A 55,861-nucleotide genomic window follows, 5' to 3' on the forward strand; every position below is an offset into this window, starting at 1 on the left:
CCTCTTCGTCGGCAGCGATGTCGTCGGCGGTCGCACGCGGGGTGACGATCTGGACGACGAGCGCGTCGGCGTCGGTCTCGAGCTCGGCGCCCGACGGGAGCTCGATGTCGGACGCGAGGACCTGCTTGCCGTCCTCGAGACCCTCGACGTCCACCACGACGTGCTCGGGGATCTTCGTCGCCTCGACGAGGAGGGAGACCGAGCTGAGGTCCTGGACGTGGATGGTGCCGGAGAACGACTCGCCCTCGACGACGACGGGGACGTCGACGGTGACCTTCTCGCCACGGCGCACGACGACGAGGTCGATGTGCTCGATGATCTGGCGCACCGGGTCACGCTGGACGTCCTTCACGAGGGCGAGCTGCGCGGTGCCCTCGATGTCGAGGTCGATGATCGCGTTGGCGGTACGGACGATGAGCATCGTCTCGTGGCCCGGGAGGGTGATGTGCTTCGGCTCGGTGCCGTGGCCGTAGACGACCGCGGGGATCTTGTCGTTCGCACGGATCTTGCGGGCCGCGCCCTTGCCGAACTTGGTACGGACTTCCGCCGCGAGCTTCGTGTTGTCGGCCATGGTTGCCTCCTGGTGTCGTGGTCGACGCCGGGGTGCCGGCATCGGGGGGGTCTGTGGTGTTGCAACTCGAACGCGTGCACGCGTGAGGAACGCTCCCAGGACTGGGCCGGGTCTCCCACTGCGTCGATCACGGCCGCGCGTACGCGGCCCTCGCCGAAGTCAGTCGCCAAGCCTACCAGGCGCTGACCGGGCGTGTCGCACGTTCAGGTCCGCCGGCGGTCGCGTGCGGCGTCGAGTTCGGCGCGGGCACGGTCGCTCGCGGCCTCGGCGTCGTCCCGGGTGCCACGCAGCCGCTCGACCTCGTCGGCGAGGTCGGCGAGGTCGCGGTCCAGCCGCTCCAGTTCGGCCGCGAGCCCCTCGCGCCGCTCCTCGAGGTCCCGCCGCCGCGTGTCGGCTGCGTCGAGCGCCTCCTCGGCCGCGTCGAGCGCCGCATCCGCCTCGCGGGACGCCCGGCGTGCGTCCGCCTCCGCGCGGCGCAGGGCCCCGCGGTCCGGCACCGGCACGTCGTCGTCCGGTCCCGTCGCCGGTTCGGCTGCTCGTCGCCGCGCCGTCTGCCTGGAGGCACGGGTCGACCCCGTCGCGCCGCGCCCGTCGTCCCCGTGGTCGCCACCACGGCGCGAGCGCTGGCGACTCGGGGCGTGGTCGATCGGGATCGGCTCCGCGTCGGACCCGGACCACGCGTCGGGTACGGCGTCGGGGTCCGCCAGCGCGCCGTCGAGGTCCACGCCGTCGAAGCCGACGCTCTCGAGTGGGCGGACGAGCAGCCCCGACCGCACGGCCGCGGCGGCGTGCGGGTCCATCATGGCTGCCTCGATCGTGGCCGCCACCTGGTCGAGGACGGCTCGGGTGACGTCGTGCCCGGCTTCGGCAGCGAGTGCTGCGCCCCGATCGGTCAGGCCGCGGACGAGTCGTGCGCGCTGCTTCCGGAGCGTGGCGATCTCGCCAGGGTCCGCGCTCGCCTGGGCGTCGCGGAGAGCCGGCCCGAGGTCGATCGCCTCGTCGAGCGCCGCGTCGTGCACGAGGAGGTCGACGACCCACGCGGCCGGTGCCGGCTTCCGGAGCCCGCCGATACGGGTGGCCAGGGCCCGGTCGTCCTTCCGCACGGCGCGCTGCCGTTCCGTCCGGGCACGCACGAAGTCGCCGGGGGCCACGAGCAGCAGCTCCCCGACGACCTCGCTGAACTCCATCAGTCCAGCATGCCCGCGTTCCGCCGGTGGGTCACCAGTCGTGGACGGTGCCGTCGGCGAGACGGTTGAACGGCAGGTACGCCTGCTCGTACGGGTACTTGCCGGCCTCGTCGACGTCGAGCGAGACACCGAGACCCGGTTCGTCGCCCGGGTGGAGGTAGCCGTCGGTGAAGGTGAACGTCTGCCGGAACACCTGGTTCGTCTTCGGGCCGTGCTGCATGTACTCCTGGATGCCGAAGTTGTGGATCGCGAGCCCGAGGTGCATCTGGGCGGCGAGACCGACCGGGGAGATGTCGGTCGGCCCGTGGAACCCGGACTTGATCTGGTACATCGCGGCGTAGTCCATCGTCTTGCGCAGCGGGGAGATGCCGCCCATGTGCGTGACGGCACCGCGGACGTAGTCGATGAGCTGGTCGCGGATGATGTCCTTGAAGTCCCAGATCGTGTTGAACACCTCACCGATCGCGAGCGGCGTCGTGGTGTGCTGCCGGACGAGCTTGAGGGCCTCCTGGTTCTCGGCGGGGGTGCAGTCCTCGAGCCAGAACAGGTCGTACGGCTCGAGGCTCTTGCCGAGCTTCGCGGCCTGCAGCGGGGTCATCCGGTGGTGCCCGTCGTGCAGCAGCGGGAGCTCGGGGCCGAACTCGTTCCGCACGGCTTCGAACACGGTGGGCACGTGGCGGAGGTAGGCGCGGGTGTCCCAGTCCTCCATCGCCGGGAAGGCCCCGCGCTGCGCCGGCTCGAAGTCGTACCGGACACCCGCGTTGCCCTCGGTGGTCGTGTTCGAGGCGATGCCGTAGATGCTCTCCAGCCCGGGGACGCCGGTCTGGACGCGGATCGAGCGGTAGCCCTCTTCCTGGTGCTCGCGGATGGAGTCGAACAGCTCCGGGAGCTCCTTGCCGGATGCGTGCCCGTAGGCCATGAGCCCGGTGCGGGAGGCACCGCCGAGCAGCTGGTAGAGGGGCATCCCGGCGACCTTGCCCTTGATGTCCCAGAGGGCCATGTCGACGGCGGCGATCGCGGCCATCGTGACCGGTCCCCGGCGCCAGTACGACGAGCGGTAGAGGAACTGCCAGGCGTCCTCGATCCGGCTGGCGTCGCGACCGACGAGCAGCGGGACGACGTGCTCGGACAGGTACGCCGCGACGGCGAGCTCGCGGCCGTTGAGGGTCGCGTCGCCCAGCCCGGTGACCCCGTCCGCGGTGGTGATCTTCAGTGTGACGAAGTTGCGGTTCGGGCTCGTGACGATGACCTCGGCGCGGTCGATGAGCTGCCCGCGGTCGGTCGACGCCCACGTGTCCGGACGCCCGGCGGTCGGGTCCGTCGCGGCGCCGGCGTCGGTCGCACCGGGGACGGGTGCGGCGGGGTTCGTGGTGCCGGTGTCGGTCATGCGTGGACTCCTTCGTCGACGGTGCCGCGCGTGGGAGCCGCGGCGGTGCGGATGCGTTTGGCGGCCGCGGTGACGGCGGCCACCACGGGGGTGGTGTCGAGGTCGGGCGCGACGACCCCCAGGACGTCGTGCACGTCCGAGTCTGGCCCGGGGGCTCCGGCGTCGTCCACGAACTCGGGCTGCTCGGTCAGGTGCAGCCACCACGCCGCGAGGGCCGTGGCCGCGCCGGGACCGATGCCGGCGTCGGGATCGCGGGCGAGTCGGTGCCGCAGCACGTCGCCCACCCGGACCGGGAGCTTCTGCGAGCCCCCGGACGCGATCTGCCGGAGGGTGTGCCGGATGCGCGGGTTCGCGAACCGCTCGACGAGGGCGGCGCGGACGGCGTCGACCTCGGCGTCCGGCAGCGGGAGCTCGGCGGCGGCTTCGTCCCAGAGCTGTTCGACGGCCGCACGGCACCGGGGGTCGTCCATCGCCTGCGCCACGGTCTCGTGCCCGAGCAGGAGACCGAGGTACGCGAGCAGGGAGTGGGACCCGTTGAGCAGCCAGAGCTTCCGCTGCTCGTACGGGGTGACGTCGTCGACGAGCCGCACACCCGCGGTCTCCCACGCGGGCCGGTCGATGCCGTCGAAGCGGTCCTCGAGCACCCACTCGGCGAAGGGCTCGGTGACCACGGGCACCCGGTCGCCCTCGAGCGCTCCCGGGAGCCCGGCGAGGTCGTCCACGTCGGCCGCGGTCGTGGCCGGCGTGATCCGGTCGACCATCGACGACGGGAACGCGACGTTCGCCTCGATCCACGCCAGCAGCTCGGCGTCGGACACGGCTGACGTGACGGCGTTCCGCAGCACCTCGCCGCCCCGCGTCAGGTTGTCGAGCGACACGAGGGCGATCCGCCCGGCGCCGGCGGCACGCCGGGCGTCGAGCCCCGCGACGAGCCGCGCCGGGACGTCGGAGCCGGACCGGTAGCCCTGTTCGGTAACCGTCAGCGTGACGACGGTGGTCTCCGGGGACGCGACCACGTGCCTCCAGGCCGTGTCGTCACTGCCGGGGTGGGCCGCCATGACCGTGTCGACCACCTCGGCGGTGTCGCCGTCCGCGCCGCGGGTCACGAGGGTGTAGCGGCAGTCCTGTGCGTCGAGCGCCTCGGCGACCTCGGGTGAGCGCCCGGTGAAGGCGGTGATCCCCCACCGCTCGCCGTCCGTGCGACCCGTGTACCAGGCGAGGTGGGCGCGCGCGAACGCACCGATGCCGAGGTGGACGATGCCGGCGCGGCGGTCGGTCATGCGGTCACCGGGACGAGGGACCGGAGGTACGCGAGGTTATCGGCCGTGCGCTCCGTGAGCGGGAGGTCGGTGGAGAAGTCCTCGATCGTGACCCAGCCGTCGTACCCGTGCTGCCGCAGGGCGTCCAGGTAATCGGCGACCGAGGCCTGACCGTCACGCAGGGGTGCCCACTCGTTCTGCCAGACCCGGCTGCCGTCGGCCCGGGTGTCGCCGGTGTCGACCCAGCGCGCGTTCTTCACGTGGGCGTGTGCCAGGTACGGGCCGAGGAGCTCGAACGCGGCGAGGTGGTCCTCCTGCCCCTCGATGACGAGGTTGCCGAGGTCGTGGATGACGCCGACGTGCTCCGGGTCGAGGCCGTCGACGAGCCGGAGGGCCGCCGACGCCGACGGGGTGATCGTCATGTGGTGCAGCTCGACGAGCGCCTTGACGCCGAGTTCGGCAGCACGCGCGGTCGCCCACTCGAGGTCGGCCCGGGTGCGGTCGAACATCGCGGTGTAGGTCTCGCCGGTGCGCTCCTTCTCGGCGCGGTACATCGGCATCGTCACGCGGACCTGCCGGGCACCGAGTTCGGCGGTGACGCGGAGCATCGTCTCGACGCCCTCTCGGTCGGACACCTGCTGGTAGCCGCCGATGCCGGAGTACTCGAGCCCAGCTGCGTCGGTGGTGCTGGCGATCTCGCCGACCCGGTCGGCGATGCCGGTGAACTGCCACGTCGACTTGTTGCCGGCCCAGAACGACCGGCCGGGGGGCACCTCTGCGCCGTCGGCGGGGCGGTCGTCGACGACACGCCACTCGATGCCGTCCCACCCCTGTCCGGCGAGGGTCTGCGCCGCCTCTGTGGGCGTCCAGTCCGGGGTGGAGGCGGTGAACACGGAGAACTTCACGAGACTGCTCCTTCGGTGTGGGCTCCGGCGCCGACGACCGGCACCACGTCGTCGTACGTGCCGTCGATGACGTCGTCGATCCGGACCGGCTTGCCGAGCGTCGCGCTGACGTAGAGCCCGCGGACGGTCGCGAGGGACACGAGGGCGGCGTCGACGGTCACGCCGGGCTCGCGGCCCTCGCGGATCGCGGCCGCGATGTCGGTGTACTGCCGTGCGTGGCCGGCGGCGAAGTGGTCGGGCTCGGTCGGGCCGCCGACGACGTGCTCGGGCGGGACGACGTCGGACTTCTGGTCGACGGCGTCCGCGACGGCGGTGGCGTTCGCGGTGGTGGACGCGGACTCGAGCGTCGCGGAGTCGGGCGCGACGTGGAAGTAGGCGAGCCGGTCGTCGTCGACGATCGCCGAACCGTGCGTGCCGTAGACCGCGTACCGGGCGGAGAGGCCCGGGTAGGCGGCGGTCGTGCAGTGGATGACCCCGAGGGCGCCGTTCCGGAACCGGACGGTGGCGACCGCGGTGTCCTCGACCTCGATCCGGTCGTGGGCGAGGAGCCCGGTCTGCGCCGAGATCTCCTCCGGACGACCGAGCGCCCAGACGAGCAGGTCGACGGTGTGCACGCCCTGGTTCATCACCGCGCCGCCGCCGTCGAGGTCCCACGTGCCCCGCCAGTCGCCCGAGTCGTAGTACCCCTGCGAGCGGTACCAGGCGACGCTCGCGACGCCCGAGGTGACCGTGCCGAACGAGCCGTCGTGCGCGGCCCCGGCGACGGCGACCGAGGCCGGGTCGAAGCGGTGCTGGCTGATCACACTCGTCACCAACCCACGCGAGCGGGCGTCCGCGGCGAGCGCGGCGATCTGCCGGGCCCGCGGCATCGTGGTGTCGAGGGGCTTCTCGATGACGACGTGCTTGCCGGCGGCGAGTGCTGCCTCGGCGAGCTGGACGTGCATGCCGGACGGCGAACAGATCGCGACGACGTCGATGTCGGCCTGTTCGATCGCGTCCTCGATGGTGGACGTCGTGATCGGTCGCGTGACGCCCATCGACTCGAGCTCGTCCGCGGCGCTCGTGGCCGCGGCGGGGATCGCGTCGATGAGGGCGACGACCTCGAGGTCCGGGTGCTGCACGGCGACGCGGGCGTGGTGGCGTCCGATGACGCCGGCGCCGACGACTGCCAACTTCAGTGGGGTGGTCATCGCAGGGTGACTCCGATCTGGTCGGTGAGGGAGCGGAAGGCGCGTCCGGCGCGACCGAAGGCCGCGGGACCGGAGAACCCGCCGAGGGAGGTGAAGTCGCTGAGGTGCGGTTCGAGGGACGCGTACCCGGAGTACCCGGCGTCGCGGAGCGCGGTCAGGGTCTCCAGGAGTTCGCCGTCACCCTCGCCCGCCGGCACGACGGACGAGTCGACCGCGAGGGCGTCCTTGACCTGCAGGTAGTCGACGTAGGGGGCGAGGCGTTGCCAGCCGTCGGTGAAGGGGCGGACGCCGCACTGGACGTAGTTCGCGTTGTCCCAGGCGAGCCGCAGCGACGACGAGCCGACGCTCTCGACGATGTCCAGCACGCGAGCGGGGACGTCGCCGTAGATGTCCTTCTCGTTCTCGTGGAGCAGCGTCACCCCTTCCCGCGAAGCAAGGTCGGCGAGCGCCTGCATCCGGACGAGGACGTCGTCGCGGACGGCTTCGTGCGCCCGGCCCTCGAAGTAGAACGAGAAGATCCGGATGTTCGTGGTGCCGAGGGCGTGCGCCGCGGCGATCGCTCGACCGAGCCGGCCGACCTCGTGCTCGACGGGTTCGTCGACGGACACCTTGCCGATCGGCGAGGCGATGGCGGACACGGTCTGCCCGCGCTCCTCGAAGAGGCGGTGGAGTCCGGCGAGCTGGTCGTCGTCGAGGTCGACGACGTTCACCCCCCAGGCGCTCCGCACCTCGATGGCGCTGGCGCCGAGCGCCTGCAGCACGGCGACCTGGATCGCCGGGTCGGCGTCGATCTCGTCGCCGAACCCGGAGAGTTCCCAACTGGGCTGGGTCATTGCGTTCCCTTCATGGTGACCGGAAGACCAGCCTGGTGGCGCGGGGCGGGCTGGCACCGCGCCTCCAGGCAGTCTGTGGAGAACTGTCGCTACTTCACCGAGCCGGCCGTGAGGCCGCCGACCAGGTAGCGCTGGAAGATGAGGTAGAGCGCGACGACCGGCACGGCGCAGACGATCGACGCGGCCATCATCTGGCCGTAGATCGGGACGGCGCCGCCCTCCTGGGTCGTGCCGAGCACCTGGAGCACCACCGCGACGGTGCGCGTGTTCGGGGTCGTCATGATCGTGGAGAACAGGACGTCGTTCCAGCCGAGCAGGAACGCGAAGATCGCGGACACGACGATCCCGGGCCACGACAGGGGCAGGACCACGCTGCGGAGGATGCGTCCGCTCGAGGCGCCGTCGATGCGGGCGGCCTCCTCGAGCTCCTTCGGCAGGCCGCGGAGGTACGTCACCATGACCCAGGTCGAGAACGGCAGGGCGAAGGTGAGGTAGGTGACGAAGAGGCCCCAGCGTGTGCCGATGATCTGCACGCCGGTCGCGCTCGCGATGTTCGAGAACACGACGAACACGGGCAGGAGCAGGAGCGTGCCCGGGATCGACTGCAGGGCGAGGAGCCCGCGGAGGATCGTGAGGCGGCCGAGGAACCGGAAACGGACGAGGACGTACGCGGTCGACACGGCGAGCGCCGCACTCGCGACGGCGACGGCCCCGGCCGTGAGGATCGAGTTCACGAGCCCCTGGCCGAGCGCGACCGTCGACCAGATGTTCACGTAGTTCGCCAGCGTGAACTCGGAGGGGAAGTACTCGCCGCGGGCGACCGCGACGTCGGAGTTGACGGAGCCGAACAGGATGTACAACACCGGGACGGCGATGAACGCGACGATCACGGCGATGACGACGATGAGCAGCCAGCGCGGCAGGAGCCGGGTGACGTCGGTGTCGTAGGGCCGCTTCGCGGGTCGGCCGCTCCGGGCCGTGATGCTCTCGGTCAGCGTCGCGGTCGGACGGGTGCGGGTGCGGAAGGTGCTCTGGGTGCTCATGCGCGGGCTCCGTCGATGTCGGCCGCTGCGGCCGGGGTGGCTGCCGCGAGCGTGGTCGGGTCCGCTGCCGCGAGCGTGGCCCGGTCGGCCCGTCGCTGCTTGCGGGTGGGGCCCGCGTCGTCGCCGGTGTCGAGCTTGACGGCCCGGAGGTAGACGAACAGCGGGATGGCGACGATCACGAGCGAGCAGATCGCCATGGCCGCGGACAGACCGAAGCGGAACGACTGGAAGCTCGCGATGTAGGTCAGTACGGGCATCACCTCGACGCTCGACGGCAGCGGGATGCCGAACAGGACGAACGGGAGCGTGAAGTTGTTGATGTTGTGGAGGATCGAGATGATCACCGCGAGCGAGAGCGGCCCGCGGAGGTACGGGAAGATGATGTACCGGAGCTTCGCCCACCAGGTCACGCCGTCGAGCGCCGCTGCCTCGTGGACCTCGTTGTCGACGGCCTGCAGTCCGGCGAGGGACAGCAGGTACACGAACGGCCAGCTCGTCCACACCATGACGCCGGCGAGCGCCCAGTACGACGCCGAGCCGTTCAGCCAGAGCACGTCCGTGTGCAGGACCGAGTTCACGACGCCCTGCGGCTGGAGCATGGTGCGGAAGAAGGTGCCGACGACGAACGCGGGGAGCACGTACGGGATGAGGTAGACCGAGCGGACGAGCCCGCGGCCGGGGAACCGGTTCTGGGTCGAGATCGCGGCGGCGACCCCGATCGGCACCGTGACGGCGGTGACGAGCACCGACAGCGACACCGAGATCCAGATCGAGTGCAGCAGTGGGGAGGCGGTGAAGGCCTCCGCGAAGTTCGCGAGCCCGATGAAGGGAGCGCTGAACCACTGCCGCAGCGTGTACTGGTCGAGGTCGAGCATCGCGATGTACACGCCGACGAGGAGCGGCACCACGATGACGGCGAGCATGAGGACGCCGCCCGGGAGGAGCATCCAGAGGGGACGCTCGCGTTTGTACAGCGGCGTCTTGCCGTGTGGCCGGATCTCTCGGCGTGGGACGCGCTCGGTCTCCGGCCGGGTCTGCGTGGCGGTCATCACAGCCCTCCGTTCTTCTGGCGGTTCAGGGTGGACTGGGCGTCCCGTTGCGCGGCCTCGAGGCGCGACCGGAGTTGCTCGTCGCTGACCTCGCCGCTCTTGAGCTGCGGGATGGACTGCACGACGACGTCGACGAGCGCGAGCTGGATGTCCGACCAGGCGCCGGTGAAGGCGGTGGGCTTCGAGAGCTTGCCGGCCTGGATGATCGGCGCGAGCTGCGGGTTGTCGGCGGCGAGCTGCGCGGCCGCGTCGGCGTTCGTGGGCAGGTTGCCGAACAGCCGGTAGTACTCGAGCTGGGCCTTCGGCGTGCTGAGCTGCTTGATGAAGTCGAACGACAGGTCCTGCTTCTTGCCGTAGTCGGCGACGACCCAGTTGTCGCCGGACAGGATGCTCGCGGCCTCGATCCCGTCGCTCGGGCGCGACGTCGCACCGGGCGGGACGGTCGGCAGGAGCGCGAACTCGTACTTGCCGTCGACCTTCGTGTCCTTGAACGAGTTGATCGCGGTGGTGGTGGTCATCGGGAAGAACGCGGCCTTGCCGTCGGTGAACTGCGCAAGGGCCTGTGCGTTGTTCCACCCGATGGCGGCCTTGTCGACGACGCCGTCCTTCGTGACCCAGTCGAAGTAAGTGCGGTAGGCGTTCTCGACGGCCTTCGCGTCGATCTCGGCCTTGCCGTCCTTCGACACGATCGTGTTGCCGGCGTTCTGGGCCATGCCCCAGATGAACTTCCACGGGTCGAAGCCGTCGGCGTAGGCGATCGCCATGCCGTGCACGTCGCCGCTGGTCGTCTTCTCCGCGTCAGCGGTCAACTGGTCCCACGTGGTCGGCATCTCGGTGATGCCGGCCTTCGCGAGCAGGTCCTTGTTGACGGCCATCACGAACGGCCGGCTGGCGAGCGGGATGCCGATCTGCTTCGACGAGCTCGGGCCGGAGATGCCGAACGACGCCGGGTCGAACTGGTCCTTGCCGCCGACGGCGTCCCACTGCTCCTTCCCCATCTCGACGAACGCGCCCGTGGCGTAGGCGGTGGGGGTGAACGTGGTGCCGATCGCGTACACGTCGGGGCCCTGCCCGGAGATGACGCTCGTCTGGATGGCGGTGAGTTCCTCCTGCGCCGAGGAGTACGTCTCCCACTGCACCTTCGCGCCGGTCGTCCGTTGGAACTCGGCGGCGACGTCCTGCTGCCACTGCTTGCGTTCCTTGGGGTAGGTGGTGTCCGCGCCCATCATGACGCGGAGCGTGTTCGGGTCGTCGCCGCTGCCGTTGACGATCGCGCAGCCCTGCAGCGACAGTGCTGCGAGCGCGACGACGGCGGCGGCTCCGACCACGGAGCGGGCCTTCAGTCTTCGTGTCCTCATGCGGGGGTTTCCTCCTCGAGACCTCCGAGGGCTGCGCTGGACGACCGACCGTCGGCGGCGCTGCCCGGGTCCGACCACTGTCCCGCTCGTGGCAACATCCGGCAACCGGTTGCCACTTGTTGCCACGAGCGCCTAGCTTCGGCCAGGTGAGCAGGACAGACAGCAGCACCGGCGTCGTCGCCGACGATGCCGAGGCGGGTGTCGGCCGTCGGGTGACGATCCGGGACATCGCCGACGCGACCGGCGTGGCACCGTCCACGGTGTCCCGCGCCCTCTCACTCCCGGACCGCGTGAACCACGTCACGCAGCAGCGGATCCAGCAGGCCGCCCGGGAGCTCGGTTACGTCGCGAACTCGCAGGCGCGGGCGTTGACGTCCGGTCGGACCCGCGCAGTCGCCGTCCTCGTCTCGGACATCACGAACCCCTTCTACTTCGACGTCATCCGTGGGACGCAGCACCAGCTCTCCGCCGCGGGGTGGACGCAGCTGCTCGTCGACACCGAGGAGTCCGCCGACGCCGAGCTCGCAGCCCTCAGCGCGATCGCCACGAAGGCGGACGGCGCGGTGCTCACGGCCTCCCGACTGTCCGACGCGCAGATCGCCCGGTTCGCCGAACGCACCCCGCTCGTCGTCGTGAACCGCAGGCCCGCGGGCGTGCCCTCCGTCCTCATCGACACCCCGGGCGGCGTCGAGCAGGCCGTGCAGCACCTCGTGAGCCTCGGGCACCGTGACGTCCTCTACGTCGCCGGTCCGGACAGCTCCTGGTCGAACGAACGCCGGTGGCGGGCGCTCGTCCGGGTCGCGAAGCGGCTCGGCGTGCGGGTCGCGCGGATCGGACCGCACGCCCCGTTCGTCGACTCGGGCGCCGCAGCAGCCGACGCCGCGGTGAACGCGGGGGCGACGGCGTGCATCGCGTTCAACGACCTCATCGCGATCGGGATGCTGACGCGACTCCGCGAGCGTGGTGTCCGTGTGCCGGAGGACATGTCGGTCGTGGGGTGCGACGACATCTTCGGCGCCGACTTCTGCAACCCACCGCTCACCACGATGACGTCGCCGATCGAGCGCGCGGGACGGGTGGCGATCCGCATGCTCCTCGGCCGGCTCGGCGCCGCGCCCTCGGCGTCCGGCGACGATCTGCCCGACGGGCACGCCGCCGGGGCCGTCGCCCTGCCCACCCACCTCACCGTCCGCGAGTCCACCGGCCCGGCGCCGACCTCGCCCCACCGTCCGTCCTGAACCCGCCCCACCGTCCTGAAGGAGTCGACGATGACCCGGAACAGCACGACCACGACACCCCTGGCACCGCACCCCGACCGGCTCCTGCCAGCCGACCCGGCGGCCCGGGACATCGCCCGGTCGGTGTACGAAGCGGTGGCCGATGCGCCGATCATCTCCCCGCACGGGCACGTCGACGCGGCACTCATCGCCGGCGACGAACCGTTCCCGGACCCGGCGGCGCTCCTCATCACCCCCGACCACTACGTCCTCCGGCTCCTGCACGCCAACGGGGTCCCGCTCGGCCAGCTCGGACGGGGCTCCGGGACGCAGGTCGACGGACGCGAGGTCTGGCGGCACCTCGCCGCGCACTGGGACGACTTCCTCGGCACCCCCGTCCGGTACTGGTTCGAGACCGAGCTCCACGACGTCTTCGGCCTGCGCTCGGCGCCGTCCGCCGAGAACGCCGACGAGCAGTACGACCACCTCGCCGCGCTCCTGCGCTCCCCCGAGTTCCGGCCCCGTGCCCTCTTCGACGCCTTCGGCATCGAGGTCCTCGCCACCACCGACGCACCGGACGCCGACCTCGCCGCGCACGCGCGGCTCGCCGCGGACCCCACGTTCCGCGGTCGGGTGCTGCCCACCTTCCGCGCGGACGCCGTGTTCGACCCGTCGCGATCGGACTGGAGGCACGTGGTGACGTCGGTCGGTGAGGCCGCGGGCATCGACACCGGCACCCACGACGGCCTGCTCGCGGCGCTGCGCGCCCGGCGGCAGTACTTCATCGAGCACGGCGCGACGGCCACCGACACCGGGGTGCTCGACGCCGGGTCCGCACCCCTGCCCGCCGCCGAGCGTGAGCGCATCCACACCGCGGCGGTGCGCGGGCCGGACGCCGTCACCGCCGCCGAGGCCACCGCCTACCGACACGACATGCTCTACCGCTGGGCCGAGATGAGCGTCGACGACGGACTCGTCATGCAGTTGCACCCCGGCGTGCTGCGCAACCACCACCGGCCGACGCTCGACCGCTTCGGGCCGGACACCGGTCACGACCTGCCCGCGGTCGGGTCCTTCACCGAGCCGCTCCGGCCCCTCCTCAACGACTTCGGGACGGCGCCGGGGTTCCACCTCGTGCTCTTCACCGTCGACGAGACGGTGTTCTCCCGCGAGATCGGCCCGCTCGCCGGGTTCTACCCCGCGGTGTACGCCGGGGCGCCCTGGTGGTTCATCGACACCCCGGCGGCGATCGGGCGGTACCGGGCGGCAGTCACCGATTCGGCGTCGTTCACGAAGACCTCCGGGTTCATCGACGACACCCGCGCGTACTGCTCGATCCCGGCGCGGCACGACATGGCGCGACGGGCGGACGCGGCGTACCTGGCCTCGCTCGTCGTCACGCACCAGCTGTCCGAGGAGGATGCGGTCCGCACGGCGCACCGGATCGTCTCGGACATCCCGCGGGCGACGTTCAAGCTGTGAGCGGGTGCCGTACGAGCACGCGGGGGAACCCGGCGAGCACGGACGTCGTCTCGGCGGCCACCGTGAAGCCCGCGGCCTCGAACAACGAGCGGGTGCCGACGTAGGCCATCGTCAGGTCCACGCGTTCGCCGCCGTTGTCGACCGGGTAGCCCTCGAGGACCCGCGCACCGTGGTCACGAGCGAAGTCGACCGCGCCGGCGAGCAGGACGTGCGCGATGCCCTGCCGGCGGTGCCCCGGTCGGACGCGGAGGCACCACACCGACCAGACGCTCGTGTCGTGCGGGTCGTCGAGGTGGGGGATGCGGCGGTTCGTCGCGAACGACGTGTCGGGTCGTGGGTGCACGCCGGCCCAGCCGACGACGTCGTCCCCGTCGTACGCGAGGACGCCCGGCGGTGGGTCCTCGCCGACCAGCCGCCGGACGCGGTCGCCGCGTGCCCGCCCCGCCAGCGCCCGGTTCTCCGAGCCGGGAAGGCGGTAGCTCAGGCACCAGCAGACGTTCGCGTCCGGGCGCTTCGGGCCGACCATGGTCCGGACGTCGTCGAACGACGTCGCGGGACGCACCTCGACGGCCATGGTCAGGGTGTCCAGCCGGGTGTGACGAGTCCGGTCTCGTAGGCGAAGACCACCAGCTGCGCACGGTCGCGGGCGCCGAGCTTGATCATCGCCCGCGAGACGTGGGTCTTCGTGGTCATCGGACTGACGAAGAGCCGCTCGGCGATCTCGGCGTTCGAGAGCCCGGCGGCGACGAGTCGCATCACCTCGCGTTCCCGGACGGTGAGGACATCGAGCTCCGGCGAGAGCGAGGACGGCTTCGCGTGCGTCGCGTACGCCTCGACGAGGGAGCGGGTCGCACGCGGTGACAGCAGGGACTCCCCCAGAGCGACCGTCCGCACGGCGCGGAGCAGTTCGGCGGGCTCGGTGTCCTTGACCAGGAACCCGGCAGCGCCGCCGCGGATGGCCTCGAAGACGTAGTCGTCCTCCTCGAAGGTGGTCAGCACGACGACGTGCACGGCGGCGAGGTCCTGGTCGGCCGAGATGCGTCGGGTCGCGGCGAGGCCGTCGGTCCCGGGCATGCGGATGTCCATGAGCACGACGTCCGGTCGCTCGCGGCGCGCCAGTGCGACGGCCTCGTCCCCGTCCCCGGCCTCTCCGACGACGGTCATGCCGGGCTCGGCCTCGACGAGCGCGCGGAGCCCGGCGCGAACGAGGACCTGGTCGTCCACGAGCGCGACGCGCAGCGGTTCAGTGGTCATCGGGGGCCTCCGGTCGTGCGGTCGTCGACGGCAGGCGTGCCTCGACCGACCACCCGCCGTCCGGGCGTGGTCCGGCGCGGAACGTCCCGCCGACGGCCGTCGCACGCTCGCGCATGCCGATCAGGCCGTTCCCCGAGTCACCCATCGGGGCGGTGCGGGACGAGGCTCGGGATCCCGGGTCGAGGGGCTGGTCGGTGACCGCGACGTCGACCGTCTCGACCCCGATCGTCACGGAGATCTCGGCACGGTTCGCGGGAGCGTGCTTCATGACGTTCGTGAGGGCCTCCTGCACGATGCGGAAGGCGCTCCGGTCCACGGTGCCGTCGATGGCGGCGGGGTCCCCGCTGACGTCCGCGTCGACCGCGACACCGGCGGCCCGCGCACGCTCGACGAGGTCCGGGAGACGATCGAGGCCCGGCGTCGGGTTCCGCGCGGACCCGGGCTCGCCGTCGACGCTCCGCAGCACGCCGAGGATCGTCCGCAGCTCCACCAGGGCCTCGCGGCTGGTGTCGCGGATGTTCCCGAGGGCCTGCTGCGTCGACTCCGGCAGGTCTGCACCGAGGTGCAGGGCGACCCCGGACTGCAGGTTGATCAGCGACATGCTGTGTGCGACCGAGTCGTGGAGCTCCCGGGCGATCCGCACGCGTTCCTCCCCCGCGCGGCGACGTTCGGCGTCCGCCCGGGCACGGCGACGCTCGGCCGCGCGTTCGACGCGCACCCGGACCAGCTCGGTCACGACGATGGTCACGACCGCCCACGCGAGCGCCAGCAGCACGGCCGCTGGGTCGATGGCGGGCGAGCGGCCCAGCACGACGTCGGCGGAGGGCAGCCAGAGGACCGCGAGCACGGCGGCGACGACGACCTCGACCCGACGTCCGCGGAACCAGGCGTTCGCGAGTGCCATGGTCACGGCGGCGACGAAGGGCCCCCGTGGGCTGACGACCGTGGCGAACCCGAGCGTGGTCGCCAGGACGAACCAGAGCACGCCCCGCGGACGCCACCAGCGGAACGGCAGGGCGACGACGCCGGCGACGAGGAGCGCCAGCGCCGACGGGCCGAGCTCGACCGGCGCGGCCGCCGTCGCGACGCCGTGTGCGAGCCACGGTGGCCCGACACGACCGCCGCCGGACCACCCCGACGCGACGACGGTGCCGACCACCTGGAGGATCGCGACGGGCACGACCCGACCGACCCGCGCGAAGCGGGCTCGGCCGCCCGGCCGGATGCCGGGTGCGGTGGTCGTGTCGGTCATGCGTCGAGCCTAGGGTCGGCGGCCCACTGCGGCATCGGGCGCGAGCGGGACCTGTGGACTACTCCCCCGGGAGTACGAGCCTGTGCAGGAAGGCCCGTCGTACGACCGCGGGAGCAGGCGGAAGTGGGGCTGCGGGGCGGACGCGTGACGGGCCTCCAGGCCGGACGCTGGAACGGTCGCCGACCAGGCGGACCGAACCGACCACAGGAGCAGCCATGATCACCACCGCACTCACCACCGCAGCCGCCGCAGCCGCCGCGACCGGGCCGTACTGGCACGGCGGCGGATTCCCGTTCTTCGTCTTCCCGGCGTTCTTCTCCCTCGCGTTCCTCGTCGTGTTCCTCGTTTTCGGGGTCTTCCGACGCGGGTCGTGGCGGGCCGTGTCGGACGCGCGGGCAGTCCTCGCCGACCGGTTCGCCCGGGGCGACATCAGCGCCGAGGAGTACCGCGCTCGGCTGTCCGAGCTCAGCCGGAAGTGACCGCAAGGCCCGCGAGGATCGTCCGCACCGTGTCGTCGACGGACCCGTCGATCGGCACGGCGAGGGCGGCTTCGTCGGGCTGCGGCCGTTCCAGCGTCGCGAACTGGGAGTCGAGCAGCGAGGTCGGCATGTACTCGTGGTGCCGGTGCGACTGCCGCTCGGCGATGAGCTCGCGCGAGCCGTCGAGGAACGCGATGACGAGCCCCGGAGCGGAGACGCGGAGACGGTCGCGGTAGGCGCGCTTGAGTGCCGAGTTCGCCATCACCGCGCGGTGCCCGGACGCCTCGATCGCCGCGATGCGGGCCGCGCACGCGTCGAGCCAGGGCCAGCGGTCCTCGTCGGTGAGCGGGGTGCCGGCGCGCATCTTCTCCTTGTTCGCCGCCGGGTGCAGGTCGTCGGCGTCGACGAACTCGGCGGGCTCCCCGCGGTCCGCGAGCGCCGCCGCCACCGCGGCTCCGATGGTGGACTTGCCCGAACCGGACACCCCCATGACGAGGACGGGCGGGAGGACTGCGGTGTCGGTCATCCCTCCACAGTATTGACGGCGGGCGACGTGCTCCCCAAGTTGCCGTAACACCCACCCGGACCCAGGGCGCGCGCCGTAGGTTGGTGGCCGGTACGACAGGACGAAGGAGACCTCGTGGCAGACAACGACGGACAGGCGAACATCGGCGTGATCGGGCTCGCCGTGATGGGTTCGAACCTCGCACGGAACCTCGCATCGCGCGAGGGCAACACGGTGGCGGTGTACAACCGCACCTACGCCCGCACCGAGGAGCTGCTGCAGGAGCACGGCGACGCCGGGTTCATCGCGTCGGAGGACATCGACGGGTTCGTCGCGTCGCTGTCGAAGCCGCGCACCGCGATCATCATGGTGCAGGCCGGCAAGGGCACCGACGCCGTCATCGAGCAGCTCGCGGAGCGGTTCGAGGAGGGCGACATCATCGTCGATGGCGGCAACGCGAACTTCCACGACACCATCCGGCGCGAGCACGACCTGCGCGAGAAGGGCCTCAATTTCGTCGGCACCGGCATCTCCGGTGGTGAAGAGGGCGCCCTCAAGGGCCCGTCGATCATGCCCGGTGGCTCGAAAGAGGCCTGGGAGACCCTCGGTCCGATCCTGAAGTCGATCGCCGCGGTCGCCGAGGGTGAGCCGTGCGTGACCCACATCGGCACCGACGGCGCCGGGCACTTCGTGAAGATGGTGCACAACGGCATCGAGTACGCCGACATGCAGCTCATCGCCGAGTCGTACGACCTGCTCCGCCGGGCCGGCGGGCTCTCCGTCGAGCAGCTCGTGGAGGTCTTCGACGAGTGGAACGGGGGCGACCTCGAGTCGTACCTCATCGAGATCACCGGCGAGGTCCTGAAGCAGCGGGACGCCGACACGGGCAAGCCGCTCGTGGACGTCATCCGCGACGAGGCCGGGTCGAAGGGCACCGGTGTCTGGACCGTGCAGAACGCGGTCGGGCTCGGCATCCCCGTGTCCGGCATCGGTGAGGCGGTGTTCGCCCGGGCGGTGTCGTCGAAGCCGACGCAGCGTGCCGCCGTGCAGCAGTCCGTGAAGAGCCGGCCGTCGATCGCGGAGGTCCCGGACACCTTCGCCGACGACGTGCGCGCCGCGCTCTACGCCTCGAAGGTCGTCGCCTACGCGCAGGGGTTCGACCTCATCATCGCCGGGGCGAAGGAGTACGACTGGGACATCGACCTCGGCAACGTCGCGAAGATCTGGCGCGGTGGCTGCATCATCCGGGCACAGTTCCTCAACCGCATCGTCGAGGCGTACGACAAGAACCCCTCGCTCGAGAGCCTGCTGGTCGACCCGTACTTCGCGGACGCCGTCGCCGAGGGTGAAGCGGCCTGGCGTCGCATCGTCGGGATCGCGGCAGCGTCGGGGATCCCGGCGCCCGGGTTCTCGTCGGCGCTGGCGTACTTCGACTCGCTCGCGTCCGACCGGCTGCCGGCCTCGCTCATCCAGGGGCAGCGGGACTTCTTCGGCGCGCACACCTACCAGCGGGTCGACAAGGACGGCACGTTCCACACGCTGTGGTCCGACGACGACCGCCGCGAGGTCGAACAGGAGCCGTCGACGCACTGAGCGCCCGCCGCTGACCGAACCGCGGCACGAGACCGCACCGACACGAGGGCCCCGCCGGACCGGCGGGGCCCTCGTCCTGTCTGATCGGCGCGACGTGGCATGCGGTGCTCGCTACGCGACGATGCGTTCGCGAGCGAGATCGGCGACGAGCCGCTCGAGCCGTGGACCCCGACCGACCATGCGCCGGGAGCCCGGGCCGGAACGGACGAAGAACGTCGCGACGGCCGGGGTGTCGTCCATCCGGACGTGGTGCAGCACGACCGCGGTACCGCGCGCGCCGGTCGGCGTCCGTTCGTCCTCGAGCCCGACGTGCACCATCCGCGACCACCGGATCACGAGCATCCGGGTCGCCCGACGCTCGTCGAGCTCCCAGAGCGATGCCTCGGTCGCGCCGAACGCCCACGTCACCCGGTCGCCGAGCGCGAGGCCCGGGCGGAGGTCGGCCACGGAGCGCCGCAGTTCCTCCGTCGGCGCCGCCGGGACGAGCCACACCGTCGGGTCGATGCGGCGGATCGCGAGCGCGAGCGCCTCGTCCTCACGACGGAGCCGCACGCCGCGAGCACGCACGAGGGCGAACAGGATGAGGGCCACACCGACCGCGATGGCGACGGCCTCGGTGATGCCGAACCACACGAGATCGGTGTCCGGCGAGGTGGTGACCACGACGATGCGGACCGCGAGCAGCGCCGCCCAGACCCCGACGATGGTCCAGCGCAGGGCCGCGAACTTGCGCGCCGTCGACCACGGCGCGCGCTCGCCCCGTCGCACACGACCGGACCGGGGAACGCGGTCGGGTCGCCTCAGCACCCCCTGATCGTCGCACGGATCGCGGTGCGTGTGCTGGCCGTGTCGTGAACGTGGGCGGTCGGCCGTTCTCCACGGATGCACAGCGTCCAGCGAGCGCGTGGGCGGGACGACCTACGATCTGCGGTGTGTGGAAGACGTGGGCAGCAGTCGTCGGCGTGATCGCCGCCGTCGTGTTCCTCGCTGCGGCCGAGCTCGTGGCGGTGTTCCTCGGCGGTGCGGGCAGCCCGCTCGTCGGGGTGGGCGGGGCCGTGATCGACCTCGCGCCGCGGGGCGCGAAGGACCTGATGGTCACGCTCTTCGGCACCGGGGACAAGGTCGCGCTCTTCGTGCTGATGTTCGTCCTCGTCGTGGCGATCAGCGCCGGAGCCGGTGTGCTCGAACGTCGACGTCCCCCGGGTGGTGCGGTGGTGTTCGCGATCGGCGGTGTCCTGTCGCTCCTCGCCGTCACGACCCGGTCCGGGAGCGGCTCGCTCGACGGGGCCCCCACCGTGGTCGGCGTGGCCGCGGCGATCATCGTGCTCCGGGTGCTGCTCGCCCGGCTCCGCCGGTGGGAGGCAACCGCGGGCGTCCCGACCGCACAGGCGCCAGCAGCGGTCACCGCGGAGCCGGCCGGTCGTGCCGCGGAGCCCGGCGGGCGCGCTGCAGGACCCGAGGGGCGGGTCGCGGGGCCGGAGCGTCGAGCGTTCCTGGTCTGGGGCGTCGCGACCGCGGCGCTCGCGGTCGTGGTGGGCGGTGCCTCCCGGCTGGGGACGGCGACCATGCAGGCAGCGGTCGCCGCACGCCGGGCGATCCGCCTGCCGAGTCCCGCGACACCGGCCCCGGCCGTGCCGGCCGGAGCGTCCATCGACGTCGAGGGCATCACGCCCGTCATCACCCCGAACGACGCATTCTACCGGATCGACACCGCGCTGAGCGTGCCCCAGGTCGACCCGGCGACGTGGAAGCTCCGGATCCACGGCGCGGTCGACCGCGAGGTCGAGGTCACCTGGGACGAACTGCTCGCGCTCCCGCTCGAAGAGCACGTCGCGACCATGAGCTGCGTGTCGAACGAGGTCGGCGGCGACCTCATCGGGACCGCGCGGTGGCTCGGGTACCCGATCCGCGAGCTGCTCGCGAAGGCGGGGCCGCACGAGTCCGCGGACATGGTGCTCTCCACGAGCACCGACGGTTTCACCGCGGGGACCCCGCTCGACGTCCTCCAGGACCGCGGGACGGCGGCGCTCCTGGCCGTCGGGATGAACGGTGAGCCGCTGCCGCCCGAGCACGGCTTCCCGGTGCGCATGGTCGTGCCCGGGCTGTTCGGGTACGTCTCCGCGACCAAGTGGGTGACCGACCTCGAGGTCACCCGGTTCGCCGACGCGCAGGGCTACTGGACCCCTCGGGGCTGGTCGGAGCGTGGGCCGGTCAAGCTCGAGTCGCGGATCGACGTCCCTCGCGGCGGCAGCACCGTGCGGTCCGGCTCGACGGTCGCGGTGGCAGGGGTCGCCTGGCACCCGCACACCGGGGTGGAGCGCGTGCAGGTCCGGGTGGACGACGGCGGGTGGCAGGACGCGACGCTCGCCGACTCGATCTCGGCGGACACGTGGCGCCAGTGGCTCTGGAGGTGGACGCCGACGAAGGGCACGCACCGCCTGCAGGTCCGCGCGACGAGTGCGGACGGCGAGGTGCAGACGAGCGTCGAGCGGCCGCCGGCACCGAACGGGGCGACGGGGTGGCACGAGGTGACGGTCACCGCGTCCTGAGCGCGGGCGGTCGCTGCCGCCTCAGTCCTGTCGCAGCGTCGCGACCACACACGTCCCGTCGACCGTGTCGTCGTGGACGACCTCGGCCGCGAACCCGTTGGCATCGAACGTCCGCGCGGACGCGGATGCCTGCGACTCCGACACCTCGATGACGACGGCACCGCCCGGTCGGAGCCACGCTCCCGCACCCGCGGCGATCCGTCGGTGGAGATCGAGCCCGTCCGGACCGCCGTCGAGGGCCACCCGGTGCTCGTGGTCGCGAGCCTCGGTCGGCATCGTCGCGACGGCGTCGGTCGGGACGTAGGGCGCGTTCACCGCGATGACGTCGACGGTTCCGCGGAGGCGCTCGGGCAGGGCGTCGAACAGGTCCCCCACGACGACGATGCCGCGATCGCCGATGTTCTCCGCCGCCACGTCGACCGCGTCGGGGTCGATGTCGGACGCCACGAGGTCGAGCGCACCGACCCGCTCGAGCAGTGCGACGGCGATCGCACCCGCCCCGCAGCAGAGGTCGACGACCCGGTCGTACCGGTGCAGTCGTCGAGCCGCCTCGGCCACGACGGCGGCGGTCCGGGCACGGGGCACGAACACGCCGCTCGTCACGCGCACACGGTGCCCGTCGAACGCCGCCCACCCGAGGACGTACTCGAGCGGTTCGCCGCCGAGCCGCCGCTGCACGAGACCGCGGAGCCGGACGGGGTCACCGTCCCCGGCAGCGAGGAGCAGGTCTGCTTCGTCCTCCGCGTAGACGCTGCCGCCGCCGCGGAGGCGGGCAGCGAGGGCGTCCCGGGCTGCCGAACTCACCGGAGTGCGGTGCAGGTCAGGCCGCGCCGTCGAACATCGACGTCACGGAGCCGTCGTCGAAGACCTCGTGGATGGCGCGGGCGATGAGCGGGGCGATCGGCAGGACCTCGAGACGGTCCCAGCGCTTCTCCTCCGGCAGCGGGAGCGTGTCGGTGACGACGACCCGGTCGATGAACTCGCTCTGCAGGAGTTCGGTGGCCGGGTCGGAGAACACGGCGTGCGTCGCGGCGACGACGACACCGGTGGCGCCGTTCGCCTTGAGCGCCTCGGCGGCCTTGGCGATCGTGCGGCCGGTGTCGATGAGGTCGTCGACGAGCAGGCAGACGCGCCCCTTCACGTCGCCGACGATCTCGTGCACGGACACCTGGTTCGGCACCAGCGGGTCGCGACGCTTGTGGATGATCGCCAGCGGTGCGCCGAGCTTCTCCGACCAGATGTCGGCCACCCGCACGCGGCCCATGTCCGGCGACACGACGGTGAGCGTCGACGGGTCGAGGATCTCCTGGAAGCGCTCGAGCAGCACGGGCATCGCGAAGAGGTGGTCGACCGGGCCGTCGAAGAAGCCCTGGATCTGCGCGGCGTGCAGGTCGACGCTCATGATCCGGTGCGCGCCCGCGGCCTTGAAGAGGTCGGCGACGAGTCGGGCCGAGATCGGCTCGCGACCACGGCCCTTCTTGTCCTGGCGGGCGTACGGGTAGAACGGCGCGACGACGGTGATGCGCTTCGCGGAGGCACGCTTCAGGGCGTCGACGATGATGAGCTGCTCCATGAGCCACTCGTTGATCGGCGCCGTGTGCGACTGGATCACGAACGCGTCGCAGCCGCGCACCGACTCGTCGAACCGCGCGTAGAGCTCACCGTTCGCGAACGTGCGGGCGTCGGTCGGGACGAGGTCGACACCGAGCTCCTCCGCGATCTCCGCCGACAGCGTGGGGTGTGCCCGGCCCGAGACGAGGACGAGTCGCTTCTGACCAGTGGCTTTGATTCCGGACAAGTGCCGTGCTCACTCCCTGACCCCCGAGGGGCCGTGTCGATCGACCCGGGGGCCGTCAGATCTGTTCGCCGCGCGCGCGCCGAGCCGCGTCGGCCGCCGGCGTTCCGGGTCGGTGTTCCTCGACCCAGCCGTCGGTGTTGCGCTGTGGGGCGTAGCTGATCGCCAGCGACCCGGCAGGGACGTCCTTGCGGACGGTGGTCCCGGCGCCGGTGTACGCTCCGTCACCAATCCTAACCGGGGCGACGAACACGTTGTGCGACCCGGTGCGGACGTTCGACCCGACCTCGGTCCGGTGCTTCGCGACGCCGTCGTAGTTCGCGGTGATCGTGTTCGCGCCGATGTTCGAGTCCTCGCCCACCTCGGCGTCGCCGATGTACGACAGGTGCGGGACCTTGCTGCCCCGGCCGATGACCGCGTTCTTCGTCTCGACGAAGGTGCCGATCTTGCCCTGGTCGCCGAGGATCGTCCCCGGACGCAGGTACGCGAACGGTCCGACGGAGGCTCCCGCACCGATCACGGCGAGCGTCGCGTCGACCCGGTTCACGGTCGCGCCCGCGCCGACCTCGGTGTCACGGAGCGTGGTGTCCGGTCCGACGACGGCTCCGGACGCGACGGCGGTGGCCCCCACGAGCTGCGTGCCCGGCAGGACCTCGGCGTCCGGCTCGATCGTGACGTCGAGGTCGATCCACGTCGTCGCCGGGTCCTGCACGGTGACACCGGCGACCTGGTGACGACGGACGATCCGGGCGTTCAGCTCGCGGGCGGCGTCGGACAGCTGCGCGCGGTCGTTGATGCCGGCGACGAGCCACGGGTCGGTGAGCGTGACGACGTCGATGCGCCCGCCCCGCTCGCCGATGAGCGCGGGCGCGTCGGTGATGTACTTCTCGCCCTGCGCGTTCGCCGTGGTGAGCGCGGGCAGGACCGCGCGGAGGTGGGTGACGTCGAACGCGTAGATGCCCGCGTTCGCCTCGGTGATCGTCAGCTGCTCGGCCGTCGCGTCCTTGTGCTCGACGACCCCGACGAACGCGCCGTCGGCGTCACGGACGATGCGGCCGAGTCCGGTGGGGTCCGGGGCGATCGCGCTCACGAAGGTGGCGCCGTTGCCGCCGCCGACGTGGGCGTCGACGAGGGACCGGAGGGACACGGCGTCGAGCAGGGGCACGTCGCCCGAGAGCACCACGACGGCACCGTCGAAGTCGTCGGGGAGCGCCTGCACCGCGACCTCCACGGCGCGGCCGGTGCCGGGGACGTCGTCCTGGTCGACCACGAGGGCGCCCGGCGCACGCTCGACGACCTCGGCGGCGACGCGGTCCCGCTCGTGACGGACCACGACGGCGACGTGCTCGGGCTCGAGCGACGACGCGGTGCGGAGCACGTGCGCGATGAGCGGCAGTCCGGCGAGGCGGTGCAGCACCTTCGGCGTGGCGGACTTCATGCGGGTGCCCTGGCCTGCGGCGAGGACGACGACGGCGATGCGCTGGTCGGTCATGCCCCCATCCTGGCGCACGTCGGCTCGGCGGGTGGTCCGGACCGCTGTGTCGAGCGAACCGTGCGCCGTACCGCAGCACGCGATCAGCGGCCGGCGGTACCGCACCACGCGATCAACGGCCGGCGGGCTCCGCCCGCACGAAGGCCATGCACACCAACCCCGCCACGAGCACCACCACGATGCCGAGGATCCCGTACCGCGTCGATCCCCCGATCGTCACCGCGAGCGCGAACAGCGTCGGGGCGAGGAACGTCGCCGCGCGCCCGGTGGTGGCGTACAGCCCGAAGAGCTCGCCCTCGCGCCCGGGGGTCGCGAGCCGCGCGAGGTACGCCCGCGAGGACGCCTGCACCGGCCCGACGAAGAGCGCCAGGGTGAGGCCGAGCACCCAGAACAGCGCGGACGAGGTGCCGGCGGCGAGCACCCCGAGCCCGCAGAGCGCGAGGCCCACCAGCGAGACCATGATGAGCGCCCGGGAGCCGAACCGGTCGTCGAGCCGCCCGGAGGCGAACGTCGCGACCCCCGCGACGACGTTGGCGGCGATCGCGAACAGGATCACCTGCGACGGCGTGAAGCCGAACACCTGCGCGGCGATGATCCCGCCGAAGGTGAACACCGCGCCGACGCCGTCCCGGAACACGGCGCTCGCGACGAGGAACCCGAGGACGTTGCGGCGCTCCCGCCACAGCCGCGCGACGTCGCGTGCGAGGTCGCGGTAGGCCCCGAGCACGTTGCCGCCACGGGACCGGTCGGCGGCCGCCTCGGGCACGACGAGGAAGAGCGGCACTGAACTCACGGCGAGCCACACGGCGGCGATCCCGATCGCGACGCGGACGTCCCACTGCCCGGTCGCGACGGTGGCGGGCAGCTGCAGGAGCCCTGCGACGTCGCCCCGCCCGAAGTCCTGGATGCAGAGGACGAGCAGGACGACCAGGAGCACGATGCCGCCGAAGTAGCCAGCGGCCCAGCCGATCGCCGACACCCGACCCGTACGGTCCGCGGGTGCGACCTGTCCGAGCATCGCGTTGTAGCCGACGCTGGCGATCTCGTACGCGACGGTGCCGATGCCGAGCAGTGCGGCGCCGAGGTACAGGTAGGGCTGGCTCGGGGCGACGAACACCATGCCGCCGATGGACAGCGCGATGCCGATCGTCGCGATGAGGACGGACCGTCGACGGTGTCCGGTGCTGTCCGCGAGCCGGCCGACCGCGGGCGCGACGAGGGCGACGACGAGCCCGGCGATCGCGAGCGTCGTCGAGACCACGGCCGCGTTGTGCGCCAGCTCGCGCTCCACGGCTGCCTTCCCGGCAGCCGAGGTGTCGGCCACCAGCGCCGGGTCGACGAACGCCCGACTCGCGAGGTACGTGCTGAAGACGAAGGTGGTCACGACCGCGTTGAACGCCGCGGACCCCCAGTCCCAGAGCGCCCACGAGACGAGCGCGCGGCGGTCGGTGCGCTGCGGTGGCACGGCGGTGGGCGACACGGTCATGGCCGAACCGTAGCGCGTCCCGGTGTCGCGCGGGTGGTCCCCGACGAGGGGGCACCGCCGGTCGCCCCCTGGTGCGGAGGGACGGCCTGGAGGCGCGTGGCGGCGCCGCCACCCGCCTCCAGGCCGTCACCGGGTCGCGCCGGGCGCGGGGCGCGACGCCGACCGTCGGCCCGCCGGACGCACGCGCGCTCCGCGCGACCCCGTCTCAGCCGACGGAGAGCGACCCGCCGGACTCCCGCACGCGGCCGTCCTTCGGCACGTACACCCGGAGCCCGTCGAGCGACGTCGTCGTGAAGGCCGAGCGGTCCTCGCGGAGGAGCCGCGTCACGGCGCCGGGCGCGGGCAGTCGCTGGTCGTTGCCGACCACGATCGCGACGTACGGACCGCGGTCGAGGCGGTTCGAGCCGAGGTCCCCGACGTACGGGCGGAAGAGCGTCGGCGTCGCGGCCACGAAGAGGATCGGCCCGTCCGGCACGCCCTCGCGGTCGAGGTACCCGGGCAGCAGGGCGATCCCGGTCGGGTGCGCACGGACCACCGCCTGGCTGAGCCGGACCGACGGCACCACGAGGGCGACGACGAGCACGAGGACCACGGGCACCGTCAGCCACCGCGGCGGGACGGTGGCGAGGCGTGCGAGACCGATCGCGGCGAGCACCAGGAGGAAGGGCATCCAGGCCGTGTAGTACGTGGGGAGCGCGATCTTCGCGACGACGACGTAGAACCCGGCGATGAGCAGGAACGCGACGCCGACGTACGCCACGAGCCGGTCGAACCGGACGATGAGGGCGGCGAGGACCCCGACGGCGATCACGAGGAGCAGGACCTCGCCGGTGCCGTTCGCCATGAACTGCAGGCTCGCCCACCACGGTGCGAAGGTGTAGATCTTCCCGTCGATCGTGATGGGGTGCCCGTTGGTGTTCTGGCCCTCCTGGAACGTGATCATGTAGGTGATCGCGGACCGGATGCCCATCGGCACGTAGAGCGCCACGAACGTGACCGCGAACGCCGCGGCCCAGAGCGCCCCGCCGACGATCCCCTTCCGCACGGCCCGGAACAGGAACGGCAGCAGCAGGAACGCCGGCAGCAGGACGACCGTCGAAACCTTCGACGTGACCGAGACGGCCATGAGCACCCCGGAGACCGGAGCCAGCCACCACGCCCGTTCGCTGCGGATCCACCACCACGCGGCGACGATCGCGAAGACCGCGAACGCCGTCATCACGGGGTCGAGGAGCGCCAGGCGGTCGACGCGTGGGCCCGCGGCACCACGGGGTGTGAGCCACCACATCGCCGCGGCGAGCAGGCCGCACCACCACCCGACCTCACGGCGGAGCCACACGAAGAGCACGACGCCGACCGCGAGGGTCAGCACTCCGACGAGGACGCGCGGGCCGGTCGGTCCCTGCCCGGCGACGAACTGCGCGAGGCCGAACAGGTACTTCGCCGTCGGCGGGTGCTCGCGGTTCCCGGTGAAGTCGCCGTGCACGTACTGCCAACCGGCCCGGACGTAGATGTCCTCGTCGCCCGTGATGTTCGGGCCACCGACGTTCCAGAAGCACTGGAAGAGCGCCCAGAGCCCGACGGCGGCGAGGACACCGAGGCGGACGCGGACGTCGTCGGCGAGGGCGAGCACTCGTGATGGCACCCGACGAACCTAGTCGAGCGCGGTGGTCAGGCGGGCACGCCGCCCGGGTGGACGACCGACTTGAGCGAGGCCGGGTCGGTGTCGCTCTCCAGGGCTTCCCGGACGTCGTCGAGGCCGTAGCGCCCCGTGACGAGCGCGTCGAGGTCGACCTGCCCGGACGCCACCAGCCCGATCGCCACCGGCCAGGTGTTCGTGTACCGGAAGATCCCCGTCACGGTGACCTCGAGGTTCTGGATGTGCTCGACGGGCAGCGTCATCTCGGAGTTGCCGAGCCCGACGAGGACCGCGGCGCCGGCGGGTCCGACCGCCTTGATGCCGTCGGAGACCGCGCGGGGCGCACCGCTCGCGTCGATGAAGGCGTCGACCGGCACGATGTCCGCGGTGACGTCGACCGCGGTCGGGTCGACGACCTCCGTCGCGCCGAACGACAGCGCGCGCTCCCGACGCTCGGCGACGAGGTCGCTCACGAGGATGCGCGTCGCGCCGAAGGCCCGGGCGACCTGCGCGCAGATCACGCCGATCGGACCCGCACCGGCGATGAGCACCGACGAGCCGGGGACGATGCCGGCCTTGCGGGCCGCCGCGATCCCGACCGACAGGGGCTCCAGGAGCGCACCGGCCTCGAACGAGACCGTGTCCGGCAGGGTGTGTGCGAACACCGACTCGATCGTGACGTACTCCGTGAAGGCGCCGTCGACCGGCGGCGTCGCGTAGAACCGCATGTTCGGGCAGAGGTTGTACCGCCCGGCGAGGCACTGCGCGCACCGGTGGCACGGCCGCTGCGGTTCGACCGCGACGCGCTCGCCGACACGGGAGGCGTCGACGCCCTCGCCCACGGCGACGATCGTGCCGGACAGCTCGTGACCGAGGACGAGGGGCTCCTCGACCACGAAGTCGCCGATCCGCCCGTGCCGGTAGTAGTGGACGTCCGAGCCGCAGACACCGACCGCCGCGACACGGACGAGCACGTCGCCGGGCTCCGGTGTCGGGACGGGGCGCTCCTCGACCGTGAGGTCCTGGGTGCCGAGGAGCACGCTCGTGCGCTGGTGCTCCGGGAGCTGCGTGGTCATGCGGGTCTCGCTTCCTCGACCGCTGCGTCGCGGTCGGTCCGGGGGTCGTGCGTGCTGGGGGCGGGGCTCGCGCGGACGACCGCGGCGGGGCGGTTCCGCGCCACCGCGGCCGGGCGGTTCCGCGCCACCGCGGCCGGGTCGCGCAGGAGGTCCCGGAAGCCGACCTCGGCCGCCCCGCGGGTCAGGACGTCGTCACCGAGGGCCGCGGGGACGATGCGCAGCCGATCGGCGGTGCCGGGCATCGACTGCGCCCGGACGGCGTCGAGGATCCGGTCGCCGACGTGCACGAGGAGCACTCCGAGGAAGCCGCCGAGCACGACGACCTCGGGGTTGACGGTGTGGATCGCGTTGCGCAGGGCGGTGGCGAGCGCGGACACCTGGCGGTCGACGACGGCCTCGAGCTCCGGTCGTCCCTCGGCGAGCGCCGCGGCGAGGCCACGGAGGTCGTCCGGTGCCGTGCCGGCCGCGGTCGTGAGGGCTTCGCGGGAGGCCTCGGTCTCGAGGCACCCGACCGCGCCGCAGTGGCAGCGGATGCCGTTCGCCGCGACGAAGGTGTGGCCGAGCTCGCCGGCGTACCCGTCGGCGCCGCTCAGGGGCCGGGCGGCGGCGATGACGCCGCCACCGATGCCGCTCGCGCCACCGTTGAGGTACACGAGGTCGTCGACGCCGCGACCGCTCCCGGCGAGTCGTTCCGCCCACGCGCCGAGGTTGGCGTCGTTCGCGACGGCCACCGGGAGGTCGGTGCGCTCGGCCAGGGGTCCGGCGACGGGTTCGTCGCGCCAGCCGAGGTGCGGGGCGTACTGGACGGTGCCGTCCTCGACCCGGACGGTGCCCGGGACGGCGACACCGATGCCGACGACGCGGACCGTGGGCACGCGGTCGCCCGCTCCGGCCGCGCGCTCGCCCGCTCCGGCCGTCAGTTCCTCGAGCAGCGCCGCGATCGTGTCGACGGCCTCCGACCCGGTCGGCGGGCGGTCCTGCGGGGCGGTGCGGTGGTGGCGGACGGAGCCGTCGAGGCCGACGAGTGCGACCGTGACGGCGTCGATCTCGACCACCGCCGCCGCGGCCACGACGTCCGCCGAGGCCCGCACCACCGGACTCGGTCGACCGACCCCGGTGCCGCGGAGTCCTGCGGGCGGTGCCTCCTCGTGCACGAGGCCGAGGTCGACGAGCTCGCCGACGAGCGCGAGGGTCGTCGAGCGGTTCAGCCCCGTGCGCCGGGTGAGTTCGGCGCGGCTGATCGGGCCCTCCTCGTGCACGAGTCGGAGGACGCGCGCGGCGTTGCCGGGCGCGGTCTGCGGTGCCATGCGGTCCTCCTTCGTGGTGGGGGGTGGTGGGCGGGCGGTTCTCCGTCGGCCCGAGTCTCGCGGTCAGCGACGTCTCTCGCGCCGATCCGCGCGAGAGACGTCGCTGTGCACGAGACTCGGCAGCAAGACCGCGACCGCCGCTCAGCGCGAGCGCGAGAACGCGGCGTCGAACGCGGCGTCCGGCGGGGCGATCGTCCCGAGCTGGCGCACGAACGCGAGCGCCTCGGGGCCGCCGACGAGCCGGTCCATGCCGGCGTCCTCCCACTCGACGCTGGTCGGCCCGTCGTACCCGATGTGGTTCAGCACGCGGAACACCCGCTCCCACGGCACGTCCCCGTGGCCGGCGGTGACGAAGTCCCAGCCCCGCCGGGGGTCGCCCCACGGCAGGTGCGACGACAGGCGTCCGTTCCGCCCGTCGAGCTGCTTCACCGACTCCTTGCAGTGCACGTGGTACACGCGGTCGGCGAAGTCGAGCAGGAACGCGGCGGGGTCGAGGTCCTGCCACACGAAGTGCGACGGGTCGAAGTTGAACCCGAACGCCCGCCGGTCCGCGAAGACGTCGAGGGTCCGACGAGCCGTCCAGTAGTCGTAGGCGATCTCGGACGGGTGCACCTCGAGGGCGAACCGCACGCCGACCTCCTCGAACACGTCGAGGATCGGCGACCAGCGGTCGTGGAAGTCCTGGTAGCCGGCGTCGATCATGCCCGGCGGCACGGGCGGGAACCCGGCGACGGTCTTCCAGATCGACGAGCCCGAGAACCCGGTGACCGTGCGGACCCCGAGGGCAGCGGCGGCGCGGGCCGTCCACTGCAGCTCCTCGGCGGCCCGCTGCCGGACGCCCTCGGGGTCGCCGTCGCCCCACACGTGCTCCGGCACGATGTCCTGGTGCCGCTGGTCGATCGGGTCGTCGCACACGGCCTGCCCGACCAGGTGGTTCGCGATCGTCCAGACCTCGAGGCCGTTGCGCTCCAGGATCGCCTTGCGGTCCGCCACGTACTCGGGGTCCGTCGCTGCGCGCCGGACGTCGAGGTGGTCACCCCAGCAGGCGATCTCCAGTCCGTCGTAGCCCCACTCGCCGGCGAGGCGCGCCACCTCCTCGAAGGGCAGGTCGGCCCACTGGCCGGTGAACAGGGTGACCGGCCTGGAGGCGCGGGTCGTCCCCGTCTCGTCGGTTCCGTCCGTCGTCGTCATCGTCGTCGTCCTTCCTCGCCTGTCGAGCGGGTCACCAGGACCCGGGGGTGGCGCCCGCGGGCACCGTGTCGGGGCGGTCGACGTGCGAGCGCACCTCGACCACGGTGTGCTCGCGGGCGGCGGTCGCGACGGCCTCCATCACCTCGAGCACGTGGAACGCGAGGTCGCCGCTCGCCCGGTGCGGCCGGTCGGTCGCGATCGCGTGCGCCATGTCGGCGAGCCCGTAGCCCCGCCCGGCGTCCGCGTAGCCGGCGGTCACGGGCAGCTCACGCCACTCGCGGTCGTCGGCGGTCGCGATGGACACCGGGTCGGAGAACCGGTTCGGGTCCGGCACGCCGAGGGTGCCGGACGTGCCGTACACCTCGAACAGCGGTGCCCGCGTGGCCCAGACCTCGAACGACACCGTGACCGTGGAGACGACCCCGTCCGCGTGTTCCAGGACCGCGACGACGTGCGTGTCGATGTCGACCCGGAGCGGGGTGCCCGCAGCGGGTCCGGTCGCGATCGTGCGCTCGCGGTCCGACCGTGTGGAGGCGCCGCTCACGCGGACCACCGGGCCGAAGAACTGCACGAGGCTCGTGAGGTAGTACGGCCCCATGTCGAGCAGCGGGCCGCCGCCGGGCTGGTAGTAGAACGCGGGCGCCGGGTGCCAGAGCTCGTGTCCGGGGGCGGACCACGACACCGCGGCGCCGACCGGCGTGCCGATCAGCCCGTCGTCGAGCGCCGCGCGGGCGGTCTGGATCCCGGTGCCGAGCACGGTGTCCGGTGCGCTGCCGACCCGCAGGCCTGCGCGTCGGGCGAGGTCGAGCACGGGCTGCGCCTCCGCGGTGGACATCGCGAGCGGCTTCTCGCCGTACACGTGCTTGCCGGACTCCAGCGCCCGCGTGGCGACCTCGGCGTGCGCGGCGGGGATCGTCAGGTTGAGCACGACGTCGACGTCGTCCGCTCCGAGGAGGTCGTCGACCGAGGACCCCCGGACGCCCTGGGCCTCGCCGACCGACCGCGCCCGGGCGACGTCGATGTCCGCGACGGCGGTGAGCTCGAGCCCGGGCAGCGCCGGGAAGTGCTCGAAGTACTGCTGGCTGATGACGCCGACGCCGACGACCCCCACCCGCAACGGTCGGTCGTTCACCGGGCTGCCCACAGGAGTCCCCTCTCGATGATGGTGCGGAGCGGCTGCGACTCGACGACCTCGAGCCGGTGCCCGGGAGCCGAGACGAACACGCGCCCCTGCCCCCACTGCCGGGTCCAGATCGCGGGGGCGGTGACCGGGCGGTTCCAGGCGTCGAAGTCCCGGGCCTCCTGCGTGGTCGTCGCCAGCACGTCGTTGTACTCGTCGGAGAGCACCCAGTACTGCTCGGTCACGAGGTCGAAGTCCTCGATGCCCTGCGTGATCGGGTGCTCGTGCCCCGCCTCGGTGATGTGCACCGTGTAGGGGATGTAGTTGTCGGACTGCTCGCCGGTGCGCTCCGCCGGAGGCTTCGCCGCGTGGTGCGCGAACTGCCCGCCGACCATGTGCAGGTAGTCGGCGGTGTTCCGGAACGCGTCCGCGATCCCGCCGTGCCACCCCGCGAGGCCCGCACCGCCGAGGACCGCCTGCTGGAGTCCGGCAAACTCGTCGTCGGCGATGGTCGACATCGTCACGACCTGAACGATGAGGTCGACGGAGCCCATGACGGACTCGTCGGCGTACACCGCGGTGCCGTCCTCGACACGGACGTCGAAGCCGTTGTCCCGGAGGAACGGGACGAACAGGTCGGTGGTCTCGACCGGCATGTGGCCGTCCCACCCGCCGCGGACGACGAGGGCCTTCCTGGTGTCCGCCATTCAGATCACCGTCCAGGCGCTGCCGTCGGCCGCGCTGCGCTCGACCGCGTCGAGGACCCGCTGCACGTGCAGCCCCTCCTCGAACGACGGGGACGGGTCTTCGCCCGCCACGATCGCCTGCACGAAGTCCTTCACCTCGTGGCTGAAGGTGTGCTCGTACCCGATGAGGTGTCCGGTCGGCCACCACGCCGCCATGTAGGGGTGCTCGGGCTCGGTCACGATGATCCGTTGGAAGCCCTGCTCGCCCGCCGGGGCGGTGGCGTCGTAGAAGCGCAGCTCGTTCATCGACTCGAGGTCGAACTGGATCGCGCCGGCCGACCCGCTGATCTCCAGCGTGAGACCGTTCTTCCGGCCGGTCGCGTACCGCGTGGCCTCGAACGTGCCGATCGCACCGTCGGCAGCGCCGCCCGCGAGCCGTGCGGTGAAGAACGCGGCGTCATCGACCGTCACCTGGCCACGCTCCTCGGAGGCGGTGCCGGACAGCCCGACGCCCTCCGCCATGAGCGGCCGCTCGGTCACGAAGGTCTCGAGCGTGCCCGAGACCGTGGCGAGCGACGCCCCCGTGACGTGCTCCACGAGGTCGATCGCATGCGCGCCGATGTCGCCGAGCGAGCCGGAGCCCGCGAGCGACTTGTCGAGTCGCCAGGTCATCGGGCCGTCGGGATCTGCCAACCAGTCCTGCAGGTAGAGCGCGCGGACCTGTCGGACGGTGCCGAGCCTCCCGGCCTCCACCAGCCGCTTCGCGAAGGCGATGGCGGGCACCCGACGGTAGCTGAAGCCGACCATCGAGCGGACGCCCGACGCCCGCGCAGCGGCGGCGGCCGCGGTCATCGCCTCGGCCTCGGCGACCGAGTTCGCGAGGGGCTTCTCGCAGAGCACGTGCTTGCCGGCCTCGAGCGCGGCGACGGCCACCTCGACGTGCGACGAGCCGGGCGAGCAGATGTCCACCACGTCGATGTCCGGGTCCGTGACGGCAGCGCGCCAGTCGGTCGACGCGGTCTGCCAGCCGTACTGCCGTCGGGCCGCCTCGGTCCGCTCCGGGTCACGGCCGACGATCACCGCCATCTCCGGTTCGACCCCGAGGTCGAAGAACCTGGGGGCGGTCCGCCACCCCTGCGAGTGGGCGGCTCCCATGAAGCCGTGGCCCACCATCGCCACACGCAGTCGATCCTGCGCCTGTCGGTCCGATGCCATTCGTTCGCTCCTTTGCGATCACGCTTGCCAGAGTCAACACTACCGCTTATGTTGGGCGCGGCAACATTTTGTTTCGACGACGAACGGTGATCCACCATGGCAACGACGCCCACCCGTGACGACAAGTTCTCCTTCGGTCTCTGGACCATCGGCTACAACGGCTCCGACCCGTTCGGCGGCCCGACCCGGCCCGCGCTCGACGTGGTCGAGGCGGTCGAGAAGCTCGACGAGATCGGCGCCTACGGCCTGACCTTCCACGACGACGACCTGTTCGCGTTCGGCTCGACCGACGCCGAGCGTCAGGCACAGATCGACCGCCTGAAGGGCGCCCTCGAGTCGACCGGCATCATCGTGCCGATGGTCACGACGAACCTGTTCTCGGCGCCCGTCTTCAAGGACGGCGGCTTCACCTCGAACGACCGGAACGTCCGTCGCTTCGCCCTCCGCAAGGTGCTCCGCAACCTCGACCTGGCCGCCGAGCTCGGTGCGAAGACGTTCGTCATGTGGGGTGGCCGTGAGGGCTCGGAGTACGACTCCGCCAAGGACGTCCAGGCGGCGCTCGAGCGCTACCGCGAGGCCGTCAACCTCCTCGCCCAGTACGTCACCGACAAGGGCTACGACATCCGCTTCGCGATCGAGCCGAAGCCGAACGAGCCCCGCGGTGACATCCTCCTGCCCACCCTCGGCCACGCGATCGCCTTCACCGAGACGCTCGAGCGCCCGGAGCTCTTCGGCATCAACCCCGAGGTCGGCCACGAGCAGATGGCCGGGCTGAACTTCACGGCTGGCATCGCCCAGGCGCTCTACCAGGGCAAGCTCTTCCACATCGACCTCAACGGGCAGCGCGGCATCAAGTACGACCAGGACCTCGTGTTCGGCCACGGCGACCTGCAGAACGCGTTCTCGCTCGTCGACCTGCTCGAGCACGGCGCACCGCAGGGCGGCCAGGCCTACGACGGCCCCCGCCACTTCGACTACAAGCCGTCGCGCACCGAGGACATCACGGGCGTCTGGGACTCGGCGAAGGCGAACATGCGCATGTACCTCCTCCTCAAGGAGCGTGCGCAGGCGTTCCGCGCCGACCCCGAGGTCCAGGAGGCCCTGTCCGCCGCGAAGGTCGACGAGCTGAGCACCCCGACGCTGAACAGCGGCGAGTCGTACGACGACTTCCTCGCCGACCGCTCCGCCTTCGAGGACTTCGACACCGACGCCTACTTCGGCGGCAAGGGCTTCGGCTTCGTGCGCCTCCAGCAGCTCGCGATCGAGCACCTCATGGGCGCTCGGTGACCCTCGTCGCCGGGGTCGACTCGTCGACCCAGTCCTGCAAGGTCACGATCCGCGACGCCGACACCGGCGCGGTCGTCCGGGAGGGCCGAGCGGCCCACCCGGACGGCACGTCCGTCGACCCCCGCCACTGGTGGGACGCGCTCGGCGCCGCGATCGCGGACGCCGGCGGGTTCGACGACATCGCGGCCGTCGCGGTCGCGGGGCAGCAGCACGGCATGGTGGCGCTCGACGCGGACGGTCGCGTGGTGCGCGACGCGCTCCTCTGGAACGACGTGCGCAGTGCGGACGCGGCCGCGCAGATGGTCGGCGAACTCGGCCGGGAGGCATGGGTCGCCCGCTCGGGGCTGGTCCCGGTGGCCTCGTTCACCGGCACGAAGCTGCGGTGGCTCCGCGAGGCGGAGCCGGAGAACGCGGCGCGCGTCGCGGCCGTCGCACTCCCCCACGACTGGCTGTCGTGGCGGCTGCGCGGGTACGGTCCGGCGGACGAGAGCCCGCTCGGCCCCGACCTCGACGCGCTCGCGACCGACGGCTCGGACGCCAGCGGCACGGCGTACTGGGACCCGGTGCGCCGCGAGTACGACGGGGAGCTGTTCGAGGCCGCGCTCGGCCGTGGTCTGCGGGTCGCCGCTGGTGCCGGCGGCGCTGCGGAGGCCGTGGTGGTGCCGCGGGTGGTCGCGCCGGACGACGCGATGGGCGCGCTCGACGGCGACGTCGAGCTGCCCGGCGGAGCGGTAGCTCGCGCCGGGCTGGTCGTCGGCGCGGGACTCGGCGACAACGCCGGGGCAGCGCTCGGCCTCGGGCTGGGCCCGGGTGACGTCGCGGTGTCCCTCGGCACGAGCGGCACCGTCTTCGGCGTGACCGACACCGAGGTGACGGACCCGAGCGGGACCGTGGCGGGTTTCGCCGACGGGACCGGGTCGCGCCTCCCGATCGTCACGACGCTCAACGCGGCCCGCGTGCTCGAGGTGGTCGGCGGTCTCCTCGGCGTCGACCACGACGCCCTCGGCGAGCTGGCGCTGCAGGCGCCCGCCGGTGCCGACGGACTCGTCCTGGTGCCGTACTTCGTCGGCGAACGCACCCCGAACCGACCGGACGCGACCGCGTCCCTGCTCGGCATGACCCCGGCGACCACCGACCGGGCGCACCTCGCCCGCGCCGCCGTCGAGGGGATGCTCTGCGCCCTCGCCGACGGTCTGGCCGCCGTCGAGGGCACCGGCGTCGAGGTGTCCCGTCTGCTGCTCATCGGCGGTGCCGCACGGAACGAGGCCGTCCGCGTCGTCGCGGCGCAGGTGTTCGGCCGCGACGTCGAACTGCCGGAGCCGGGAGAGTACGTCGCCGCCGGTGCTGCCCGGCAGGCGGCGTGGGTGCTCACGGGCTCCCTGCCGTCGTGGAGCATCGCGACGACGACGATCGCGGCGGACCCGCGCCCCGAGGTCCTCGAGCGGTACCGTTCGGCGGCTGCCTGACGGTCCTGCACCACCGCCCCGCCCCGGTCCGCCGGGGCGGGGCGGTGGTCGTCCCCGGGTCAGCCGACGGTGACGAACAGGTACACGGCGAGCGCGACCGAGCAGCCCGCGATCGCGATGCGCAGCACCCCGTGCGGCACGCGCCCCGCCACCGTCGGTCCGATCAGGCCGCCGACGACCGCGCCCGCCCCGAGTGCCAGCGCCGCGGACCACACGACGTGCCCGGACACGGCGAACACCACGGCGGGGACGAGGTCGGCCGCCAGGAGGAGGACGTTCTTCACGGCGTTGGCGCGGGGCAGGTCCGGCTCGCCCGTGAGGAGCAGCACGGCGATCATCAGCACGCCCGCACCGGCTCCGAAGTACCCGTTGTAGAGGCCGACCCCGGCGATGCTCGGCACGGCCGCCCCGGTCCCGGTCGGTGCTGCTGCTCCGGTCGGCGCTGCTGCTCCGGTCGGCGCTGTTGCTCCGGTCGGCGCGCGGCGGCGACGTCGGTCGAGGACCGGCTGGAGCAGGAGCAGGGCGCCGCCCGCGAGCACCAGGAACGGGACGATCCGGTCGAAGAGGTGCGCCGGGGTGACGACGAGCAGCACGGCACCCGCCGTCGAGGCGCCGACGGTCAGGGGCAGCCACCGCCGGATCGTGGTGGGGTGGTCGCGGAGCTGTTCCCGCGCGCGGAACGCAGAACTCGCGCCGCTGCCGAGCAGGGCCACGGAGTTCGTGACGTTCGCGGCGAACGGCGGGAGTCCGACCGCCAGGAGCGCCGGGTACGCCACGAGCGACGTGATGCCGCCGGCCGTGCCGATGATGCCGGCCACGACGCCGGCGAGGACGAGGACCGCGACCGTCAGCACGCTCCATGCTGACACGCCCGACAGCCGTCCGGGCTGGCGGGCGTCGGGGCTGGCGGGCGTGGAGGTCGGCGGGCGTCGGGTCAGGCGGAGTGGTCGGCCTCGTAGACGGCCATGAGCATCGCGGCCCCGAGCCGGGCGGTCCGCGCCGCCTGCGGAGAGCGCTGCACGGCCGAGTCGACCCGGGCACCCTCCACCAGCAGCACGATCGTCTGCGCGACGTGGGCGGGGAGCCCGGCACGGGAGCAGACCTGCGTCAGGTGCTGCTCGACCTGCCGCACGTGCTCCCGCGCGAGTTCGGCGATCTCGGGGTCCTGCCGTCCGAGCTCGGCGTGGAGGTTGATGAACGCGCAGCCGCGCCAGTCGTCCGCGGCGAAGCACCGCTCGAGGTGGTCGAACACGGCGAGGACCTCGTCCCGCGGGTCCTCGGCCTCGGCGGCGATCCGTTCGAGTGCTGCGGTCCACGCCGCGTGCCACCGCTGGAGCACGGCGACGACGAGGTCGTGCTGCGTCGGGTAGGCCGCGACCACGGCGGACGGGTCGAGTCCGGCCCGCCGAGCGACGTCCTCGGTCGACACCGGCCCGATGCCGTGCTCGGAGAACAGGGCGTCGGCGGCGTCGACCACGGCGCGTTGCGCGTCGGTCGGGCTCCGCGTGGAGGTGAGGGTCGTGGAGGTCATGTGTCCTTCGGATCAGCCGGCGAAGAAGTCGGCGTAGGACGGCTCCTGCACGGGACCGTCGTGGCCGTTCACCCGCGCCACCACCATGGCACGCAGCACGGCGGGGTGGGTGAGGCCGCGGCGGTGCCACTCTCGCGGGTCGCGGCGGAGTTCCTCGAGCGACGGTCCGGGCATGCGGTTCACGCTCCCAGTCCGAGGACGACGGCGGCCGACGCCGCGACCGACACCGACACGATCCCCGTGCAGACCGAGACCACGGCGAGCGCGCGCTGTCGGCGTGCTGCACGGACCTCGCTGAACGGGCTCCGGTGGTGACGTCCGGAGACGGACACGGACTGGTGTGCGCTCTTCGGTCCGACCAGCAGGTCGGCGTCGGCGATCGTGGTCACGGCGGGTTCCTCGGGTCTTCCTCGGTGGTCGGCCCCGGCTGTTCCGGAGGCTCTCTCGACCATGACGGTACGAACGCATCGATCGTCACGCACGCGGTCCGGGCGACGTCGTCGAAAGGTGGATGTCCGGGCGGGCTGCGGTGCCGTTCCCTGGACATCCGGCGTCGCAGGTCCGCCTCGGGTGCCGGTCGACCGGTGCACACTCGAGGCATGGGCGTCGACACGGCTGCGAGCATCTGGATCGTCACCGGCTCGCCGGGTTCGGGGAAATCGACCGTCAGCCGGGGACTCGCCGGCGCACTGCACGACGCTGCACGCGTCGCGGCGGACGACCTGCAGGCGATGCTGGTGTCCGGTGCGGTCTGGGCGCTGGGCGAACCGGCCGACGAGGCCGCTCGTCAGGTGGACCTCTGCTACCGCAACGTCGGCGCACTGAGCGCGAACTTCGCTCGGGCCGGGTTCTCGACGGTGATCGACTGCGTCGTGCCGGACGCCGACCACCTTGACCGGCTGCTGGGACACCTGCCCGCGGTACCGGTGTCGTTGGTGGTGCTCGACCCCGGTGGATCGGTCTGTCGCGCGAGGAACGCCCAGCGGCCTGCGGCGGACCGTTTCGACTTCGACGACCACGAGGGGCTTCGGCGCTCGATGCGCTCCGGGTTCGGTGACCGCGGTTGGTGGATCGACACCGCGGAGCAGTCCGTCGAGCGGACGGTGCACGACGTCGTCGAGGGGGCCGTCGCGGGCCGCCGTGGACGACTCGATCCGGCCGGCGACGTCGGTGCCGAGCCGTATCCTTGCCCGGACCCCGGTGCTGCCCGGACGGAGCGCCGGCCGAGGGAGGAACGACCATGAGCATGGAAGGCGCCGCCTGGAGCTCGCTCTACAAGATCTCCACCGCGAAGGACGGGAAGCACGGGCTCTCCCGCGCCTCACTGCGGCGGATCATGACGTTCGCCGTGCCGTACCGGTGGAAGCTCGTCGTCTTCATCGCCCTGTCGGTCGTGGGGGCGTTCCTCGCGGTCGCGACACCGGTGCTCGCCGGGCAGGTGGTCGACGTCATCGCCGCTCGCGGCGAGGTCGGCACGATCGTCCGGCTCGCCGTCGTGATCGCCCTCGTCGCCGTCGCCGACGCGGGCGCCTCGCTCCTGACCCGCTGGTACTCGGCACGGATCGGTGAGGGCGTGATCCTCGACCTCCGCACGGCCGTGTTCGACCACGTCCAGAAGATGCCGATCGCGTTCTTCACCCGCACCCGGACCGGTGCGCTCGTCAGCCGCCTCAACAACGACGTCATCGGCGCCCAGCAGGCCTTCAGCGGCACGCTGTCCGGCGTCGTCACGAACCTCGTGGCGCTCGTGCTGACGCTGATCGTGATGCTCAGCACCTCGTGGCTCGTCACGGTCATCGCGGTGGTCATGCTGCCGCTGTTCCTCGTCCCGGCGCGGCGCATGGGCACCCGCCTGGCCGCGCTCCGCCGCGAGGCCGCCGACCACAACTCGGCGATGAGCACCCAGATGACGGAGCGCTTCTCGGCGCCGGGCGCCACGCTCGTGAAGCTGTTCGGGCGGCCGGACGAGGAGTCCGAGGAGTTCCGGGTCCGTGCCGCACGCGTCCGCGACATCGGGGTCCGCACCGCGATGCTGCAGTTCGTGTTCGTCACGGCGCTGACGCTCGTCGCCGCGCTCGCGCTCGCGCTCGTGTACGGCCTCGGCGGGGCACTGGCGCTCGGCGGGCAGCTCAACACGGGTGACGTCGTGACGCTGGCACTCCTCCTCACCCGTCTCTACGTGCCGCTGACGAGTCTCGCGAACGCCCGGGTCGAGATCATGAGCGCGGTGGTGAGCTTCGAGCGCGTGTTCGAGGTGCTCGACATCGTGCCGCTCATCCAGGAGAAGTCCGATGCGGTCGCCGTGCCGGACGGACCGGTCGCGGTGGAGTTCGACGACGTGCGGTTCGCCTACCCGTCGGCGGACAAGGTCTCCCTCGCCTCGCTGGAGGAGGTCTCGACGCTCGACACGCGCGGCGGCGACGAGGTGCTGCACGGCGTCTCCTTCCGGATCGAGCCCGGGCAGACCGTCGCGCTCGTCGGCACGTCGGGTGCCGGGAAGTCCACGATCGCGCAGCTGCTGTCGCGCCTGTACGACGTCGACTCCGGCGCGGTCCGTCTGGCGGGTGCGGACGTCCGTGACGTGTCGTTCGCGTCCCTGCGGTCCACCATGGGCATGGTCACGCAGGACGGCCACCTGTTCCACGAGACGATCGGGTCGAACCTCCGCCTCGCACGACCGGACGCGACCGACGACGAGGTCTGGGACGCCGTCCGTCGTGCCCGCCTCGAGCCGCTCGTCCGGTCGCTGCCGGACCAGCTCGACACCATGGTCGGTGAGCGCGGGTACCGGCTCTCCGGCGGCGAGCGCCAGCGGATGACCATCGCCCGACTCCTGCTCGCGCAACCCCGGGTCGTGATCCTCGACGAGGCCACCGCCGCTCTCGACTCGACGTCCGAGGCGGCGGTGCAAGCCGCGCTCGGCGAAGCGCTCGAGGCCCGGACGGCGCTCGTCATCGCACACCGGCTCTCGACCATCCGGAGCGCCGACCAGATCCTCGTCGTCGAGGACGGCACGATCGTCGAACGGGGGACGCACGAGGAGCTCCTCGCCGTCGGCGGCCGCTACGAGGAACTGCACCGCACCCAGTTCGCGGTGCAGAAGGACGTGGCGCCCGACGAGCAGGCGTTCAGCGGGAGCGGGGCCACGCAGCGGCCGTGACCGCCGATCGGGAGGCCCGCGACCGCTCAGCCGGGCCGATCAGGCGTCACCCCACGGCGCGTTCGACGAGCGCGAGCAGCCGCGCTTCGTCCTCGTCGTCGAGGGTCGTGATCCCGTAGGCGCTCGGCCACACGCCGCCGTCCTGGACGAGCGTGGCGTCGTCGAAGCCGAAGGTGCACGACGTGGTCCCGTACTTCGACGCGGCCATGAAGAAGCAGACGACCTTGCCGTCCCGGTAGTACGCGGGTTGCCCGTAGCGCGGCTTGGGCTGCAGCTGGGGCACCCGTTCGAGGATCGCGTCGTGGATGCGGAGCGCGATCTCCTGCTCGTCCGGGGTCATGTCACCGATGATCGCGCGGACGGCAGCGTCGCCGTCCTCGCGCTTCTTCAGCTCGGCCGCGCGGACGCGGATCGCCTTCCGCTCCTCGGCGGACAGTGCATCTGATCGTTCCGGCACGGGCGACTCCCCTCGGTTCGGACGACCCCATCATGGGACGCGGGCACTCCGGCGGTCAACGGACGACGGCGCACCTGGCCCGGCGGCAGACCGTCGTCCTGCCCCCGGACTGGGGTGTGCAGTCCACTGGCCGCTTTCGGCGCTCCGCGGACAGAAGTCGGGCGGACGGGCAGGCTGCACCGGTAGCCCCATGACCCACCCCACCCCCACCCGAGTCCAGGTCGATTCGCAGAGCGACGACCTCGACGTCGCGCGCGACCTCCTGGCGGAGGAGTACGCCGGCAGCGAGTGGCGGGCGGAACGGACGGACGAACCGTTCGGCTTCCGGTTCCGGGCCGTCGGCGACGCTGCGATGACCCTGCGGACGATCCGGTTCGACGGCCACCTGTCCGGCACCATGTCCCGGTCCGATGACCACATCGTGCAGTGGACGACACGCGGCCGGGCGACGATCACCCCGCCGGGCGAAGAACCGATCGTCATGGAACCCGGCCGACCGCAGCTGTGGCCGCAGAGCGGTGCGGGGTTCGACTACCGGGACTACGACCAGCGGCTCGTCCAGGTGGACCGTTCGGCGCTCCGCGAGGTCGCCGGCGAGCGCGGGTCCGACCCGGAGTCGCTGCAGCTCGACCACCGGGTGCGTCCGGACGACCGGGCGCTGCAGGTCTGGCGGAACGCGGTACAGCTCATCTCGCACACGGTGCTCGACGGCAAGGCCTCGCCGCTGCTCCAGGCGGAGATGGGACGGCTCGGTGCGCTGGCCCTGCTCGAGCTCTACCCGGTGGTGTCGGCGACGCTGCCGAACGAGCTGCTGCTCCCCCGCAACGCGCACCTGCGACGGGCGGTCGAGTACGTCCACGAGCACTGCCACCTGCCGATCACGAGCACCGACCTGGCCCAGGTGGCGTCGCTGAGCCTCCGCGCGCTGCAGCACGCGTTCCAGCGCACCTTCGACTGCTCACCGAACGCCTACATCCGCCGCGTGCGCCTCGACCGCGTCCGGGACGACCTGCTCCGAGGCGACCCGGTGACCACGAGCATCGCCGACGTGGCCAAGCACTGGGGCTTCGGCCACGCCGGACGGTTCTCGGCCTCGTACCACCAGCAGCACGGCGAGTACCCGCGCGAGACGCTCCGCCGTTCCGCCTGACCCGCACCGCACGGCTGCACGACCGGAGGCAACCCGAACCACGAGGCAGCGTGGTTCGGGGTGCCTGCGGTCGTGCGGACGCCGTGACGGCGTGGGCCGGGCTGCCACGAAGCCGCGCGCGTCAGCCCGCCGCAGCGGTCACGATCCGCCGGTCGGTCGGCAGCACCTCGCGCACCGGGCCGGTGACGTGCACCACCGCGCGGTCCGTGGCGGACCCGGGCACGGGGGCCGGACCCGCACCGCGCCCGACCGCGACGATCCCGTCGGCGTGCACCGTGCCTCCCGGCCGGGACGCCGCCGCGTGCGACGCGACCCACACCTCGACGTCACCCGGCTCGACGACCCGGCGCATCGCGCGGTCGGTGAACCCGAACCGCTGCACGGGCACGTCGAAGCGGACCCGCACCGCTCCCCCTGCGGGCACCGCGACCCGCGTGTAGCCGAGCAGCTGCACGAGCGGCCGGGTGACCGACGCGGCGACGTCGTGGCCGTAGAGCTGCACGACGTCCTCACCGTCACGGTCGCCGGTGTTGCGGACGGTGACCTCGACGGAGAACGCGCCCGAGGTCGCGACGGACCCGTCCACGACGAGGTCCTCGTACGTGAACGACGTGTACCCGAGGCCGAAGCCGAACGGTCGCACGGGCGTCGAGTCCGCCGCCGTGACGTCGGACGGCCCGCCGAGCCGCGGGTGCAGGTAGGTGTACGGCTGCGCGCCCGCGGATCGGGGCAGGGTGACCGGCAGCCGGCCGGACGGGGATGCCACCCCCGTCAGCAGGTCGGCGATCGCGGTGCCGCCGGCCTCACCGGGGAAGAACGCCTGGACGACCGCGGCCGGTCGGGGGCCAGGTCCGTCGAGCGCCCATCCGATCGCGTACGGTCGGCCGGTCAGGAGCACCATGACGGTCGGGGTGCCGGTGGCGACGACGGCCTCCACGAGCTCGCGCTGCACGCCGGGCAGGTCGAGCGACTCGGTGTCGTTGCCCTCCCCCACGGTGCCGCGCCCGAAGAGTCCGGCCTGGTCGCCGACCACGACGACCGCCACGTCCGAGGCCCGTGCCACGGCGACCGCGTCGGCGATGCCGGAGCGGTCCTCGCCCGTCACCGAGCAGCCGGTGGCGAACCGCACGGCAGCGGTGCCGAGGGCGTCGGCGAGGGCCTCGCGGACGGTGGGGATCGCGAACCCGAGGGGCAGGTCCGGGTGTGCGGCGAGCACGTGGTTCGCGAAGGAGTAGCAGCCCTGCAGGGCCTCGGCTCGGTCGGCGTTCGGGCCGATGACCGCCACCGAGGCGCCTGCGGGGAGCGGGAGGACGGGCGCCGCGCCGCCAGCAGCGGCCGCGCCGTCGGCGGCTCCGCCAGCGGCTCCGCCCACGCGCTCGTTCGACAGCAGGACGAGCGACCGCGCGGCGAGCGACCGCGCGAGCGACCGGTGTCGCGGCGTGTCCAGGTCGACGCCGGCGGGGGCGTCGTCCTCGAACGCGTCGGGGTCGAGCAGCCCCAGCCGTTCCTTCTGCCGCAGGACCCGGAGCACGGCCCGGTCGACGCGTGCCTCGTCCACCGCACCCGACCGGACGCGCTCGACGAGCGGCCCGAGGTAGGCGTCTCCGGTCGGCAGCTCGACGTCGATCCCGGCGGTGAGGGCGAGCGCGGCGGCCTCGCCACGATCGGCCGCGACGCCGTGCATGACCTCGAGGAACGCGACCGAGAAGTAGTCGGCGACGACCGTCCCGTCGAAGCCGAGCCGGTCCCGCAGCAGGTCGGTGAGGAGCGCCGGGTCGGAGGCGACCGGCACCCCGTCGACCTCGGCGTAGGAGTTCATGACCGACCGGGCGCCGCCGTCGCGGAGCGCCATCTCGAACGGCGGCAGCGACACGTCCGCGACCTCGCGCGGTCCGGCGTGCACGGGCGCGTGGTTCCGTCCCGCCTGCGACGCCGAGTACCCGAGGAAGTGCTTCAGGGTCGCGTCGACCCCCGCCGCCTGGAGCCCGCGGACGTAGGCCGTGCCGACCGTGCCGACGAGGTACGGGTCCTCGCCGATGCACTCGTCGACCCGCCCCCAGCGCGGGTCGCGGACGACGTCGAGGACGGGCGCGAGACCCTGGTGCACGCCGAGCTCGCGCATCGAGTCACCGATCGCGGTGCCGACCTGCTCGACGAGCTCCGGGTCGAACGCCGCACCCCACGCGAGCGGGGTCGGGAAGGTCGCGGCCTTCCACGCGGCCAGCCCGGTGAGGCACTCCTCGTGCACGAGCGCCGGGATGCCGAGACGGGTCTCACGCTTGAGGCGACGCTGCTCGGCCCACAGCCACGCCGCACGCTCGTCGGGTTCGACGGGCCGTGTGCCGTAGACACGGGTGAACTGGCCGATGCCGTGCCGCGTGATCTCGGCGAGCGTGGTGCCGTCCTGCGCAGCGGCCATCTCGCCCTGCATCGGGGCGACGACGCCGTTCTGGTCGAGCCAGTAGCCGACGAGCTGCGCCGTCTTCTCCTCGAGCGTCATCGCGGCCAGCAGGGTGGTGACGCGGTCGGACGCGGTCGCGTCCGTCAGGTGGGTGGCCTCGGACTGGAGGCGCGGTGCGGGCCCGCCACGCGCCTGGCGTCCGTCACCGGTCGCGGTGGCGACGGGCGTCGTCGACGCGGGGCGCGCCTCCTGGCCGTCCGTGGTCACCGTGCCGTCCTCCGCTGTCGAGCCGTCCGTCGTTTCCGTCATCGGGCCCAGCGTGCTCACCCCTTCACCGCCCCGGTGAGACCGCCGACGATGCGCTTCTGGAAGATCGCGAAGAACACCAGGGCCGGGATCATCGAGAGCGACGTGAACGCGAGCACCCGGGCCGTGTCGACGGAGTACTGCGACGCGAACGCCTGGACGCCGAGCGGGAGCGTGTAGGTCGACGCGTCGTTGAGGATGAACAGCGGTAGGAGGTAGCTGTTCCAGCTGCCGATGAAGGCGAGGATGCCGACCGTCACGACGCCGGGCAGGGACAGTGGGACGACCATGCGGAAGAAGAACCCGATGCGGCTCGCCCCGTCGATGGCGGCGGCCTCCTCGAGCTCGTCCGGGATCGCCCGGAGGAACGGCACGAGGATGATGACCGTCGTCGGCAGCGCGAAGGCGATCTGGGGCAGGATCACGCCGGCGAGGTTGTTCGTCAGCCCGAGGTCCTTCACCAGGATGTAGAGCGGCGTGATCGCGACCGTGATCGGGAACATGAGGCCGGCGGCGAAGAGGGAGTAGAGCGCCTCCCGGCCGCGGAACCGGTACCGGGCGAGGACGAAGCTCACCATGAGCCCGAGCACCACGACGCCGACGGTCGTGGTGACGCCCGCGACGACGGAGTTGCCGAGCTGCTGCCAGAACACCCCGCTGGTCAGGACGTTGACGTAGTTGCCGATCTGCCACGGGTTCGGCAGGCCGGCGGGGCTCGCGGTGATCTGCGAGTTCGTGCGGAACCCGCCGAGCACGATGTACGCGACCGGACCGACGCACACGGCGATGAACAGCAGTGCGATGAAGTACGTGCCGAGGTTGCGCTCGCGCTTGACGGGGCGGCTGTCGTGCGGCCGCCGCTTCGGCGCGACGATGGAGGCGGTGGCGGTCATCGGTCGCCCTTCTCGGTAAGGGCGCCGGCGGTGTCGCGACGCAGGACGAACCGCTGGTAGACGAGGGCGACGACCAGCGAGATGAGGAAGATGACCACGGCGACGGCGTTGCCGTACCCGTAGTTGCCGGAGAGCCGCCCGTTGCCGACCATGTAGGTCGCCATCGTCGAGGTGCCGGCGGTCGAGGCGATGTACTGGCCCCAGATGATGTAGACGAGGTCGAACAGCTGGAGCGACCCGATGATCGACAGGAACGCCCAGATGCGGAGTGTCGGGCCGAGGAGCGGGAGCGTGATGCGCCGCTGGATCTGCCAGTAGCTCGCGCCGTCGAGCTGCGCGGCCTCGAACAGTTCCTCGGGGATGCTCTGCAGGCCGGCGAGGAACAGGATCACCGCGAAGCCGATGTACTTCCACGAGATGATCCCGAGGAGGGTCCAAATCGCGATGTCGGGGTTCGAGAGCCAGTCGTTGCGCAGGAACCCGAGGCCGAGCGACTGCAGCAGGTCGTTCACCGCGCCGCTCGACTGGAGCATGAGGCTCCACCCGGTGCCGACGATGACCTCGGAGATGACGTAGGGCAGGAAGATGAGGACGCGGATGAGTCCGCGGCCGCGGATGCGCTGGTTGAGCAGCAGCGCGAGGATGATCGCGATCGGCCCCTGCACGAGGAGCGAGCCGATGACGATGAAGAGGTTGTGCCAGAGGACGGCCCGGAAGTCCGGGTCGGTGAAGATGACCTTGTAGTTCTGCAGGCCCACGAAGTCGACGGGGGCGCCGTAGCCCTGCCACTTGTAGAAGCCGTAGTAGGCGGCGAGCACGACGGGCAGGATGACGAACCCGACGAACATGATGACCGCGGGGCCCGCGAGGACGGCGATCTCGACCCGGGTTCGGACGTCGGTGCCCTTGCGGACCCGGCGGGCCGGGGCCGACGGCGTACCGTCGGCCCCGCCCGTGCGACGCCCCGTCCCGGACCGCGCCTCGTTCGAGCGCGGTGCGACGGAGGTGGTCATGCGTCAGCCCTTCGCTGCGGCCTGGTTGACGGTCGACACGATGTCCGAGACGGACCCCTTGCCGGCGAGGAGGTTGACGACGCTGGTGTTGAGCGCGTTGCCGACGTTCTGGCCGTAGAGGGTGTCGAGGTAGTTCGACACGAACGGGGCGTCGTTGTACGCCTTCAGCACGGTCTTCAGGTACGGCTCGGTGACGACCGACTGGGCCGACTGGTTCGCCGGGATCGAGTTGAACGCCTTGTAGTAGTTCTCCTGGACGCTCTTCTGGGTCACGAAGTTGAGGAAGTCGGTGCACGCCTTCTTCGGAGCCTGTGCCGAGCAGGAGAGTCCGCCGACGGCGCCCATCATCGAGCCCGCTTCACCCTTGCCGCCGGAGACCGCCGGGAACGGGAAGAAGCCGAGGTCGGACAGCGGCTTGCCGTCTGGGGTGAGCGAGGAGATCACGCCCGGGTCCCAGGCTCCCATGAGCTCCATCGCGGCCTTGTGGTTCGCGATGAGGCCGGCGGAGCTGCCGGCGCCCTGCTGCGCCGAGGTGGTGAGGTAGCCGTCGTTGAAGGGCTCCGTGTCGAAGAACGCCTTCGTGTCCTCGCCCGCCTGCTTCCAGCACGCGTTGTCGAACTTGAGGTCCTGCGCGGTCTTCGTGAGGACGCTCGACGAGCAGGCGCGGAGCGCGAAGTTGTAGTACCAGTGCGCGGCCGGCCAGGCGTCCTTGGCTCCGACGGCCACGGGCGCGATGCCCTTGTCCTTGAGCTTCTGGATGTCCGCGTTCAGCTCGTCCATCGTCGTGGGCGTCCCGGAGATGCCCGCCTTCTCGAAGAGGTCCTTGCTGTACCAGATGCCCTCGGGGTCGACGTTGGTGGGCATCGCCCAGGTCTTGCCGTTGAGCTCGAAGGCCTTGAACGACCCCTTGCTGATCTCGCTCTCGGCGTTCGAGCCGATCGAGTCGGAGATGTCCATGACCTGGCCGGCGTTGACCATCGCGGCCATCTTGCCGCCGCCGCGCTGCATGAAGACGTCCGGGGCGGAGTTCGAGTTGAGGGCGGTCTGGAGCTTGCCGTCCAGGTCCTCGTTCTGGATCGCCTGGATCTTGATGGTGACGTTCGGGTTCTTCGCCTCGAAGTCCTTCACCGTCGTGTCCCAGAACGCCTTGCCCGGGCCGGTGGTCGAGTTGTGCCAGAAGGTCATCGTGACCTTCCCGCCGTCGCTCGACGCGTCGCTGCCTGCCGAACAGCCAGCGGCGGTCAGTGCTGTCGCCCCGATCAGCGCGATGGCTGCCGCGGCACGGATCTTCCTCGTCATCGTGGAACTCCTGTTGTGTCGTCGTTGACTCGCAGCGACATCGACTGCCGCCTCTGCGGAGAGCGTGCCAGGGCGTCCCGCAGCTTGTCAATCGTTATCGATAACGTTTTCTTTACCGATCGACGGCTCCAGCGGCGGTACGGTGTGCAGATGGACACGGCGATCGGCGCACGCCCCGGCGCCGGCCGGGTCACCATCGCGGACGTCGCGCGGGCGGCCGGCGTCTCGATCCCGACCGTGTCGAAGGTCATCAACCAGCGGGACGGCGTCGCCCAGGGCACGATCCTCCGCGTGCAGGAGGTCGTCGAGCAGCTCGGCTACGAGACCTCGCTCGTCGCACGGAGCCTCCGGAGCTCGCGCACCGGCGTGGTCGGCATCCTCGTGACCGAGTTCGAGCCGTTCTCCACCGAGCTGCTGCGCGGGGTGTCCGGTGCCACGACGGGCACGGGCTACGAGCTCCTCGCCTACGCCGGACTCGTGACCGGGGCGGAGCAGAAGGGCTGGGAACGTCGCTCGCTCTCCCGCCTGTCCGGCACGCTCATCGACGGGGCGATCGTCGTCACGCCGAGCACCGCGTTGTCGGCCTCGTCCATCCCCGTCGTCGCCATCGACCCGCACACCGGGCCCGAGGGCCACGCCACGGTCGACTCCGACAACGAGGGCGGGGCCGCGCAGGCCGTCGAGCACCTCGTGTCACTCGGGCACACGCGGATCGCACACCTCCGCGGGCGTCCGGACCTGGCGTCCGCCCAGCTCCGCGAGGCCGGGTACCGACGGGCACTCGTCGCCGCGGGACTGACGGTGGACGAGTCACTCGTGCGCGACGGCGGCTACCAGGAGGACCGGTCCGCCGAGGTCGCCCTCGGGCTGCTGTCCGACCCCGATCGTCCGACCGCGGTGTTCGCGGCGAACGACTCGTCGGCCGTCGGCGTCCTGCGGTCGGCCGCGGCGCTCGGGCTCCGGGTGCCCGAGGACCTCTCGGTGGTCGGGTTCGACGACGTCCCGCAGGCCGCGACGACGACGCCGCCGTTGACGACGGTCGCGCAGCCGCTGGTCGAGCTCGGGTCGCGTGCGGTCGAGATGCTGCTCGCGATGCTCCGCGGCGAGCAGACCTCCGACCACGTGCGGCTCCCGACGACGCTCCGGGTGCGGCAGAGCACCGGGCCCGCCCCGACCCACTGAAACCGGCCGCGGCGCGCGTGCAAGTCGCGCCGGCCGCGGTGCGCGTGCAGGTCGCGCCGGCCGCGGCGCCCGCGCAGGTCGCTCCGGCGCCGAGCGTCAGCGGGTCCGGCGCCGGAGGGTCTCGGACGGGAGCTCGCCGAACGTGTCCGCGTAGTACCCCGCGAACCGGCCCAGGTGCCCGAAGCCCCAGGTGCCCGCGATCGCAGCGACGGTGGTCTCGGCGGGGTCGCCCGCGACGAGCTGAGCCCGGACCCGGTGGAGCCGCACCTGCCGGAGGAACGCCATGGGACTCGTGCCCGTGTGCCGCTGGAACGTGGCCTGCAGGCTCCGCGCGTTGACGCCCGCGACCCGGCTGACGTCCGTGCTGGTGATCGGTCGGTGGGCGTTCGCCACCATCCACTCCTGCGCGAGCCGCATGGTGGCCGGCCCCTCGTGCAGCTCCAGGTCGAGCTGGGGCGTCACCTCGTACGCGTCGACCACCGCCTCGGCGACGAGCATGTTCACGGCGGCACGTCGACCGCGGGCGGTGTCGGCTCGCAGGAGCTCCGGTGCCGCCGAGGCGATGACGTCCCGCAGGTGGTCGAGTTCGCCGGGGTCGGCCGTCACCGAGAACCGGAGCGGACCCGGCACGGAGTGCCGCTGCGCCGCGGCCACCGACTCGAGGAACGGGGCGTCGAAGCGCACGGTGTGCAGGGTGGTCGGCGCCCCGTCGAAGGCCACGTCGCGACCGGACGGCCACATCACGGGGACGCCCGGCTCCATCACGATCGGATCGCGGCCGGCGGTGTCGACGGCGAGGCCCGGGCGGGTCGTCCAGGCGAGGACGTAGCTCGGCGCCTGCCCGATGGTCCCCCACCGCGGCGCATCGACCGAACTCGTCCCCACGACGACCTCGTCGTCACCGACCGCACGGAAGCGCCAGGTGAACCGTTCGTCACGCGACCGCCCGACGCTGATGTCCTCGCTCGAGTACACGCGCTCGTAGAACGCGACCGCCTCGTCGATGTCGAGTCCGTGGCGGTCGACGTGGATCAGGGGTTCGGCGTCCGTCGTCATGCACCGCTCATTCTGTCGGCACCGCCCGACACCCCGCTCCGACTGCGCACTCCGGACAATCCCGGCGCCGAGGAGTTGGCTCGGTCGGGTGAAGTACGTGGTGTACGGGGACAACAAGGTGATGACCGGCGACGCGATCGCGGACGCGGTGCTCGCGTACGCCGCGGCCCTCGGCGAGAACGGGACGACCGACATCGTCGAGATACCGACGGCGGACGACAGCGGCACCGCGGTGAACGCGGAGCTGCTGCTCGGACCGGCGTCGCAGGTCATGGTCGAGACCGCTCCCGACGACGAGCTCGAGCCGGAGGACGAGGACCTCGTCAACGAGCTCGTGCGGCGGACGGCGGCGGTCGGCGGCGGTCGGTTCGTGGACGCCGCGTCCTCGCACTCCGAGGAGCCCGAGGCCAAGCGCCTCCGGACCGACCCGCCGCGTGCCTGAGCCGTCGGGCCCGGGCCGTCACCCCTGAGCGGTCGTCCGCAGCGGCGGCAACGGCCGCTCGGTCTCGGCGACCCGCGTCAGCCGTGCCGTGACCGGTGCGAACACCGGAAGGGTGATCGCGCGGTCCACCACGTGCCGGAGCGCCAGCCCGAGGCGCGTCTGCGGGTAGGCGAACCGCACGATGCCCTTCGGGATGTCCTGCACGTCGGACACGAGCGGACGCATCCACTCGTCGAACGCCGTGGCGGCCGCGGCGGTGTCGTCGTGCGTGCTGAGCGACGCGGCGAGGACGTACCCGGAGGTCAGCGCGAGGGAGGCTCCCCCGCCGCCCATCGGCGTCACGCACCACGCGGCGTCCCCGACGAGCCACACCCTGCCGCGGGCCCAGCGCGGCATCCGGATCTGCGTGAGCTGGTCGACGTAGACGTCGTCGGAGGCGTCGAACCCGTCGAGTACGCGCTCGGTCTGCCACCCCGCACCTCGGTACCGCTCGCGCATCCGGGCCAGGGCCCCGTCGCGCGGGAGCGCAGCGAGGTCGTCGTCGTTCGTGCAGGCCAGGATCGCTCGGGTCGTGCCGTGGGGATCGGGCCGGAGGTGGACCTGCCGTCCCTCGACGGCGTTGTACCAGCGCCAGCGGTCGTCGTCCGACGGCTCGCGCGGGATCGTCCCGAAGACCATCGCGACGCCGAGGTCCCGCGCCTCGACCTCGTCGTCCGCGAACACGAGCGCCCGGGTGCTCGACCGGACGCCCTCGGCCACGACGAGCAGGTCGGCCACGAGCGCCGTCCCGGCGTCGGTGTGCACGGTGACCGACGCGCCGTCGTCCGTGACGTCGGCGATCGTCTCGCCGTACCGGATCGTGACGTCGGACGGCAGCGCGTCGAGGAGCACGTGCGCGAGGTCCCCACGGAGCACCTCGAGCTCCGCGGTCGCGCCGTCCCCGCCGCCGTCGGGCAACTCCGCCCGGACGGAGCCGTCGGCGTCCACGAGGACCGTGCCGGTCTCGGTGGTGTTGCGGGCGCGGACCGCCTCGACCAGGCCCATCCCGTCGAGGACCTCCTTCGCGACGCCGCGGACGTCGACGTTCTGCCCGCCGTCACGGAACGCGGGCGCTCGCTCGACGACGGTCACCCGCCACCCCGTCCGGGCGAGCCACCAGGCGGCGGAGAGGCCTGCGATGCTGGCCCCGGAGACGAGTGCGTGCTGCTGCATGTGCTTCCCTGTTCGTCGGAGCGCGGATCGTCTGCGCTGATCGTCTACGGTGATCGCTTTACAGTAAAGCGATCACCGCCTGGAGGTGCCTGTGTCCCCGCTCGACCCGCTGTCCGTCGACTGGTCCGACGACGAGGTCGGCGCCATGCACGCGCTCCGCGACTGGGCCGTCGCGTTCGAGGAGCTGAACCGGCACCTCGCGACGTGGACGGGGCTGCCGGGATCGGACGCGAACGCCCTCGGACAGGTGGTCTGGGCCGAGCAGGGCGGACACCCGCTCTCCCCTGCCGAACTCGCCCGCCGGATCGGCATGACGACCGGGGCGACGTCGATCCTCGTCGACCGGCTCGTCGCCGCCGGGCACGTCGGTCGTCACCGCGAGGGGTCGGACCGTCGCCGGGTGACCCTCCGCCCGACCGAGCACGCCCGCGAGGAGACCCGGCGGTTCCTGGCCGCGGCGGGCGCGGAGTTCGCCGCGACCGTCCGCGACACCGACGCCGCCGAGCTCCGCACCGTCCGTGCGTTCCTCGTCCGGATGACTGCCGCGGCGAGCGCGGCGAACCAGCGGCTCGCCGGTCGCTGACCGACCCGGCGTCAGACCCCGAGGTGCTCCGCGAGGACGTCCTCGACGCTCGTCCAGCGCTCCGGCCGGTACCGCTCGCCGCCGAGGTTGCGGAGCTCGCCCTCGCCGCTGAACATCGTGACGAAGTACTGCATGCCCTGCCACGCGGGGAACGGCTCGTCGTCGTCACGGGACAGCCGCCGCCCGACCCTCGCCATCGCGGACAGCGACCCCGTCGTCCCCGCCCAGAGCACGCGGTGGCGGAGTCCGGTGAGCCGGGACATCGTGTCCGCGAGGCTCCGCGAGGTCACCCGGTCCCCCGCGACCTCGACGAACCGCGGCGCATCGGGGTCGAGGGCGACCCGGGCGACCACGTGCGCGACGTCGTCCTTCGTGGTGAAGTCCAGCGGCTGGTCGGCGCTCGACCACGCCAGAACCCGCCGTCGGTCGAACAGGACCAGCGGCGCCTGCCCGGTGAGCATGTCCGCGAACGCCCCGTTCAGCACCGAGGTCGCCCGGATCGGCGCGGCGTCGAGGACCGCGGCGAACTCGCGTCGGAGCTCGAAGTTCCGGTTCGTGCCCGGCGTGACGCTCCGGTAGTCGGCGGAGTAGTCCGACGGCACGAACCGCGGCACGCCGGCCTCGACCGCGGCGTCGAGCAGGGCGCGCTGCGCGTCCACGACGACCTTCCGGGTGCCGCTCAGCACGGACACGACGACGTCGACGCCGCGCAGGGCCTCGACGAGCGCGGCGTGGTCGGCGTAGTCGGCGGTGACGACCTCGACGCGCTCGTCGGCGGGTACACGGTCGGCGGCCGCTCCGCCGCGGGTGAGGGCGCGGACGCGGACGTCGAGGCCCATGAGCTCGCGGACGATGCGGCGGCCGAGGTCGCCCGTGGCGCCGGCGACGAGCACGGTGGTGGTCATGCAGCGAACGCTACGGGACGCCTCCGATCAGCGCCGCAGCGTCTGCTTCGGGTACTCGCCGAACCGCTCCGCGTACGACGCCGAGAACCGACCGAGGTGCGCGAAGCCCCACCGCCGGGCGACGTCGCCGACCGCTCCGACCTGCGGATCGAGCGCGAGGAGTTCCTCGTGCACGCGGTCGAGCCGGACCTGGCGGAGGTACGTCAGTGGGGAGACGTCGAACACCCGACGGAAGGACTCCTGCACCGACCGCACGCTGAGCCCGGCGACCGCCGACAGCTCGGCCACGGTGACGTCCTCGGCGGCGTGCGCGTGGATGTGCTCGACCGCGGCACGGAGCCGGGCGTTCTTCGGCAGCCCGAGGACGGCGGGCAGCCGGTCGAGGTGCGGCGGGAACATCTCGAGGAAGACCCGGGCTGCGGACTCCTTCGCGGTGCGCCAGGCGTCACTGTCGGGTCCGGCGGCCCGCAACGCCCGGGTGAGCCCGGTGATCGCGACACGCCAGGACCGGACGGCCTCGGGCACCGGCTCGGCGAGGTGGTCGAACCGCAGTGGCCGGTCGCCGAGGTCGAGGTGCTGGGCCGCCACCCGCTCGACGAACGCCCGGTCGAAGTGCACCAGACGCTGGTCGTAGTCGGACGCGGCGAACGTGTAGGTCTTGTCGGTCGGGTACAGCACCGGCACGTCCGGACGCATCTCGACGGCGTCACCGGCGAGGTCGAGCTCGGTGCGGCCCTCCGTGAGCCACCCCACGACGTACTCGTCCGACGGCACCATCGGCCCGCGGATCGCGCCGGTCAACTGCGAGCGCCGGACGGAGACCTCGGAGTCGCCGACCACGGTGTACCGGTACGAGAACCCGCGTTCACCACCACGCGCGACCCAGGCATCACCGCCGTAGACGCCACCGAGGTCGCGGACGGCCGCGGCCGGCTCGTCCCCGGCGAGCTCGAACCGCACGGCCTCGACGGGCTGGTCCTCGAGGAACGCCTCGCTCACCGGGTCACCCCCGGGACACGATCTGTCCCGGATGCGCACCGACTCGCGCTATCCGGATACGGTGGTCGAGTGACCGCAGCGTACAGTTGCGCGGAGTCGATCCGCAGTGAGGGGGTCTCCGCATGAGCGACCTCGACCTGCTCGGCGCGCTCACCCGCCTCGAGGGCGCGGTGGCCGCGCTCCGCGCACGACTGCGCGAGCGACTCGAGGTCTCGCAGGGCGACCTCACGGTGATCCAGTTCGTGGCCCGCGCCGAGACCGCGGAGCGGACGGTCCGGGTCAAGGACCTCGCGACGCACCTCGGCCTGACCGGACCGGCGGTCACGGGACTCGTCGATCGCCTGGAGCGCTCCGGTCACCTGTGCCGGGTCCCCAACCCGGACGACGGACGCAGTCGCC

Annotated in this window: 53 protein-coding genes (2 of these 53 only partly in view); 14 read left to right on the forward strand and 39 right to left on the reverse strand. The window is 72.3% G+C overall.

From position 1 onward, the window contains the following. The 10 genes from ACIPYW_RS01890 to ACIPYW_RS01935 all read right to left on the reverse strand — a co-directional run. A protein-coding gene (locus ACIPYW_RS01890; RefSeq protein ID WP_400410268.1) for a 50S ribosomal protein L25/general stress protein Ctc crosses the window boundary here: on the reverse strand, positions 1-571 show its 5' portion. The gene continues 77 nt to the left of window position 1, outside the view; the window shows 571 of its 648 coding nt (coding positions 1-571); its start codon is at positions 569-571; its stop codon lies off the left edge, out of view. Positions 572-774: 203 nt separating this feature from the next. Further along, positions 775-1,758: a hypothetical protein gene (locus ACIPYW_RS01895; protein WP_400410270.1), complete on the reverse strand. Its 984-nt coding sequence runs from the start codon at positions 1,756-1,758 to the stop codon at positions 775-777. 31 nt (positions 1,759-1,789) lie between these two features. Continuing rightward, positions 1,790-3,145 carry a D-mannonate dehydratase ManD gene (gene manD / locus ACIPYW_RS01900; protein ID WP_400410272.1) on the reverse strand — a complete coding sequence of 452 codons (1,356 nt, stop codon included), beginning with the start codon at positions 3,143-3,145 and terminating at the stop codon, positions 1,790-1,792. Continuing rightward, the gene (locus tag ACIPYW_RS01905) at positions 3,142-4,425 is read right to left on the reverse strand and encodes a mannitol dehydrogenase family protein (protein WP_400410274.1); all 1,284 of its coding nucleotides are present in this window, start codon (positions 4,423-4,425) and stop codon (positions 3,142-3,144) included. The genes manD and ACIPYW_RS01905 overlap by 4 nt, the downstream gene beginning before the upstream one ends. Continuing rightward, positions 4,422-5,309, reverse strand: a complete 888-nt coding sequence (locus ACIPYW_RS01910; protein ID WP_400410276.1) for a sugar phosphate isomerase/epimerase family protein — start codon at positions 5,307-5,309, stop codon at positions 4,422-4,424. The genes ACIPYW_RS01905 and ACIPYW_RS01910 overlap by 4 nt, the downstream gene beginning before the upstream one ends. Next, complete coding sequence (locus ACIPYW_RS01915) at positions 5,306-6,499, reverse strand: Gfo/Idh/MocA family protein (protein WP_400410278.1); 1,194 nt, start codon at positions 6,497-6,499, stop codon at positions 5,306-5,308. Before ACIPYW_RS01915 ends, ACIPYW_RS01910 begins: the two co-directional genes overlap by 4 nt. Further along, a complete protein-coding gene (locus tag ACIPYW_RS01920) occupies positions 6,496-7,332 on the reverse strand; it encodes a sugar phosphate isomerase/epimerase family protein (RefSeq protein WP_400410280.1) in 837 nt (278 codons plus the stop codon). Before ACIPYW_RS01920 ends, ACIPYW_RS01915 begins: the two co-directional genes overlap by 4 nt. Before the next feature lie 89 nt (positions 7,333-7,421). Further along, positions 7,422-8,375: a carbohydrate ABC transporter permease gene (locus tag ACIPYW_RS01925; RefSeq protein ID WP_242863078.1), complete on the reverse strand. Its 954-nt coding sequence runs from the start codon at positions 8,373-8,375 to the stop codon at positions 7,422-7,424. Then, on the reverse strand, positions 8,372-9,424 hold the full coding sequence (locus ACIPYW_RS01930; protein ID WP_400410282.1) for a carbohydrate ABC transporter permease: 1,053 nt from the start codon (positions 9,422-9,424) through the stop codon (positions 8,372-8,374). Before ACIPYW_RS01930 ends, ACIPYW_RS01925 begins: the two co-directional genes overlap by 4 nt. Continuing rightward, a complete protein-coding gene (locus tag ACIPYW_RS01935) occupies positions 9,424-10,782 on the reverse strand; it encodes an ABC transporter substrate-binding protein (protein ID WP_400410284.1) in 1,359 nt (452 codons plus the stop codon). The genes ACIPYW_RS01930 and ACIPYW_RS01935 overlap by 1 nt, the downstream gene beginning before the upstream one ends. A gap of 146 nt (positions 10,783-10,928) precedes the next feature. Here ACIPYW_RS01935 and ACIPYW_RS01940 point away from each other — a divergent pair, with 146 nt between their 5' ends. Together ACIPYW_RS01940 and uxaC are read left to right on the forward strand one after the other, a co-directional pair. Next, the gene (locus ACIPYW_RS01940) at positions 10,929-12,020 is read left to right on the forward strand and encodes a LacI family DNA-binding transcriptional regulator (RefSeq protein ID WP_400410286.1); all 1,092 of its coding nucleotides are present in this window, start codon (positions 10,929-10,931) and stop codon (positions 12,018-12,020) included. A gap of 30 nt (positions 12,021-12,050) precedes the next feature. After that, a complete protein-coding gene (gene uxaC, locus ACIPYW_RS01945; protein ID WP_400410288.1) occupies positions 12,051-13,481 on the forward strand; it encodes a glucuronate isomerase in 1,431 nt (476 codons plus the stop codon). Here uxaC and ACIPYW_RS01950 read toward each other — a convergent pair. The 3 genes from ACIPYW_RS01950 to ACIPYW_RS01960 are packed head-to-tail and all read right to left on the reverse strand — an operon-like array spanning position 13,471 to position 15,987. Then, on the reverse strand, positions 13,471-14,055 hold the full coding sequence (locus ACIPYW_RS01950) for a GNAT family N-acetyltransferase (protein ID WP_400410290.1): 585 nt from the start codon (positions 14,053-14,055) through the stop codon (positions 13,471-13,473). The genes uxaC and ACIPYW_RS01950 overlap by 11 nt on opposite strands. A gap of 2 nt (positions 14,056-14,057) precedes the next feature. Beyond that, positions 14,058-14,735, reverse strand: coding sequence for a response regulator (locus ACIPYW_RS01955; protein WP_400410292.1), 678 nt, complete (start codon positions 14,733-14,735; stop codon positions 14,058-14,060). Beyond that, complete coding sequence (locus tag ACIPYW_RS01960) at positions 14,725-15,987, reverse strand: sensor histidine kinase (protein WP_400410293.1); 1,263 nt, start codon at positions 15,985-15,987, stop codon at positions 14,725-14,727. The genes ACIPYW_RS01955 and ACIPYW_RS01960 overlap by 11 nt, the downstream gene beginning before the upstream one ends. A gap of 215 nt (positions 15,988-16,202) precedes the next feature. On the opposite strand from ACIPYW_RS01960, the gene ACIPYW_RS01965 reads away from it, so the two are divergent. Continuing rightward, the gene (locus ACIPYW_RS01965) at positions 16,203-16,466 is read left to right on the forward strand and encodes an SHOCT domain-containing protein (RefSeq protein ID WP_400410295.1); all 264 of its coding nucleotides are present in this window, start codon (positions 16,203-16,205) and stop codon (positions 16,464-16,466) included. Here the strand turns inward: ACIPYW_RS01965 and ACIPYW_RS01970 are convergent. After that, entirely contained in the window at positions 16,453-16,992 is a 540-nt protein-coding gene (locus ACIPYW_RS01970) for a gluconokinase (protein WP_400410296.1), read from the reverse strand. The genes ACIPYW_RS01965 and ACIPYW_RS01970 overlap by 14 nt on opposite strands. A 114-nt stretch (positions 16,993-17,106) precedes the next feature. Between ACIPYW_RS01970 and gndA the strand changes: the two genes are divergently transcribed. After that, complete coding sequence (gndA, locus tag ACIPYW_RS01975) at positions 17,107-18,564, forward strand: NADP-dependent phosphogluconate dehydrogenase (protein WP_290132624.1); 1,458 nt, start codon at positions 17,107-17,109, stop codon at positions 18,562-18,564. 111 nt (positions 18,565-18,675) lie between these two features. On the opposite strand, the gene ACIPYW_RS01980 is transcribed toward gndA, so the two are convergent. Continuing rightward, a complete protein-coding gene (locus tag ACIPYW_RS01980; RefSeq protein ID WP_400410298.1) occupies positions 18,676-19,371 on the reverse strand; it encodes a hypothetical protein in 696 nt (231 codons plus the stop codon). Between the two features lie 125 nt (positions 19,372-19,496). On the opposite strand from ACIPYW_RS01980, the gene ACIPYW_RS01985 reads away from it, so the two are divergent. Then, on the forward strand, positions 19,497-21,113 hold the full coding sequence (locus tag ACIPYW_RS01985) for a molybdopterin-dependent oxidoreductase (protein WP_400410300.1): 1,617 nt from the start codon (positions 19,497-19,499) through the stop codon (positions 21,111-21,113). A gap of 21 nt (positions 21,114-21,134) precedes the next feature. Here ACIPYW_RS01985 and ACIPYW_RS01990 read toward each other — a convergent pair whose 3' ends face one another. The 11 genes from ACIPYW_RS01990 to ACIPYW_RS02040 form a co-directional block, all read right to left on the reverse strand. Further along, positions 21,135-21,917: a putative protein N(5)-glutamine methyltransferase gene (locus ACIPYW_RS01990; protein WP_400410302.1), complete on the reverse strand. Its 783-nt coding sequence runs from the start codon at positions 21,915-21,917 to the stop codon at positions 21,135-21,137. 16 nt (positions 21,918-21,933) lie between these two features. Then, complete coding sequence (locus tag ACIPYW_RS01995) at positions 21,934-22,911, reverse strand: ribose-phosphate diphosphokinase (protein WP_290132628.1); 978 nt, start codon at positions 22,909-22,911, stop codon at positions 21,934-21,936. A 55-nt stretch (positions 22,912-22,966) separates the two neighbouring features. Continuing rightward, a complete protein-coding gene (glmU, locus tag ACIPYW_RS02000; protein WP_400410304.1) occupies positions 22,967-24,400 on the reverse strand; it encodes a bifunctional UDP-N-acetylglucosamine diphosphorylase/glucosamine-1-phosphate N-acetyltransferase GlmU in 1,434 nt (477 codons plus the stop codon). Positions 24,401-24,512: 112 nt separating this feature from the next. After that, entirely contained in the window at positions 24,513-25,886 is a 1,374-nt protein-coding gene (locus tag ACIPYW_RS02005; protein WP_400410306.1) for an MFS transporter, read from the reverse strand. Positions 25,887-26,091: 205 nt separating this feature from the next. Beyond that, positions 26,092-27,531 carry a hypothetical protein gene (locus ACIPYW_RS02010; protein WP_400410308.1) on the reverse strand — a complete coding sequence of 480 codons (1,440 nt, stop codon included), beginning with the start codon at positions 27,529-27,531 and terminating at the stop codon, positions 26,092-26,094. A gap of 26 nt (positions 27,532-27,557) precedes the next feature. Beyond that, positions 27,558-28,601, reverse strand: a complete 1,044-nt coding sequence (locus tag ACIPYW_RS02015; protein WP_400410310.1) for an NAD(P)-dependent alcohol dehydrogenase — start codon at positions 28,599-28,601, stop codon at positions 27,558-27,560. Beyond that, complete coding sequence (locus tag ACIPYW_RS02020) at positions 28,598-29,908, reverse strand: ROK family protein (protein WP_400410311.1); 1,311 nt, start codon at positions 29,906-29,908, stop codon at positions 28,598-28,600. Before ACIPYW_RS02020 ends, ACIPYW_RS02015 begins: the two co-directional genes overlap by 4 nt. A 141-nt stretch (positions 29,909-30,049) precedes the next feature. Next, entirely contained in the window at positions 30,050-31,099 is a 1,050-nt protein-coding gene (locus ACIPYW_RS02025; protein WP_400410313.1) for a sugar phosphate isomerase/epimerase family protein, read from the reverse strand. A gap of 31 nt (positions 31,100-31,130) precedes the next feature. Then, complete coding sequence (locus ACIPYW_RS02030; protein ID WP_400410315.1) at positions 31,131-32,243, reverse strand: Gfo/Idh/MocA family protein; 1,113 nt, start codon at positions 32,241-32,243, stop codon at positions 31,131-31,133. Next, the gene (locus ACIPYW_RS02035) at positions 32,228-32,926 is read right to left on the reverse strand and encodes a ThuA domain-containing protein (protein WP_400410317.1); all 699 of its coding nucleotides are present in this window, start codon (positions 32,924-32,926) and stop codon (positions 32,228-32,230) included. The genes ACIPYW_RS02030 and ACIPYW_RS02035 overlap by 16 nt, the downstream gene beginning before the upstream one ends. After that, positions 32,927-34,120, reverse strand: coding sequence for a Gfo/Idh/MocA family protein (locus tag ACIPYW_RS02040; protein WP_400410319.1), 1,194 nt, complete (start codon positions 34,118-34,120; stop codon positions 32,927-32,929). It lies immediately after the preceding gene. A gap of 96 nt (positions 34,121-34,216) precedes the next feature. Between ACIPYW_RS02040 and xylA the strand changes: the two genes are divergently transcribed. Continuing rightward, the gene (xylA, locus tag ACIPYW_RS02045; protein WP_400410321.1) at positions 34,217-35,407 is read left to right on the forward strand and encodes a xylose isomerase; all 1,191 of its coding nucleotides are present in this window, start codon (positions 34,217-34,219) and stop codon (positions 35,405-35,407) included. After that, on the forward strand, positions 35,404-36,873 hold the full coding sequence (locus tag ACIPYW_RS02050) for an FGGY family carbohydrate kinase (protein ID WP_400410323.1): 1,470 nt from the start codon (positions 35,404-35,406) through the stop codon (positions 36,871-36,873). The genes xylA and ACIPYW_RS02050 overlap by 4 nt, the downstream gene beginning before the upstream one ends. A 59-nt stretch (positions 36,874-36,932) precedes the next feature. Here the strand turns inward: ACIPYW_RS02050 and ACIPYW_RS02055 are convergent, their stop codons facing one another. From ACIPYW_RS02055 to ACIPYW_RS02070, 4 genes are all read right to left on the reverse strand, one after another. Further along, a complete protein-coding gene (locus tag ACIPYW_RS02055; RefSeq protein WP_400410325.1) occupies positions 36,933-37,742 on the reverse strand; it encodes a sulfite exporter TauE/SafE family protein in 810 nt (269 codons plus the stop codon). 65 nt (positions 37,743-37,807) lie between these two features. Next, complete coding sequence (locus tag ACIPYW_RS02060) at positions 37,808-38,404, reverse strand: TetR/AcrR family transcriptional regulator (RefSeq protein ID WP_400410326.1); 597 nt, start codon at positions 38,402-38,404, stop codon at positions 37,808-37,810. Between the two features lie 12 nt (positions 38,405-38,416). Continuing rightward, positions 38,417-38,578: a hypothetical protein gene (locus tag ACIPYW_RS02065; RefSeq protein ID WP_400410328.1), complete on the reverse strand. Its 162-nt coding sequence runs from the start codon at positions 38,576-38,578 to the stop codon at positions 38,417-38,419. A 5-nt stretch (positions 38,579-38,583) separates the two neighbouring features. Continuing rightward, positions 38,584-38,793 carry a hypothetical protein gene (locus ACIPYW_RS02070; RefSeq protein ID WP_400410330.1) on the reverse strand — a complete coding sequence of 70 codons (210 nt, stop codon included), beginning with the start codon at positions 38,791-38,793 and terminating at the stop codon, positions 38,584-38,586. 210 nt (positions 38,794-39,003) lie between these two features. Between ACIPYW_RS02070 and ACIPYW_RS02075 the strand changes: the two genes are divergently transcribed. Then, complete coding sequence (locus ACIPYW_RS02075) at positions 39,004-39,648, forward strand: ATP-binding protein (protein WP_400410332.1); 645 nt, start codon at positions 39,004-39,006, stop codon at positions 39,646-39,648. Then, the gene (locus ACIPYW_RS02080; protein ID WP_400410334.1) at positions 39,645-41,564 is read left to right on the forward strand and encodes an ABC transporter ATP-binding protein; all 1,920 of its coding nucleotides are present in this window, start codon (positions 39,645-39,647) and stop codon (positions 41,562-41,564) included. The genes ACIPYW_RS02075 and ACIPYW_RS02080 overlap by 4 nt, the downstream gene beginning before the upstream one ends. A gap of 46 nt (positions 41,565-41,610) precedes the next feature. Here the strand turns inward: ACIPYW_RS02080 and ACIPYW_RS02085 are convergent, their stop codons facing one another. Continuing rightward, complete coding sequence (locus ACIPYW_RS02085) at positions 41,611-42,021, reverse strand: hypothetical protein (RefSeq protein ID WP_400410336.1); 411 nt, start codon at positions 42,019-42,021, stop codon at positions 41,611-41,613. Positions 42,022-42,211: 190 nt separating this feature from the next. Here ACIPYW_RS02085 and ACIPYW_RS02090 point away from each other — a divergent pair, with 190 nt between their 5' ends. Beyond that, positions 42,212-43,171, forward strand: coding sequence for an AraC family transcriptional regulator (locus ACIPYW_RS02090; RefSeq protein WP_400410337.1), 960 nt, complete (start codon positions 42,212-42,214; stop codon positions 43,169-43,171). A gap of 121 nt (positions 43,172-43,292) precedes the next feature. Here the strand turns inward: ACIPYW_RS02090 and ACIPYW_RS02095 are convergent, their stop codons facing one another. From ACIPYW_RS02095 to ACIPYW_RS02110, 4 genes are all read right to left on the reverse strand, one after another. Next, positions 43,293-45,671, reverse strand: a complete 2,379-nt coding sequence (locus tag ACIPYW_RS02095; RefSeq protein WP_400412486.1) for a glycoside hydrolase family 3 N-terminal domain-containing protein — start codon at positions 45,669-45,671, stop codon at positions 43,293-43,295. Between the two features lie 224 nt (positions 45,672-45,895). Then, the gene (locus ACIPYW_RS02100) at positions 45,896-46,771 is read right to left on the reverse strand and encodes a carbohydrate ABC transporter permease (protein WP_290132648.1); all 876 of its coding nucleotides are present in this window, start codon (positions 46,769-46,771) and stop codon (positions 45,896-45,898) included. Further along, positions 46,768-47,784: a carbohydrate ABC transporter permease gene (locus tag ACIPYW_RS02105; RefSeq protein ID WP_290132649.1), complete on the reverse strand. Its 1,017-nt coding sequence runs from the start codon at positions 47,782-47,784 to the stop codon at positions 46,768-46,770. Before ACIPYW_RS02105 ends, ACIPYW_RS02100 begins: the two co-directional genes overlap by 4 nt. 3 nt (positions 47,785-47,787) lie before the next feature. Continuing rightward, complete coding sequence (locus ACIPYW_RS02110; protein WP_400410339.1) at positions 47,788-49,083, reverse strand: ABC transporter substrate-binding protein; 1,296 nt, start codon at positions 49,081-49,083, stop codon at positions 47,788-47,790. A gap of 150 nt (positions 49,084-49,233) precedes the next feature. Between ACIPYW_RS02110 and ACIPYW_RS02115 the strand changes: the two genes are divergently transcribed. Further along, the gene (locus ACIPYW_RS02115; protein ID WP_400410341.1) at positions 49,234-50,265 is read left to right on the forward strand and encodes a LacI family DNA-binding transcriptional regulator; all 1,032 of its coding nucleotides are present in this window, start codon (positions 49,234-49,236) and stop codon (positions 50,263-50,265) included. 96 nt (positions 50,266-50,361) lie between these two features. Here the strand turns inward: ACIPYW_RS02115 and ACIPYW_RS02120 are convergent, their stop codons facing one another. After that, positions 50,362-51,321, reverse strand: a complete 960-nt coding sequence (locus ACIPYW_RS02120) for a helix-turn-helix domain-containing protein (protein ID WP_400410343.1) — start codon at positions 51,319-51,321, stop codon at positions 50,362-50,364. An 88-nt stretch (positions 51,322-51,409) separates the two neighbouring features. On the opposite strand from ACIPYW_RS02120, the gene ACIPYW_RS02125 reads away from it, so the two are divergent. Continuing rightward, positions 51,410-51,763: a hypothetical protein gene (locus ACIPYW_RS02125; RefSeq protein ID WP_400410345.1), complete on the forward strand. Its 354-nt coding sequence runs from the start codon at positions 51,410-51,412 to the stop codon at positions 51,761-51,763. 18 nt (positions 51,764-51,781) lie between these two features. On the opposite strand, the gene ACIPYW_RS02130 is transcribed toward ACIPYW_RS02125, so the two are convergent. Then, the gene (locus ACIPYW_RS02130) at positions 51,782-52,975 is read right to left on the reverse strand and encodes an FAD-dependent monooxygenase (RefSeq protein WP_400410347.1); all 1,194 of its coding nucleotides are present in this window, start codon (positions 52,973-52,975) and stop codon (positions 51,782-51,784) included. Between the two features lie 91 nt (positions 52,976-53,066). Between ACIPYW_RS02130 and ACIPYW_RS02135 the strand changes: the two genes are divergently transcribed. Then, positions 53,067-53,558 (forward strand): MarR family winged helix-turn-helix transcriptional regulator, encoded by a 492-nt coding sequence (locus ACIPYW_RS02135; protein ID WP_290132655.1) that lies wholly within the window; start codon positions 53,067-53,069, stop codon positions 53,556-53,558. A gap of 11 nt (positions 53,559-53,569) precedes the next feature. On the opposite strand, the gene ACIPYW_RS02140 is transcribed toward ACIPYW_RS02135, so the two are convergent. After that, positions 53,570-54,463 carry an NmrA family NAD(P)-binding protein gene (locus ACIPYW_RS02140; RefSeq protein ID WP_400410349.1) on the reverse strand — a complete coding sequence of 298 codons (894 nt, stop codon included), beginning with the start codon at positions 54,461-54,463 and terminating at the stop codon, positions 53,570-53,572. 27 nt (positions 54,464-54,490) lie between these two features. Next, positions 54,491-55,462 (reverse strand): helix-turn-helix domain-containing protein, encoded by a 972-nt coding sequence (locus ACIPYW_RS02145; RefSeq protein WP_400410351.1) that lies wholly within the window; start codon positions 55,460-55,462, stop codon positions 54,491-54,493. 122 nt (positions 55,463-55,584) lie between these two features. On the opposite strand from ACIPYW_RS02145, the gene ACIPYW_RS02150 reads away from it, so the two are divergent. Beyond that, positions 55,585-55,861 carry the 5' portion of a MarR family winged helix-turn-helix transcriptional regulator gene (locus tag ACIPYW_RS02150; RefSeq protein WP_290132658.1) on the forward strand. 170 nt of this gene lie beyond the right edge of the window, so 277 of the gene's 447 nt are visible here — the first part of the coding sequence; the start codon lies at positions 55,585-55,587; the stop codon falls past the right edge of the window.

It is taken from the genome of Curtobacterium sp. NPDC089689, assembly GCF_044749145.1.
In the GTDB taxonomy this organism is placed as follows: Bacteria; Actinomycetota; Actinomycetes; order Actinomycetales; family Microbacteriaceae; genus Curtobacterium.

Coding starts and splice junctions, on each gene's coding strand:
- manD (WP_400410272.1), bottom strand. CDS start 3,145: ATGACCGACACCGGCACCACGAACCCCGCCGCACCCGTCCCCGGTGCG.
- ACIPYW_RS02005 (WP_400410306.1), bottom strand. CDS start 25,886: ATGACCGTGTCGCCCACCGCCGTGCCACCGCAGCGCACCGACCGCCGC.
- ACIPYW_RS02080 (WP_400410334.1), top strand. CDS start 39,645: ATGAGCATGGAAGGCGCCGCCTGGAGCTCGCTCTACAAGATCTCCACC.
- ACIPYW_RS02105 (WP_290132649.1), bottom strand. CDS start 47,784: ATGACCACCTCCGTCGCACCGCGCTCGAACGAGGCGCGGTCCGGGACG.
- ACIPYW_RS02035 (WP_400410317.1), bottom strand. CDS start 32,926: ATGGCGGACACCAGGAAGGCCCTCGTCGTCCGCGGCGGGTGGGACGGC.
- glmU (WP_400410304.1), bottom strand. CDS start 24,400: ATGACCGACCAGCGCATCGCCGTCGTCGTCCTCGCCGCAGGCCAGGGC.
- ACIPYW_RS02140 (WP_400410349.1), bottom strand. CDS start 54,463: ATGACCACCACCGTGCTCGTCGCCGGCGCCACGGGCGACCTCGGCCGC.
- ACIPYW_RS02110 (WP_400410339.1), bottom strand. CDS start 49,083: ATGACGAGGAAGATCCGTGCCGCGGCAGCCATCGCGCTGATCGGGGCG.
- ACIPYW_RS01920 (WP_400410280.1), bottom strand. CDS start 7,332: ATGACCCAGCCCAGTTGGGAACTCTCCGGGTTCGGCGACGAGATCGAC.
- ACIPYW_RS01960 (WP_400410293.1), bottom strand. CDS start 15,987: ATGACCGACACGACCACCGCACCCGGCATCCGGCCGGGCGGCCGAGCC.
- ACIPYW_RS01925 (WP_242863078.1), bottom strand. CDS start 8,375: ATGAGCACCCAGAGCACCTTCCGCACCCGCACCCGTCCGACCGCGACG.
- ACIPYW_RS02075 (WP_400410332.1), top strand. CDS start 39,004: ATGGGCGTCGACACGGCTGCGAGCATCTGGATCGTCACCGGCTCGCCG.
- ACIPYW_RS01915 (WP_400410278.1), bottom strand. CDS start 6,499: ATGACCACCCCACTGAAGTTGGCAGTCGTCGGCGCCGGCGTCATCGGA.
- ACIPYW_RS02130 (WP_400410347.1), bottom strand. CDS start 52,975: ATGCAGCAGCACGCACTCGTCTCCGGGGCCAGCATCGCAGGCCTCTCC.
- ACIPYW_RS02095 (WP_400412486.1), bottom strand. CDS start 45,671: ATGACGCTCGAGGAGAAGACGGCGCAGCTCGTCGGCTACTGGCTCGAC.
- ACIPYW_RS02090 (WP_400410337.1), top strand. CDS start 42,212: ATGACCCACCCCACCCCCACCCGAGTCCAGGTCGATTCGCAGAGCGAC.
- xylA (WP_400410321.1), top strand. CDS start 34,217: ATGGCAACGACGCCCACCCGTGACGACAAGTTCTCCTTCGGTCTCTGG.
- uxaC (WP_400410288.1), top strand. CDS start 12,051: ATGACCCGGAACAGCACGACCACGACACCCCTGGCACCGCACCCCGAC.
- ACIPYW_RS01935 (WP_400410284.1), bottom strand. CDS start 10,782: ATGAGGACACGAAGACTGAAGGCCCGCTCCGTGGTCGGAGCCGCCGCC.
- ACIPYW_RS01905 (WP_400410274.1), bottom strand. CDS start 4,425: ATGACCGACCGCCGCGCCGGCATCGTCCACCTCGGCATCGGTGCGTTC.
- ACIPYW_RS01950 (WP_400410290.1), bottom strand. CDS start 14,055: ATGGCCGTCGAGGTGCGTCCCGCGACGTCGTTCGACGACGTCCGGACC.
- ACIPYW_RS01965 (WP_400410295.1), top strand. CDS start 16,203: ATGATCACCACCGCACTCACCACCGCAGCCGCCGCAGCCGCCGCGACC.
- ACIPYW_RS02040 (WP_400410319.1), bottom strand. CDS start 34,120: ATGGCATCGGACCGACAGGCGCAGGATCGACTGCGTGTGGCGATGGTG.
- ACIPYW_RS02060 (WP_400410326.1), bottom strand. CDS start 38,404: ATGACCTCCACGACCCTCACCTCCACGCGGAGCCCGACCGACGCGCAA.
- ACIPYW_RS02120 (WP_400410343.1), bottom strand. CDS start 51,321: ATGACGACGGACGCCGAACCCCTGATCCACGTCGACCGCCACGGACTC.
- ACIPYW_RS02065 (WP_400410328.1), bottom strand. CDS start 38,578: ATGCCCGGACCGTCGCTCGAGGAACTCCGCCGCGACCCGCGAGAGTGG.
- ACIPYW_RS01930 (WP_400410282.1), bottom strand. CDS start 9,424: ATGACCGCCACGCAGACCCGGCCGGAGACCGAGCGCGTCCCACGCCGA.
- ACIPYW_RS01895 (WP_400410270.1), bottom strand. CDS start 1,758: ATGGAGTTCAGCGAGGTCGTCGGGGAGCTGCTGCTCGTGGCCCCCGGC.
- ACIPYW_RS01955 (WP_400410292.1), bottom strand. CDS start 14,735: ATGACCACTGAACCGCTGCGCGTCGCGCTCGTGGACGACCAGGTCCTC.
- ACIPYW_RS02115 (WP_400410341.1), top strand. CDS start 49,234: ATGGACACGGCGATCGGCGCACGCCCCGGCGCCGGCCGGGTCACCATC.
- ACIPYW_RS02015 (WP_400410310.1), bottom strand. CDS start 28,601: ATGACCACGCAGCTCCCGGAGCACCAGCGCACGAGCGTGCTCCTCGGC.
- ACIPYW_RS02025 (WP_400410313.1), bottom strand. CDS start 31,099: ATGACGACGACGGACGGAACCGACGAGACGGGGACGACCCGCGCCTCC.
- ACIPYW_RS01970 (WP_400410296.1), bottom strand. CDS start 16,992: ATGACCGACACCGCAGTCCTCCCGCCCGTCCTCGTCATGGGGGTGTCC.
- ACIPYW_RS02020 (WP_400410311.1), bottom strand. CDS start 29,908: ATGGCACCGCAGACCGCGCCCGGCAACGCCGCGCGCGTCCTCCGACTC.
- ACIPYW_RS02100 (WP_290132648.1), bottom strand. CDS start 46,771: ATGACCGCCACCGCCTCCATCGTCGCGCCGAAGCGGCGGCCGCACGAC.